The 56539-nt window shown below is 63.8% G+C and carries 56 protein-coding genes (1 of these 56 cut by a window edge); 23 read left to right on the top strand and 33 right to left on the bottom strand.

Going from position 1 to position 56539, the window contains the following annotated elements; translation table 11 throughout:
- From JWQ24_RS21475 to JWQ24_RS21465, 3 genes are all read left to right on the top strand, one after another.
- Nucleotides 1-988, top strand: partial view of a tetratricopeptide repeat protein gene (locus JWQ24_RS21475; RefSeq protein ID WP_299812355.1) — the 3' portion only. The gene continues 119 nt to the left of window position 1, outside the view; the window shows 988 of its 1107 coding nt (coding positions 120-1107); its start codon lies beyond the left edge, outside the window; its stop codon occupies nt 986-988.
- 101 nt (nt 989-1089) lie between these two features.
- A complete protein-coding gene (locus JWQ24_RS21470) occupies nt 1090-1878 on the top strand; it encodes an inositol monophosphatase family protein (protein WP_299812354.1) in 789 nt (262 codons plus the stop codon).
- 22 nt (nt 1879-1900) lie between these two features.
- Nucleotides 1901-2932 carry a putative sulfate exporter family transporter gene (locus tag JWQ24_RS21465; protein ID WP_299812352.1) on the top strand — a complete coding sequence of 344 codons (1032 nt, stop codon included), beginning with the start codon at nt 1901-1903 and terminating at the stop codon, nt 2930-2932.
- A gap of 117 nt (nt 2933-3049) precedes the next feature.
- Here the strand turns inward: JWQ24_RS21465 and JWQ24_RS21460 are convergent, their stop codons facing one another.
- From JWQ24_RS21460 to JWQ24_RS21440, 5 genes are all read right to left on the bottom strand, one after another.
- A complete protein-coding gene (locus JWQ24_RS21460) occupies nt 3050-6205 on the bottom strand; it encodes a multidrug efflux RND transporter permease subunit (RefSeq protein WP_299812350.1) in 3156 nt (1051 codons plus the stop codon).
- Between the two features lie 10 nt (nt 6206-6215).
- A complete protein-coding gene (locus tag JWQ24_RS21455) occupies nt 6216-7427 on the bottom strand; it encodes an efflux RND transporter periplasmic adaptor subunit (protein WP_299812348.1) in 1212 nt (403 codons plus the stop codon).
- A 186-nt stretch (nt 7428-7613) separates the two neighbouring features.
- A complete protein-coding gene (locus tag JWQ24_RS21450) occupies nt 7614-8675 on the bottom strand; it encodes a cyclopropane-fatty-acyl-phospholipid synthase family protein (protein WP_299812346.1) in 1062 nt (353 codons plus the stop codon).
- Nucleotides 8672-9541 carry a DUF1295 domain-containing protein gene (locus JWQ24_RS21445; protein WP_299812344.1) on the bottom strand — a complete coding sequence of 290 codons (870 nt, stop codon included), beginning with the start codon at nt 9539-9541 and terminating at the stop codon, nt 8672-8674. Before JWQ24_RS21445 ends, JWQ24_RS21450 begins: the two co-directional genes overlap by 4 nt.
- Entirely contained in the window at nt 9522-9722 is a 201-nt protein-coding gene (locus JWQ24_RS21440; protein WP_299812342.1) for a hypothetical protein, read from the bottom strand. The genes JWQ24_RS21445 and JWQ24_RS21440 overlap by 20 nt, the downstream gene beginning before the upstream one ends.
- Between JWQ24_RS21440 and JWQ24_RS21435 the strand changes: the two genes are divergently transcribed.
- The 3 genes from JWQ24_RS21435 to JWQ24_RS21425 are packed head-to-tail and all read left to right on the top strand — an operon-like array spanning nt 9721 to nt 12198.
- Nucleotides 9721-10713, top strand: a complete 993-nt coding sequence (locus tag JWQ24_RS21435; RefSeq protein ID WP_299812340.1) for a flagellar motor protein MotA — start codon at nt 9721-9723, stop codon at nt 10711-10713. The two genes, JWQ24_RS21440 and JWQ24_RS21435, sit on opposite strands and share 2 nt — an antisense overlap.
- A 1-nt stretch (nt 10714) precedes the next feature.
- Nucleotides 10715-11746 carry a peptidoglycan -binding protein gene (locus JWQ24_RS21430; protein ID WP_299812339.1) on the top strand — a complete coding sequence of 344 codons (1032 nt, stop codon included), beginning with the start codon at nt 10715-10717 and terminating at the stop codon, nt 11744-11746.
- Nucleotides 11747-11748: 2 nt separating this feature from the next.
- Complete coding sequence (locus JWQ24_RS21425; protein WP_299812338.1) at nt 11749-12198, top strand: GNAT family N-acetyltransferase; 450 nt, start codon at nt 11749-11751, stop codon at nt 12196-12198.
- Nucleotides 12199-12426: 228 nt separating this feature from the next.
- On the opposite strand, the gene JWQ24_RS21420 is transcribed toward JWQ24_RS21425, so the two are convergent.
- Nucleotides 12427-14286, bottom strand: a complete 1860-nt coding sequence (locus tag JWQ24_RS21420; RefSeq protein WP_299812336.1) for an ABC transporter ATP-binding protein/permease — start codon at nt 14284-14286, stop codon at nt 12427-12429.
- A 171-nt stretch (nt 14287-14457) separates the two neighbouring features.
- Between JWQ24_RS21420 and rpmE the strand changes: the two genes are divergently transcribed.
- Complete coding sequence (gene rpmE / locus JWQ24_RS21415) at nt 14458-14700, top strand: 50S ribosomal protein L31 (RefSeq protein WP_299812334.1); 243 nt, start codon at nt 14458-14460, stop codon at nt 14698-14700.
- Nucleotides 14701-14827: 127 nt separating this feature from the next.
- On the opposite strand, the gene JWQ24_RS21410 is transcribed toward rpmE, so the two are convergent.
- From JWQ24_RS21410 to JWQ24_RS21400, 3 genes are all read right to left on the bottom strand, one after another.
- Nucleotides 14828-15673 carry a MipA/OmpV family protein gene (locus tag JWQ24_RS21410; protein WP_299812332.1) on the bottom strand — a complete coding sequence of 282 codons (846 nt, stop codon included), beginning with the start codon at nt 15671-15673 and terminating at the stop codon, nt 14828-14830.
- A 112-nt stretch (nt 15674-15785) separates the two neighbouring features.
- A complete protein-coding gene (locus tag JWQ24_RS21405) occupies nt 15786-16865 on the bottom strand; it encodes an acyltransferase (RefSeq protein ID WP_299812330.1) in 1080 nt (359 codons plus the stop codon).
- Nucleotides 16866-17067: 202 nt separating this feature from the next.
- Nucleotides 17068-17580: a DUF1465 family protein gene (locus JWQ24_RS21400; RefSeq protein WP_299812328.1), complete on the bottom strand. Its 513-nt coding sequence runs from the start codon at nt 17578-17580 to the stop codon at nt 17068-17070.
- On the opposite strand from JWQ24_RS21400, the gene JWQ24_RS21395 reads away from it, so the two are divergent.
- The gene (locus tag JWQ24_RS21395) at nt 17579-17866 is read left to right on the top strand and encodes a hypothetical protein (RefSeq protein WP_299812327.1); all 288 of its coding nucleotides are present in this window, start codon (nt 17579-17581) and stop codon (nt 17864-17866) included. The two genes, JWQ24_RS21400 and JWQ24_RS21395, sit on opposite strands and share 2 nt — an antisense overlap.
- Before the next feature lie 179 nt (nt 17867-18045).
- Here the strand turns inward: JWQ24_RS21395 and JWQ24_RS21390 are convergent, their stop codons facing one another.
- The gene (locus JWQ24_RS21390) at nt 18046-18237 is read right to left on the bottom strand and encodes a DUF1192 domain-containing protein (RefSeq protein ID WP_299812325.1); all 192 of its coding nucleotides are present in this window, start codon (nt 18235-18237) and stop codon (nt 18046-18048) included.
- Between the two features lie 96 nt (nt 18238-18333).
- Here JWQ24_RS21390 and JWQ24_RS21385 point away from each other — a divergent pair, with 96 nt between their 5' ends.
- The 3 genes from JWQ24_RS21385 to JWQ24_RS21375 all read left to right on the top strand — a co-directional run bounded on the left by JWQ24_RS21385 (nt 18334) and on the right by JWQ24_RS21375 (nt 24020).
- A complete protein-coding gene (locus JWQ24_RS21385; protein ID WP_299812323.1) occupies nt 18334-19332 on the top strand; it encodes an NAD(P)H-quinone oxidoreductase in 999 nt (332 codons plus the stop codon).
- A gap of 129 nt (nt 19333-19461) precedes the next feature.
- A complete protein-coding gene (locus JWQ24_RS21380) occupies nt 19462-22338 on the top strand; it encodes an EAL domain-containing protein (protein ID WP_299812321.1) in 2877 nt (958 codons plus the stop codon).
- Between the two features lie 125 nt (nt 22339-22463).
- On the top strand, nt 22464-24020 hold the full coding sequence (locus tag JWQ24_RS21375) for a glycosyltransferase 87 family protein (protein WP_299812319.1): 1557 nt from the start codon (nt 22464-22466) through the stop codon (nt 24018-24020).
- Between the two features lies 1 nt (nt 24021).
- Here JWQ24_RS21375 and JWQ24_RS21370 read toward each other — a convergent pair whose 3' ends face one another.
- Nucleotides 24022-24660: a YqgE/AlgH family protein gene (locus JWQ24_RS21370; protein WP_299812318.1), complete on the bottom strand. Its 639-nt coding sequence runs from the start codon at nt 24658-24660 to the stop codon at nt 24022-24024.
- A 132-nt stretch (nt 24661-24792) separates the two neighbouring features.
- Here JWQ24_RS21370 and JWQ24_RS21365 point away from each other — a divergent pair, with 132 nt between their 5' ends.
- Nucleotides 24793-25611, top strand: coding sequence for a protein-disulfide reductase DsbD domain-containing protein (locus JWQ24_RS21365; protein ID WP_299812316.1), 819 nt, complete (start codon nt 24793-24795; stop codon nt 25609-25611).
- Between the two features lie 166 nt (nt 25612-25777).
- Complete coding sequence (locus JWQ24_RS21360) at nt 25778-27139, top strand: flippase (RefSeq protein WP_299812314.1); 1362 nt, start codon at nt 25778-25780, stop codon at nt 27137-27139.
- Between the two features lie 151 nt (nt 27140-27290).
- Here the strand turns inward: JWQ24_RS21360 and JWQ24_RS21355 are convergent, their stop codons facing one another.
- The 7 genes from JWQ24_RS21355 to JWQ24_RS21325 form a co-directional block, all read right to left on the bottom strand.
- Complete coding sequence (locus JWQ24_RS21355) at nt 27291-28079, bottom strand: 3-hydroxybutyrate dehydrogenase (protein ID WP_299812312.1); 789 nt, start codon at nt 28077-28079, stop codon at nt 27291-27293.
- 17 nt (nt 28080-28096) lie between these two features.
- On the bottom strand, nt 28097-29257 hold the full coding sequence (locus JWQ24_RS21350; protein ID WP_299812310.1) for a DUF3734 domain-containing protein: 1161 nt from the start codon (nt 29255-29257) through the stop codon (nt 28097-28099).
- Nucleotides 29258-29343: 86 nt separating this feature from the next.
- Nucleotides 29344-29853, bottom strand: coding sequence for a CAP domain-containing protein (locus JWQ24_RS21345; protein ID WP_299812308.1), 510 nt, complete (start codon nt 29851-29853; stop codon nt 29344-29346).
- A gap of 214 nt (nt 29854-30067) precedes the next feature.
- Complete coding sequence (locus tag JWQ24_RS21340; protein WP_299812306.1) at nt 30068-31123, bottom strand: sulfate ABC transporter ATP-binding protein; 1056 nt, start codon at nt 31121-31123, stop codon at nt 30068-30070.
- Entirely contained in the window at nt 31113-31979 is an 867-nt protein-coding gene (cysW, locus tag JWQ24_RS21335) for a sulfate ABC transporter permease subunit CysW (protein ID WP_299812304.1), read from the bottom strand. The genes JWQ24_RS21340 and cysW (JWQ24_RS21335) overlap by 11 nt, the downstream gene beginning before the upstream one ends.
- A gap of 11 nt (nt 31980-31990) precedes the next feature.
- Nucleotides 31991-32797 carry a sulfate ABC transporter permease subunit CysT gene (gene cysT / locus JWQ24_RS21330; protein WP_299812384.1) on the bottom strand — a complete coding sequence of 269 codons (807 nt, stop codon included), beginning with the start codon at nt 32795-32797 and terminating at the stop codon, nt 31991-31993.
- 57 nt (nt 32798-32854) lie between these two features.
- Entirely contained in the window at nt 32855-33871 is a 1017-nt protein-coding gene (locus JWQ24_RS21325; protein ID WP_299812382.1) for a sulfate ABC transporter substrate-binding protein, read from the bottom strand.
- On the opposite strand from JWQ24_RS21325, the gene JWQ24_RS21320 reads away from it, so the two are divergent.
- Entirely contained in the window at nt 33858-33986 is a 129-nt protein-coding gene (locus JWQ24_RS21320) for a hypothetical protein (RefSeq protein WP_299812390.1), read from the top strand. The two genes, JWQ24_RS21325 and JWQ24_RS21320, sit on opposite strands and share 14 nt — an antisense overlap.
- 45 nt (nt 33987-34031) lie before the next feature.
- Here JWQ24_RS21320 and JWQ24_RS21315 read toward each other — a convergent pair whose 3' ends face one another.
- Genes JWQ24_RS21315 through cysG form a run of 4 tightly spaced genes read right to left on the bottom strand, consistent with a single transcriptional unit; the run spans nt 34032 to nt 37944 of the window.
- A complete protein-coding gene (locus JWQ24_RS21315; protein ID WP_299812303.1) occupies nt 34032-34544 on the bottom strand; it encodes a DUF934 domain-containing protein in 513 nt (170 codons plus the stop codon).
- Entirely contained in the window at nt 34531-36186 is a 1656-nt protein-coding gene (locus JWQ24_RS21310; protein WP_299812301.1) for a nitrite/sulfite reductase, read from the bottom strand. Before JWQ24_RS21310 ends, JWQ24_RS21315 begins: the two co-directional genes overlap by 14 nt.
- A 10-nt stretch (nt 36187-36196) precedes the next feature.
- Nucleotides 36197-36511: a DUF2849 domain-containing protein gene (locus JWQ24_RS21305; RefSeq protein ID WP_299812299.1), complete on the bottom strand. Its 315-nt coding sequence runs from the start codon at nt 36509-36511 to the stop codon at nt 36197-36199.
- Complete coding sequence (gene cysG, locus JWQ24_RS21300; protein ID WP_299812297.1) at nt 36508-37944, bottom strand: siroheme synthase CysG; 1437 nt, start codon at nt 37942-37944, stop codon at nt 36508-36510. Before cysG ends, JWQ24_RS21305 begins: the two co-directional genes overlap by 4 nt.
- 284 nt (nt 37945-38228) lie before the next feature.
- On the opposite strand from cysG, the gene cysP reads away from it, so the two are divergent.
- From cysP to JWQ24_RS21280, 4 genes are all read left to right on the top strand, one after another.
- Nucleotides 38229-39242 (top strand): thiosulfate ABC transporter substrate-binding protein CysP, encoded by a 1014-nt coding sequence (gene cysP / locus JWQ24_RS21295; protein WP_299812295.1) that lies wholly within the window; start codon nt 38229-38231, stop codon nt 39240-39242.
- 206 nt (nt 39243-39448) lie between these two features.
- Nucleotides 39449-40276 (top strand): sulfate ABC transporter permease subunit CysT, encoded by an 828-nt coding sequence (gene cysT / locus JWQ24_RS21290; protein WP_299812293.1) that lies wholly within the window; start codon nt 39449-39451, stop codon nt 40274-40276.
- Entirely contained in the window at nt 40276-41163 is an 888-nt protein-coding gene (gene cysW / locus JWQ24_RS21285; protein WP_299812291.1) for a sulfate ABC transporter permease subunit CysW, read from the top strand. Before cysT (JWQ24_RS21290) ends, cysW (JWQ24_RS21285) begins: the two co-directional genes overlap by 1 nt.
- A 134-nt stretch (nt 41164-41297) precedes the next feature.
- Complete coding sequence (locus JWQ24_RS21280; RefSeq protein WP_299812289.1) at nt 41298-43454, top strand: malate synthase G; 2157 nt, start codon at nt 41298-41300, stop codon at nt 43452-43454.
- Nucleotides 43455-43523: 69 nt separating this feature from the next.
- Here the strand turns inward: JWQ24_RS21280 and JWQ24_RS21275 are convergent, their stop codons facing one another.
- From JWQ24_RS21275 to JWQ24_RS21265, 3 genes are all read right to left on the bottom strand, one after another.
- Nucleotides 43524-43679, bottom strand: a complete 156-nt coding sequence (locus JWQ24_RS21275; protein WP_086937086.1) for a Thivi_2564 family membrane protein — start codon at nt 43677-43679, stop codon at nt 43524-43526.
- 112 nt (nt 43680-43791) lie between these two features.
- Nucleotides 43792-44427 carry a DUF2865 domain-containing protein gene (locus JWQ24_RS21270; RefSeq protein WP_299812285.1) on the bottom strand — a complete coding sequence of 212 codons (636 nt, stop codon included), beginning with the start codon at nt 44425-44427 and terminating at the stop codon, nt 43792-43794.
- A 41-nt stretch (nt 44428-44468) separates the two neighbouring features.
- Nucleotides 44469-45236 carry a L,D-transpeptidase gene (locus tag JWQ24_RS21265; protein ID WP_299812283.1) on the bottom strand — a complete coding sequence of 256 codons (768 nt, stop codon included), beginning with the start codon at nt 45234-45236 and terminating at the stop codon, nt 44469-44471.
- Nucleotides 45237-45545: 309 nt separating this feature from the next.
- Here JWQ24_RS21265 and JWQ24_RS21260 point away from each other — a divergent pair, with 309 nt between their 5' ends.
- From JWQ24_RS21260 to JWQ24_RS21250, 3 genes are all read left to right on the top strand, one after another.
- Nucleotides 45546-46610, top strand: a complete 1065-nt coding sequence (locus JWQ24_RS21260; RefSeq protein WP_299812380.1) for an AI-2E family transporter — start codon at nt 45546-45548, stop codon at nt 46608-46610.
- A 76-nt stretch (nt 46611-46686) separates the two neighbouring features.
- On the top strand, nt 46687-47055 hold the full coding sequence (locus JWQ24_RS21255; protein WP_299812281.1) for a DUF883 family protein: 369 nt from the start codon (nt 46687-46689) through the stop codon (nt 47053-47055).
- Nucleotides 47056-47163: 108 nt separating this feature from the next.
- Entirely contained in the window at nt 47164-47631 is a 468-nt protein-coding gene (locus tag JWQ24_RS21250) for a hypothetical protein (protein ID WP_299812279.1), read from the top strand.
- 7 nt (nt 47632-47638) lie between these two features.
- Here JWQ24_RS21250 and JWQ24_RS21245 read toward each other — a convergent pair whose 3' ends face one another.
- Entirely contained in the window at nt 47639-48061 is a 423-nt protein-coding gene (locus tag JWQ24_RS21245) for a hypothetical protein (RefSeq protein ID WP_299812277.1), read from the bottom strand.
- 193 nt (nt 48062-48254) lie between these two features.
- A complete protein-coding gene (locus JWQ24_RS21240) occupies nt 48255-49061 on the bottom strand; it encodes a response regulator (protein ID WP_299812275.1) in 807 nt (268 codons plus the stop codon).
- Between the two features lie 221 nt (nt 49062-49282).
- Between JWQ24_RS21240 and JWQ24_RS21235 the strand changes: the two genes are divergently transcribed.
- Both JWQ24_RS21235 and JWQ24_RS21230 read left to right on the top strand, forming a co-directional pair.
- Nucleotides 49283-49498, top strand: coding sequence for a NepR family anti-sigma factor (locus JWQ24_RS21235; protein WP_299812273.1), 216 nt, complete (start codon nt 49283-49285; stop codon nt 49496-49498).
- Nucleotides 49498-50046 (top strand): sigma-70 family RNA polymerase sigma factor, encoded by a 549-nt coding sequence (locus JWQ24_RS21230; RefSeq protein ID WP_299812271.1) that lies wholly within the window; start codon nt 49498-49500, stop codon nt 50044-50046. Before JWQ24_RS21235 ends, JWQ24_RS21230 begins: the two co-directional genes overlap by 1 nt.
- Nucleotides 50047-50167: 121 nt before the next feature.
- Here the strand turns inward: JWQ24_RS21230 and JWQ24_RS21225 are convergent, their stop codons facing one another.
- From JWQ24_RS21225 to ureC, 6 genes are all read right to left on the bottom strand, one after another.
- Nucleotides 50168-51814: an HWE histidine kinase domain-containing protein gene (locus tag JWQ24_RS21225; RefSeq protein ID WP_299812269.1), complete on the bottom strand. Its 1647-nt coding sequence runs from the start codon at nt 51812-51814 to the stop codon at nt 50168-50170.
- A gap of 248 nt (nt 51815-52062) precedes the next feature.
- The gene (ureG, locus tag JWQ24_RS21220) at nt 52063-52689 is read right to left on the bottom strand and encodes an urease accessory protein UreG (RefSeq protein ID WP_299812267.1); all 627 of its coding nucleotides are present in this window, start codon (nt 52687-52689) and stop codon (nt 52063-52065) included.
- A gap of 195 nt (nt 52690-52884) precedes the next feature.
- A complete protein-coding gene (locus JWQ24_RS21215; protein WP_299812266.1) occupies nt 52885-53625 on the bottom strand; it encodes an urease accessory protein UreF in 741 nt (246 codons plus the stop codon).
- Nucleotides 53612-54235 (bottom strand): urease accessory protein UreE, encoded by a 624-nt coding sequence (locus tag JWQ24_RS21210; protein WP_299812265.1) that lies wholly within the window; start codon nt 54233-54235, stop codon nt 53612-53614. Before JWQ24_RS21210 ends, JWQ24_RS21215 begins: the two co-directional genes overlap by 14 nt.
- Nucleotides 54236-54274: 39 nt before the next feature.
- A complete protein-coding gene (locus JWQ24_RS21205) occupies nt 54275-54574 on the bottom strand; it encodes a putative quinol monooxygenase (RefSeq protein WP_299812264.1) in 300 nt (99 codons plus the stop codon).
- Nucleotides 54575-54846: 272 nt separating this feature from the next.
- A partial coding sequence (ureC, locus tag JWQ24_RS21200) for an urease subunit alpha (protein ID WP_299812263.1) occupies nt 54847-56539 on the bottom strand: 1693 nt, incomplete at its 5' end.

The following is a 56539-nucleotide window of genomic DNA, read 5'->3' as shown; positions in this document are numbered from 1 at the left end:
ACCGGCTCCGCTTAGACCGACCCCGAAGCAGGAACCGAAGGTTGCCGCGCCCGCCAAGGCGCCTGCTGCGGCCAAACCGCCCGCGGCGGTCAAGAAGCCTGCCACTTCGCCTGCCGCCAAGCCTGCGGAGCAGGCCGCCGCGCCGGGCGACCCCAACCTCGATCTGGTGTACGGCGCCTATCAGCGCGGCCAGTACAAGACCGCCCTCGAGCTCGCCACACGGCGCGCGCAGGAGAACAACGATCCCAAGGCGATGACCATGCTCGGCGAGCTCTACGCCAACGCGATGGGCGTCAAGCGCGACTACGCCAAGGCGGCGGAGTGGTATCAGCGCGCCGCCGAGCGCGGCGACCGCGAGGGCATGTTTGCGCTGGCCATGCTGCGGCTGTCCGACCGCGGCAAGACCGGCAACCGCGAGGAAGGCGCCAAATGGCTGGCCTCCTCCGCCAAACTCGGCAATCCCAAGGCCGCGTATAATCTGGCGCTGCTGTACCTCGACGGCCAGACCTTCCCGCAGGACCTCAAGCGCGCCGCCGAGTTGCTGCGGGTAGCGGCCGATGCCGGCAACCCCGAGGCGCAATACGCGCTTGCCACGTTCTACAAGGAAGGCACCGGGGTCGAGAAGAACGTCGACAAGGCGGTGCGGCTGCTGCAGGCGGCGTCGCTGGCCGATAATGTCGATGCCGAGGTCGAGTATGCCATCGCGCTGTACAATGGCACCGGAACACCGAAGAACGAAGCCGCCGCCGTGGCGCTTCTACGCAAGGCGTCGAAACAGAACAGCCCGATCGCGCAGAACCGGCTGGCGCGGGTACTGATTGGCCGCAACGACCCCGCCGACAGACTGGAGGGCCTGAAATGGCACATTGTCGCCAAGACCGCCGGCAAGGGCGACCTGTTCCTCGACGAGGCACTGGCCAATGCCACGCCGGAGGATCGGACCAAGGCACAGGACGCCGCGCGCAAATGGCTTGGCAGCCCCAAATGATCGGCTCTTGACCTTCGCGCACTTGCAGGGCACCCATCGCCCCAGCAAATCCCCTGTCCTTCTAATTGAGACCTGACTTTCAGGTCGTCTTGAGCGAAATCATGATCAATTCAGCCCTGATGAACGTCATGGTGAAGGCCGCACGCCGTGCCGGCCGCAGCCTCAAGCGCGACCTCGGCGAAGTCGAGAACCTGCAGGTCTCGATGAAGGGCCCGGCAAATTACGTCAGCCTCGCCGACAAGCGCGCCGAGGAGATGCTGTACACCGATCTCAACAAGGCGCGTCCCGGCTACGGCTTCCTCGGCGAGGAAGGCGGCAGCCGCGAAGGCACCGACAAGAGCCATTGCTGGGTGGTCGATCCGCTCGATGGCACCACCAACTTCCTGCACGGCATTCCGCATTTCGCGGTGTCGATCGGCCTTTTGCGCGACGGCGTCCCCTTCGCCGGCCTGATCTACAATCCCGCCAATGACGAACTCTACATGGCCGAAAAGGGCTCGGGCGCGTTCCTCAACGACACGCGTCTGCGCGTCGCCGGTCGCAAGCAGCTCAACGAATGCGTCATCGCCTGCGGCCTGCCGCATCTCGGCCGCGGCGACCACGAACTGTCGCGCCGGGAAATGACCGCGCTGCAGCCGAAGGTCGCCGGGCTCCGCCGCTTCGGCGCGGCGTCGCTGGATCTGGCCTACGTCGCCGCCGGCCGTCTCGATGGCTACTGGGAGCGCAACTTGAAGCCGTGGGACATCGCGGCCGGTCTCGTGCTGGTCAAGGAAGCCGGCGGCACCGCCGGCGACATCCACGGCGGCGACGTGCTGAAGACCTGCAACGTCGTGTGCGGCAATGAGTACGTCAACGGCGAGCTGACGCGCATCCTCAAGCCGCTGGTGTGACAACCGCCAGCAGCCCCACCAGGTGAGGCCGTTCCGTCTCGCCAGCCTGCCGGGCCTCGCGCTCTGCATTGGCGTTGCGATTTTCTCGATGCTACTCGAGAAGATCGAGGTCGCCCTGGTCGGCGAGCCCTACCTTGAGGCGCTTGTGCTGGCGATCCTGATCGGCGTCGCGCTGCGCACCGCTTGGGCGCCGGGGCCTCGCTGGCAGGATGGCATTGATTTTTCCGCCAGGCTCCTGCTCGAAATCGCCGTCGTGCTGCTCGGCGCCGCGCTCAGCGTGCACACCGTGCTGGCGCTTGGCCCGCTCCTGCTGGTCGGCATCGTCGTCGTGGTGGTCTTCGCGATCGCCAGCAGCTACGCGATCTGCCGCGCGCTCGGCCTGCGGCAGAAAATGGCGATCCTGATCGCCTGCGGCAATTCGATCTGCGGCAATTCTGCGATCGCCGCCGTGGCCCCCGTGATCGGCGCCGACAGCGACGACGTCGCCTCCTCGATCGCCTTTACGGCGGTGCTTGGCGTCGTCGTGGTGCTGCTGTTGCCGCTGCTCGTGCCGCTGCTGCAGCTGTCACTGACGCAATACGGCGTACTGGCGGGCCTCACCGTCTATGCGGTGCCGCAAGTGCTGGCGGCCACGCTGCCGATCGGCGCGCTCAGCAACCAGATCGGCACCGTGGTGAAGCTGGTGCGCGTCCTGATGCTGGGTCCGGTGGTGTTCATTCTCTCCCTCGTCGCGCGGCGTCTGCAGGACGACAAGGGTGCGCCCGGTGGCAAGCCGCCGAAACTGGCGATCCATCAATTGCTGCCGTGGTTCATCATCGGCTTCCTGCTGGTCGCGGCTGTGCGTTCCCTCGGATTCATTCCGGAGGCGCTGATCAAGCCGATCGCGACCTTTGCCAGCGTCCTCACCACCATCTCGATGGCCGGCCTCGGACTCGGCGTCGATGTCCGCGTCGTGGCGAAGGCCGGCCTTCCTGTGACCATCGCAGTAACGCTGTCGTTGATCGTACTGGCGCTGATCAGCTACGGCGTGATTCTGGCGGCGGGCGTAGCGTAACACGCAGCGTCATCCTGAAGAGCCGCGCTTGGCGCTGCGTCTCGAAGGATGACGGCGGAGCTCACGCCCACATGGTTCGAGACGCGCCAGATGCGCTCCTCACCATGAGGGGCTACACTACGAATGCGCGACCGTCGGATGCCCCGCCGGCTCGTCCTGTGGGGCTTGTTCGGGCTGCTCCTTGTCCGGCGAGAACAGCCGCTGGATCGAGACGAAGAACACCGGCACCATCAACAGCGCCAGGATCACCACCGCGATCATGCCGCCGGTGACCGAGGTGCCGAGCGCCTGCTGGCTCTGGCCACCGGCGCCGTTGGCGATCACCATCGGCAGCACGCCGCAGATGAAAGCGAGGCCCGTCATCACGATCGGGCGGAAGCGCAGGAAGCAGGCTTCCATCGTGGCGTCCACCAGCGACTTGCCCCCCGCGCGCAGATCCTTGGCGAACTCGATGATCAGAATCGCATTCTTGGCCGCGAGCCCGATGATCGTGATCAGACCCACCGTGAAGTACACGTCATTCGGCAGGCCGCGCAGCGTCGCGGCCAGCACGGCGCCGCAGATGCCGAGCGGCACCGTCATCAGCACCGCCAGCGGGATCGTCCAGCTCTCGTAGAGCGCGGCGAGCACCAGGAACACCACCAGCGCGGACAGGCCCAGCAACAACGGCGCCTGCGAGCCCGACAGTTTTTCCTGCAGTGACTGGCCGGTCCATTCGAAACCGAAACCGCGCGGCAGCAGGCCCGCCAGCCGCTCCATCTCCGAGATGGCGTCGCCCGACGTGAAGCCCGGCCGCGCCTCGCCGGAGATGCGCACCGCCGGATAGAAATTGAAGCCGGTGATCTGCGTCGGCCCCTTGGCCCATTCCACGGTGGCGAAGGACGAGAACGGCACCAGCTGTCCGCGGCTGTTCTTGACGTTGTAGTTCAGGATGTCGGTGGCGTTCATCCGGTTGGCGGCTTCCGACTGCACCACGACGCGCTGCATGCGGCCGCGGTTCGGGAAGTCGTTGATGTAGTTCGAACCGAGATTGGTCGAGATGGTGGCGTTGATGTCCTCGAAGGTGACCCCGAACGCGCCAGCCTTTTCGCGGTCGATCATCAGATTGACCAGTGGCGCCGGCGGCAGGCCTTCGACGAACACCTTCTGCAGCACCGGGCTGGCATTGGCGTCCGCGATCAATTTGTCGGACGCGGCGTTGAGCGCGACGAAACCTTTCTGGCCGCGGTCCTGCAGGCGGAAGCTGAAGCCCGAAGAATTTCCGAGGTTGTCGATCGGCGGCGGCTGCAGCGCCGAGATCTTGGCGTCGCGGATCGACAGCAGTTCCTTGTTGATGTCGGCGACGATGGCGGCGGCGGAATCGCCGGGCGGGCGGGCCGCCCAGTCCTTCAGCGTGATGAAGGCCTGCGCGGTGTTCATGCCCTGGCCGAGAAAGCTGAAGCCGGTGAGGAACACGACGTTCTCAACGCCGGCGCGCTTGGCCAGATAGGCCTCGACCTTCTCGATCGCGCCTTCGGTACGGCTGAACGAGGAATCCGACGGCGTCTGCACGTCCGTGGTGATGAAGCCCTGATCGTCGATCGGCAGGAAGCCACCGGGCATCCGCATGAAGCCCCAGGTGAGACCGACCAGCAGCGCGACATAGACGATCAGCAATCGCCCGGTGCGCTTCAGCGACCAACCGACGGTCTTCGAGTAGCCGTCGCGGGTGGAGTCGAGCTTGCGGTTGAACCAGCCGAACACGCCCTTCTTGGCGTGGCCGTGGCCGGCCTTCACCGGCTTCAGGAAGGTGGCGCACAAAGCCGGGGTCAATGACAGCGCCAGCAGCGCGGAGAACGCAATTGAAGCCACCATCGTCACCGAGAATTGACGGTAGATGATGCCCACCGAGCCCGGAAAGAACGCCATCGGTACGAACACGCCGATCATCACCAGCGTGACGCCGATGATGGCCCCGGAGATCTGGCCCATCGCCTTCCTGGTGGCTTCTTTCGGCGGAAGCCCCTCCTCGCTCATGATACGTTCGACGTTCTCGACCACCACGATGGCGTCATCGACGAGAATACCCACCGCCAGCACCATGCCGAACATGGTCAGCATGTTGATCGAATAGCCGGCCATCAGCAGCATCGTGCAGGTGCCGAGCAAAGCGATCGGCACGACGATGGTCGGGATCAGTGTGTAGCGGAAGTTCTGCAGGAAGATGAACATCACGATGAAGACGAGGACGACCGCCTCGATCAGCGTCATCACGACCTTTTCGATCGAGGCCTTGACCACCGGTGTAACGTTGTAGGGAATGTCGTATGCGATGTTGGCCGGGAAGAAGTTCGACAGCTCCTTCATCTTGGCTTCGATGGCAGAGGCTGTGGCCAGCGCATTGCCCTTCGGCGACATCAGCACCGAGAGGCCGGCGGTCGGCTGGCCGTTGAGACGCGTGGTGAACTGGTAGCTGAGGCCGCCGATCTCGATGCGAGCGACGTCGCGCAGCCGCACGGTGGAGCCGTCGGCATTGGCGCGCAGAACGACGGCGCCGAATTCTTCCGGCGTGGAGAGCTGGCCCTTTACCAGCACCAGCGATGAGGTCTTGGTGGTCGCGGTGCTCGGCTCGGCGCCGACGCTGCCGGAGGCGACCTGCGCGTTTTGCGCAGTGATCGCCTTGTTGACGTCGTCCGATGTGAGATTGTAGCCGACCAGTTTGGCGGGATCGACCCAGACGCGCAGCGAACGCTCGGTGGAATACAGCGAGGCACGGCCGACGCCGGGAATGCGGCGGACTTCGCCGAGGATGTTGCGGATCATGAAGTCGCCGAGGCCGACTTCATCCATGCTACCGTCGGTGGAACGCAGTGTGATGATGTTCAGCACAGCGGCGGAGGCTTCCTCCACCAGGATGCCCTGCTGGATCACCGCGCGCGGCAGCCGCGCCTCGACGCGCTTCAGGCGGTTCTGCACTTCAACCGAGGCCTGGCTCGTATCAGTGCCAGGCACGAAGTTGGCGATGATCTCGACGGCGCCGAGCGAGTCGGAAGTCGATTCGAAATTGAGGATGCCGGCGGCGCCGTTCAGCTCTTCCTCGATCAGCCGTGTGACGCTGTTGTAGAGATTCTCGGGCGACGCGCCGGGGTAGCTCGTCGAGATCGAGATCGAGGGCGGCGCGATGATCGGATACTGCGCGATCGGCAACTGCGGAATCGCAATGAAGCCGAACAGACAAATGAACAGCGCCACGACCCAGGCGAAGATCGGCCTGTCGATGAAGAAATTAGCCATTTGTCAGATCTCAGGGCTTCGCTTGCGTGGTCTGGGTGTCGCCGGGAGGTGCGGAGCCTCCGGGCGCGCTGGCGGCTGCCCACGACAGCGGCTTGACCTTGTCGCCGGGCACGAATTTCTGGAAGCCCTCGACGACGACCTTCTCGCCGCCCTTCAGGCCCTCGGTGACGAACCACTGGCCGTCCTGTACCGCGCCCACGCGCACGACCTGCGTCGCGATACGGCCGTCATCCTTGACCACGAAGACTTCGCTGCCGCCGCCGCCGTTACGCTGCACGGCCTGCTGCGGCACCGAAATCGAATCGGTGTCGATGCCCTGCTCGATCTCGACGCGGACATACATGCCCGGCAGCAATTCGCGCTTCGGATTGGGAAACTCGCCGCGCAAGGTGACCTGGCCGGTGAAGGCGTCGACCTTGGCATCCGAAAACAGCAACTTGCCTGGCAGCGGATAGTGCGTGCCGTCGTCGAGCACCAGGCGGATCTTGGCGGCGCCCGGCGCGATGCGGTCGAGCTCGCCGCTATCGAAGGCGCGGCGCAGCGTGTTCAATTCCGACACCGACTGCGTGAAGTCGGCGTAGATCGGATCGAGCTGCTGGATACTCGCAAGATTGACGTTCTCGTTCTGCACCACGAGCGCGCCTTCGCTGACCAGAGCGGCACCGATGATGCCGCTGATCGGCGCGCGGATGGTGGCGTAATCGAGATTGAGCTTGGCGCGCGCGACGTCGGCCCTGCGGCCGGCAATCTCGGCGGCGGCCTGACGCATCGCGCCGACGGCCTTTTCGTTCTCGGCTTCGGAGACAGCCTTTTGGCCGGCCAGCGTCGCGATACGCGTAGCGTGCTGGGCCGCGAGATCATAGGCCGCAGTCGCCTTTTCGAGCGCGGCGTCGCTGGCTTGCAGCTCGACCTCGAACGGCTTCGGATCGATGCGGTACAACGGCTCGCCGGCCTTCACTTCGGCGCCCTGACGGAACAGGCGTTCGACGACGATGCCGGAGACGCGCGGACGCACATCGGCGACGCGGGTCGGTGCGATCCGGCCGGGCAATTCGCGGATCAGCGCGCGCAGCTGCGGCCGCACGGAGACAACGCTGACTTCAGATTCCACAACCTGCTCCGCCGCTACCGCCTTCTTGGGCTCGTTGCAGCCGGCAAGCAGTGGCGCAAGGCCTGCCAGCAGCAGCGCAAGGCCGGCGGAGCGTGCGTTCAATATCGTCATGGCGTCCATCGTTCCTGAATCGGGTCTCACAAAATTCGACGCACCACAGCGGCATTACCCCTGCGGTTGCTGAAATACTCTCGAACCTGTTTGATACTTCACGATAAATCGGCCACGCTGCAGCGCAACACATTTCGCGGCGGCTCATTGCCACAGCGCCGTACTTCCTTGATATTACAGCATGTTTTACCCATCACGCGATCGTGCTGGCGCGTGAGCCGAGGCAACAGCGGTCATCCGGTAGTGGCTGACACCCCACTCGCTACCGTCGCCGTAACCGAACAGGCCCGCGGTGGCGAGGAAGAACCAGCGCCAGCGCCGCATCCACAATGCAGTGTCGCGGCCGTAGACCGGGCGCAGGATACGTTCGATTGCCACACGGTTGCGGTCGAAATGATCGAGCCAGTCGAGCGCGGTCCGCTGGTAGTGCACGCCGCTCCAGCGCCACTCCTTCTCGACGGCGAACAGGTCGCCGTATTGCCGGATCAGGTGATGGCTCGGCATCACGCCGCCGGTGAAGAAGTGCTGCGCGATCCAGTCTTCCTCGTCGGCGCGATCGAACAGATAGGTGCCTGAGCGATGCGTAAAAATGTGCATGAAGAAGCGGCCATCCGGCGCCAGCCACGCGCGCACCCGATGGATCAGCTCGCGCCAGTTCATCATGTGCTCAAACATCTCGACCGAGACGATACGGTCGAACTTTTGCACGGGCGCGAACACGTTCATGTCCTGCGTGATCACGCGCAGATTGCAGATGCCGCGCGACGTTGCTTCAGCCTCGATATATTCGCGTTGCGAATTTGAATTGGACACCGCAGTGATGCGGGCTCCGGGAAACTGCCGAGCCATCGCCAGCGACAGCGAACCCCAGCCGCAGCCGAGTTCAAGGATCGCCTGCCCGTCCGCCAGATCTGCATGCTCTATCGTCTGACGCAGCGCCTCCTCCTCGGCCTCCTGCAAGATCGATTCCGGTTCCTTGTAGAAGCACGACGAGTATTTGCGGTTCGGCCCCAGCACCAGCGCGAAGAATGCCGCCGGCACTTCGTAGTGCTGTGCGTTCGCCGCGTCGGTATGTTCGGCGATGCTGCGCGCCGCCATCTCGCTGGCGAAAGCCGCATCGCTCACGGCGTCGCCCGACGCCAGCCGCGTCGCGGTGCGCGAGCAGAGCTGCTGGATGCCGGCGCGGATCATGGCGTCCGGCAGGGGCACGCGTTCGGCGGTGCCAATAATGCGAGAAACGAAACTCATCGGGTCGCCTCCTTCGTAACTTCCTTGTTCGTTTCCTTTTTCATTTTCTTTTTCATTTCCTTGGGTGGCAGCGGGAAGAACACGCTGGTGCGCGCCTGATAGGCCCGGTAGCCGTCGCCGCGCGAGCGCAGCATCTGCTCTTCCAGTGGCGGCACGCCGGTGACGTAACGCAGGATCCAGAACATGAAGAGCGGCGCCAGCAGCGTGGCGAAGCCCCAAGGATAAATTAGCGGATAGTCGAGCGAAAGCGCGATCACCGGATAGGCCAGCCAGCCGAACCATTCGAAGAAGTAGTTCGGATGCCGCGACCAGCGCCACAGGCCGGTGTCGCAGACACGGCCCTTGTTCGCGGGATCCGCGCGAAACACCTTGAGCTGCGAATCGGCCAATGCCTCTCCCGCGATGCCGGCGAACAGGATCAGCACACCGAGCGCATCCTGCAGACGCAGCGCGGAATCAGGAAACCGCGCAGCGACGAAGATCGCGAACACCAGCGGGATCGAGCCGAAACCCTGGTTCTGCAGGAACATGAACATCTTCTTCGGCGAATCGACGCCCCAATCCTTGGCAAACTCCGCGTAGCGTGGATCGTCGGTGATTTTTGCGGTACGCGCAGCGATATGCGAGCCGAGCCGCACCGACCAGATCACGACCAGCGTCGCGACCAGCCACTGCCTTGCATTCGGCGCTGCGCCCGCCACCGGCCACAGCGCGGCGCCTGCGCCGACCAGCCCCAGCGAGAATGTCCAGATCGTATCGACCCAGCCGGAATTGCCCGTGCGCTGCTGCACCAGCCAGGCCCCAGCCATCAGAACCGACAGGCAAAGTGCGATCGCGATCAGCGCCTCAAGATACAAAATCGTCATGGAAAGTCCCGATAAGCGGCTGAACGACCGCGCGTTTCACAAATACGCTGCAATTCAAGCCGGGTTTCAGCCGGAAGTTCCCGCGAAGACGCGAATCCGGCGGCAGCGATCTTTTCTTGTCGCCGCGCTGTGCCATATTGCGCATCTGATCCGTTCCTCGCACGCAGATGACCCAACCCATGGCGACTACTTCCCGCTCCGCGATGGAGATCGAACTGACCAAGCTGTCCTCACCCCGGATTTTCCTGGTGCGGATGCTGGTGTTCCTGGTGCTGTGCGCGCTGGTGATGACGGTGCTCTACAAGCAGATCATCACCGCCTTTTTCGCCAATCCCGGCCTCAACGCGCTGATCGGCGGCGTGCTGTTCATCGGCATCATCCTGTCGTTCCGGCAGGTGGTGCGGCTGTATCCCGAAGTATCGTGGGTCAACAATTTCCGGATTTCCGATCCCGGCCTCGCGCTCGATCGGCGCCCGACCCTGCTGGCGCCGATGGCGGCGATCCTCGGCGGCGAGCGCTCCGGGCGGATGTCTATCTCGCAGCAGACCATGCGGCATCTCCTGGACTCGATCGCGACCCGGCTCGACGAGGCCCGCGACATCTCGCGCTACATGACCGGCCTTTTGGTGTTCCTCGGCCTGCTCGGCACGTTCTGGGGCCTGATCGAAACCGTTGGCTCGGTCGGCAAGGTGATCGAGGGGCTGAAGGTCGGCGGCGATTCCGGTTCACTGTTCGACACGCTGAAGGAAGGCCTTGCCGCGCCGCTGGGCGGCATGGGCATCTCGTTCTCGTCGTCGCTGTTCGGCCTTGCCGGTTCGCTGATCCTCGGCTTCCTCGATTTGCAGTCCAGCCAGGCGCAGAACCGTTTCTATACTGACCTCGAAGACTGGCTCGCCTCCACCGTGAAGGAATATTCCGGCGAGAGTGCTGCGGGCGCCTCCGGCGACCTGCAGAACGCGATCGAGCGGCTGCGCCTGACGATGGAAGAAGGCGGCAACAACCGCGGCACCACCGCGGCGATGGCCAACCTCGCGGACGCCATCCAGAGCCTGGTGGCGCATATGCGCACCGAGCAGGAGATGATCCGCGAATGGGCCGACGGCCAGGGCGAGCAGAGCCGCGAAATCAAGAAGCTGCTGGAGCACATCGCCCGCCAGCCCGAGAAAAACTGACATGGCCCTCGCACGCGGACGCCGCAGTTCTTCGGAGTTCAACTACTGGCCCGGCTTCGTCGATGCGCTATCGACGCTGGTGCTGTCGATCGTGTTCCTGCTGTCGGTATTTCTCGTCGTGCAATTCTTCCTGTCCAACGAGATCTCCGGCAAGGACAAGGCGCTGGAGCAGCTCAACGCGCGGCTGGCGCAACTCAACGACCTCCTCTCGCTGGAGAAGCTCGGCAAGCTGAACCTCGACGACCAGCTGTCGCAGATGCGCGCAGGGCTAGCCTCAGCCGAAACAGAGCGCGACCGCGTCAAGGGCCTGTATGACGGCCTCGCCAATGCCGGCAACGACGCCGCCGGTCGCGCCACTGAACTCAACAAGGCGCTGGATTCCGAGAAGCAGTTGTCGGCGCGGGCTCAGGCGCTGGTCGAGGTGCTGAACCAGCAGATCTCGGCGCTGCGCCGCCAGCTCGCAGCCCTGGAAGAAGCGCTCGACGCCTCTGAGAAACGCGGTCAGGAATCGCAGACCCGGATCGCCGATCTCGGCCAGCGCCTCAACGTGGCGCTGGCGCAACGGGTGCAGGAACTGTCGCGCTATCGCTCGGAATTCTTCGGCCGGCTGCGCGCGATCCTCGGCAACCGGCCGGACATCCGCATCGTCGGCGACCGTTTCGTGTTCCAGTCGGAAGTATTCTTCGACACCGGACAAGCGCTGCTGCTGCCGGAAGGCAAGGCCGAACTCGACAAGGTCGCGACCGCACTGACCGAACTCGACAAGCAGATTCCCGCCGAAATCGCCTGGGTCATGCGGGTCGACGGCCACACCGACTCCCGGCCGATCCTCAATAGCCCGCTGTTCAAATCAAACTGGGAATTGTCGTCGGCGCGCGCGATCTCGGTGGTGCAGTATCTGGTCTCGCTTGGCGTGCCGCCGCAGCGCCTGCTCGCCGCCGGCTTCGCCGAATTCCAGCCGCTCGATGTCGCCACTACCGAAGAAGCCTATCGACGCAACCGCCGTATCGAGCTGAAGCTGACGGAGCGTTGATCTTGAGCACGCCGTATCAACTGCGACCATATCAGGACGTCGATGAGGACGCGTCGATCGCGCTGTGGCTGGAAACCTGGCGGCAGGCCTATCCCTCGATCAACTTCGACGCCCGCGTCGATTGGTGGCGCGAGCGCTGGCGGACCGAACTGGTGCCGCTGGCGCAGATTGTGGTTGCCGAGCAGGATGGCGCGCTGATCGGCTTTGTGACGATCGATGCCGCCGGCTATCTCGACCAGTTGGTGGTGAGCCCCGCGCAATGGGGCACGTCCGTGAGCAAGGCGCTGGTGGACGAAACCAAGCGGCTGTCGCCAGAAGGCGTGACGCTGAAGGTCAACGCCGATAACTTTCGCGCCATCCGGTTTTATGAGTGCAACGGGTTTGTGCAGGAGGGCGAGGAAGTGAATTCCTCGGGGCGGGCAGTGCTACTGATGGCTTGGAAAAACGCCTGAGCCGTCGTTGCGAGGAGCCCTTGCGACGAAGCAATCCAGTTCTTCACTTGCGACCTTCTGGATTGCTTCGCTGCGCTCGCAACGACGGCTGAACCCGCAGGGCCTTAATTGAAGCCGCGCCGCTTGCCGGTTCGTAGCCCGAATGAGCCTTTGCGACATCCAGGGTCGGCCCATCCGTTGAAACGCTGTCCCCGGATTCGCTTCGCTCCAACCGGGCTACGCGCCCGCTCACATCCCGAACTGCAGCCGCGCCAGCCGTGCATACAGCCCGCCGGCCGCGACCAGCGAGGCGTGCGTGCCGTGCTCGACGATGCGGCCGTGCTCCATCACCAGGATGCGGTCGCAGGACAATACGGTCGCGAGGCGATGCGCGATCACCAAAGTGGTGCGGTGCTTCATCAGTTCTTCCAGCGCGGTCTGCACCAGCGTTTCGGACTCTGCATCGAGCGCTGAGGTGGCTTCGTCGAGCAGCAGCAGCGGCGCGTCGCGCAGGATGGCCCGCGCAATGGCGATGCGCTGGCGCTGGCCGCCGGACAAGGTTACGCCGCGCTCGCCGAGTTGGGCGTCGAAGCCTTCCGGCAGGCGGGTAATGAACTCGGTGGCGTGCGCGAGGCTGGCAGCATGTTCGACCTCGGCGTCGGTGGCGTCGGGGCGGCCGAAGCGGATGTTCTCGCGGGCATTGGCGGCGAACACCACGGAATCCTGCGGCACCAATGCGATACGCTGGCGCAATTCGCGCGGATCGGTATCGCGCAGCGGCATGCCGTCGAACGAAATCACGCCGCTACGGGGATCGTAGAATCGTAGCAGCAGGTGAAACAGCGTGCTCTTGCACGCGCCGGAGGGACCGACGATCGCGACCTTCTCGCCGGACTTCACCGCCAGCGATACGCCGTCGACAGAGAGAATGTCGGGGCGGGTCGGATAGGCGAAGGTGACGTTGTCGAACGTGACATCGCCGCGCGCCGGCTGCGGCAGCGCGCGCGGCGATGCCGGGGCGACGATGGCGGATTTGACGTGCAGGATTTCGAACAGCCGCTCGGCGGCGCCCGACGCTGCGGAGACCTCGCCCCAGACTTCGCTGAGCTGGCCAAGGCTGGAGGCCGCGAACGCCGCGTACAGCACGAACTGGCCGAGCCGGCCCGGCGTCAGCGCGCCGACCAGCACGTCGTGCGAGCCGACCCAGAGGATACCGACCACGCTGGAGAACACGATAAAGATGATGATCGCGGTGAGCACCGCACGCGCCCGTGTCGTGCTGACGGCGGATTTATAGGACCGCTCGACGCCGGTGGCGAAGCGGTCGTTAGCGAGGCCCTCGTTGGTGTAGGCCTGCACGGTGCGAATCGCACCGACCAGTTCGCTGGCATAGGCCGAGGCGTCCGCCAGCGTATCCTGCGCGTCGCGCGACAGCCTGCGCACCCAGCGTCCGAATGCCACCAGCGGAATCACGATCAGCGGAATCGCCGCCAGCACGAAGCCGGACAGTTTCGGGCTCGAGATCACCATCATGGTGGCCGCGCCGAGGAACAGCACGATATTGCGCAGCGCGATCGACACGGAAGCGCCGACGGCGGACTTGATCTGGGTGGTGTCGGCGGTGAGGCGCGACACCAGTTCGCCAGAGCGCGCCGAATCGAAGAACGCAGGCGACAGCGCGGTGAGATGCGCGAACACGTCGCGGCGCAGGTCCGCGACGATGCGTTCGCCTATCGTCATCACCAGATAATATCGCGCGGCGCTGGCGCCGGCGAGTACGGCAACCACCGCGATCATCACGCTGAAATAGCTATTGATCAGGGCGATACCCTCGGGGCTGAAGCCGAAATCGATCATCCGGCGTACCGCGACCGGCACCACCAAAGTGGTCAGGGCCGCAATCGTCAGCGAGATCAGCGCCAGAATCACCCGAACCCGGTACCGCCCCACATAGGGCGCCAGCGCCATCAGCGGCCGGAGCTTCGCCCGGCCCGGCGCGGGAGCATCGACGACGGCATCGACCAGCGACGGTTCCGGCAGCACGGGTTCCGGCCGCGGGAGCGGCGGTTTCGGGGCGCTGGTCGCTTCAAGCTGTTCAATTGCACTCATGATCTCTCGCCGTCCTCAATGCCCGCTTCAGATAGGCCGGTGGCAGGCTGGTGGCAAATGACCACGATCCACCGAGGAGTCCTTGTCTTGGCTCAAGTCCTGCGATATAGACCGGCCAAATCCGCTCCTCTTACGCCGTGATGCAGGCGCGTACGCGCCGAAGGAATTGCCATGAAAGCCGATGTCCACCCCGATTATCACATGATTACGGTCGTCATGACCGACGGGACCGAGTTCCAGACCCGCTCGACCTGGGGCAAGCCCGGCGACAAGCTGAACCTGGACATCGACGCCAAGACCCATCCGGCGTGGACCGGCGGTAGCGCGCAGATGCTCGACCGCGGCGGTCGCGTTTCGCGCTTCCAGAAGAAGTTCTCCGGCTTCCTCAAGAAGGACGAAGCCGCTTCGGCTTGATCCCTCTGATTTTGCTACAAAAACGCCCCGCTTTAGCGGGGCGTTTTTCGTTATGGGGTGCTGTGTCGGCCGACTGAGCCTGCCCCCCGCGCTTCGGCGGGGGACGCAGGTCATATTTCCGAGTCGCCTACCTGACCTCGACATCGAACGAATAGGCCACCCCGATGCCGCCGGTGGTCTGGTTCGGGGTACCGCGCAGCCGCACCAGCGGGCTGTCAGCGGCCGCGCCCAGCAGGCGATCGAATTCCACATAGCTGCGCACTTCCCACTGCGGATTGAGCTGATAGCGCAATTGCGCGCCAGCGCCGACCGTGTGCGAGCCGCCGCCGGCGTCAAAGACCGGCAGGCCGGAGGCCAGCGATTCGGCTGCGCTGACGCCGAAATAGGTCGAAGCGTAGCCGGCATTCGTCACCGTGTAGCGCGGGCCGGCCGCGAAGGTCAGCCGTTCCGCCAGCGGCACGATCACATCGGCGGAGAAATCGGCGATGACGCCTTCATGGCCGCCAAAACCGCGACGGACCTCAGCGCGCAGCCGCAGCCAGTCGATCGCGAAATATTCCGCGAAACCGCCGAGCTCGACGGCGAAATCGACATCGCGCAGGCCGGTCAGTTCGGCATGGTCCGAGGATTTGCGCGAATGCTTGTATTTGCCGACCGGGCCGGCGCGGAACCCGTTGCCGGGATCGAAGATCGCGAAGCTGGCGCCATCGCGCATGCTGCGGAAACGCACCGGCGTGCCGGCACGGCGCAGCGAGAAGATCGGCACCGGGCTGAAGCGGACACTGTTGGCGCCTGCAAAGGACGGCTCCACCTCGCCGCCGAGGCCGACGGTGACGGTCCAGCCACCGACCGGCGACGGGATGAACGGCAGAATCACGGGCGGCGCCGGCAGCACGGCGACAGGTTGGGCATAAGCGGCAACCGAACAGGCCATCGCTGCAGCAACGGCCGCCAGAATTCGAGAAAAAGACATGTCACCCCGGAGTTCGAGCGGCAACTGGCCGCTCCCTACCCCGACATGACACATCGCGATTAAGGGCCGGTGTGACAAGGCGTCACGACCGCAGCAATCCTCGAATGCCGGCCTAGCCGGCGGCGCGCGTTCTGTCAGGTCCGAACCATCCGACGATCGCTTTGCGACCGGGCATCTCGACGAAGCGGTAGCTCAATTCCGACAGGCCCCAGATGATGGCGAAGCAGATGAAGGCCGCGGCGATATAAACCAATTCGGTCTCACCGAAATGCCGCCAGGTGCGCACCGCGAACGAAACGAACAGCGGGTGGATCAGATAGATCGAGTAGGAGATGATGCCGAGCCGATAGACCAGCGCATTGCCGAACAGGGCCTGCGCTATACGGCCGTCGCGCGACAGCACGGCGACCAGCGGGATGAACAACAGATACATCGGCAGGTCGCTGACGCTGAAACTACCGATGGCGACGATCGCGATCAGGATACCGATCACCAGCGCATCCTGCATCGCCATCGACAGCCGGTCGATCACGCCGGCAAAGCGGAATATCGCAAGCCCCAGCGCGAAGCCGGCGACGGCGCGCAGCAGCGGATAGAACGAATTGCCGTTGACGACATCGAGCGGGCCGCTGGAGCCGCGGCCGCTGATGCTGACCGCATAGATCGCCAGCAGCGCCGCCAGCACGGCGATGGCGCAGGTCGGCGTGCTCTTGCGCAGCGTGAACGCCATCAGGATCGGCAGCAGCAGATAAGAGCCCATCTCCGCACTCGCCGCCCAGGCGACGCCGATCACCGGGAAGATATATAGCCCCCAGCCGGTCATCATCAGCAGGTTGCCCATCCAGTCCCACGCCGAATACATCTCGAGATTTTCACCCGACAGGCCGGCGGCGATCTTGGCGATATAGAACAGCCCGATCACGAAATAGGCTGGATACAGCCGCGCGACACGCTTCAGCATGAAGGTCGCGAATTTCGACAGCGTGAGATCCTCGAAAGCGTCGCGATAGGTCAGCGCCATCACGAAACCACTGAGCATGAAGAACAGATCGACGATCAGATAGCCGAACGGAATCCGGAAATACGAAGCGGTTCCGCCGGTGGAGAGCTGCACGTCGCCAAAGTGATAGACCACGATGATGACAGCTGCGACGCCGCGCACTCCGGTCAACGCCCTGATATCTGCCGCCATGTCACATGCCCCTGCCCGCGCAGGGTATGTTTAGCGCATTTTTCAAAGATGCGAGTGTTCAGAATTCACGTTATTCCGGGATGCAAGCAGACGGCGAAGCCGGCTGATGCAGGCCCGGAATCTGGCGATGTTCATCGTCTCATGTCGAGGTTCCGGGTTCGCTCGCCGCTCGCGCGCTCGCGTCCCGGAATGACAGCGGCGTTCAGCGCTCGAACGCAGCCTTCAGGCGGTTGAGTTGCGGCACCAGCGGATTACCGATGGCGGCGCGTTCGATCGTGGAGGCGTGGATGGTGACGTCGAGGCGACGGACCTTGCTCTGCAATGTCATCGAGCGGACGATCAGGTCCTGCAACTGCTGCGGCAGCTTGAGCAGCATGTCGTCCGGGCTCGGATCGGCGGCGCTGAGCTTGACCTTGGTCTTTTCGCGATTCGCCTGGATCAGCGTCATCTCGCCTTCCTTGACCGCGCGGTGCAGCAGCAGCCAGGAGGCCAACTGCATCAAGCGGGTGGTGAGTCGCATGCTTTCGGTGGCGTAGGTCAGGCTGACGGAGCGATCCAGCGCCTTGGCCTCGGAGCGACCGACGCCGTCAAGATAGGCTGCGGTCTCTTCGACCAGGTCCATGCCCTCGCGAAACAGTGCGCCAAAGGCCGCGGAATTCGTCAGCCGCTCGCTGAAATGAACGAGAGCAGCTTCGCCGTGCGAACGATCCGACATGGGGGTGACGCCTCAAGCAACTGGTTACGCGCCCGGCTTTGAAAATCCGCCGGTAAATGGTGAACAAATCATTACGCGCCCCCGGCGCAGAGTCCAGCGGATCAAAATTAAAGAAGTATTTATGCTTTACAGCGCAGCGCTGCGGACGCCCCCAAAAAAAAGAGCCGCCGTTTCCGGCGGCTTTAAAGTTGATAACAGGGAGGCGTCAAACAGAGTGGACAGGAGCCACTCGGTGTCCAAACAAGGACAATTTGATTCATATGCAAGAAAGCTTAATCGCTCGTAAATAACGGGGATTCAGCTGGGGATGCGTTGAGAGTTTCGCGCCGAAGTGTACCAAAACGGGACGCATCTTTAAACAAGCGACAAGGATACCTATGGTGTACCGGACGCACTGCAGCGTCCTTGTCCCACTGCGTGTCAGCAACACGTCATGTTGCATCGCGTCCGGGCACGAGCCCGCTCTTACGACTTGAAGAACCGGTCTGCGGCATCGCGGGTGGCGCGCTTCAGCTGCATGCTGGATTGCAGGCGCGCGATCTCGGCATTGAGGAGCGCGATGCGCTCCGCCAGTTCCTCGACCGACAGCAGTGTCAGGTCTTGGCCGATCTCGTGGCTAATCTTCTTTTTCGGTTTGTCGTCGTCGTCGGTCGCCATATGCCCTGCCTCGCGGCCACCCGAATGGTTGCCAGCCCGATTGCGGCTGGCTAATCAGGGGCCAGCTCGATTTAACACTGTCGCCAAGGACAAATCATGGAACAGCTGCCCGCGCAAATGACCGTTATCGGCATCAGCAAGCCCGGTGGTCCCGAGGTACTGATCCCGGAAACCCGCGCAGTGCCGAAGCCCGGCCCCGGCGAGATTCTGGTCAAGGTCGCTGCCGCCGGCGTCAACCGGCCCGACATCTCGCAGCGCTCAGGCAGCTATCCGCCGCCGCCCGGCGCCTCCGACCTGCCCGGCCTTGAAATCTCCGGCGAAGTCGTCGCGCTCGGCGAAGGCGTCAGCAAGCACAAGCTCGGCGACAGGGTGATGTCGCTGGTCGCCGGCGGCGGCTATGCACAGTATTGCATCGCGCCCGACGCGCAGGCGATGACGGTCCCCGACGGATTCTCGATGATCGAGGCCGGCGCCACCGCCGAGACGCTGATGACCGTCTGGCACAACGTGTTCGAGCGCGGCGGGCTGCAGCCCGGCGAAACGCTGCTGATCCACGGCGGCTCCTCCGGCATCGGCACGATGGCGATCCAGCTCGCCAAGGCGCTCGGTTCCAGGGTGATTGTTACCGTCGGCTCGCAGGCCAAGGCGGATGCCTGCCTCAAGCTCGGCGCCGACCACGCCATCAACTACAAGGCCGAGGATTTTGTCGCCCGGGTTAAGGCGATCACCTCCGGCGCCGGCGTCGAGCTGATCCTCGACATGGTCGGCGGCGAATATGTCGAGAAGAATTTCGACTGCGCGGCGGTCGATGGCCGCATCGTGCAGATCGCGGTGCTGAACGGGCCGAAGGCGACCATCAATGCCGCCAAGATCATGGTGAAGCGGCTGCACTATACCGGTTCGACGCTGCGGCCGCGCTCGCTCGCCGACAAGGCCGCAATGGTCAAGGCGATCGAGGCCAATGTGCTGCCGCTGCTGCGCTCAGGCCAGGTCAAGCCGCTGATGGATTCCAACTTCCCGCTGGAACATGCCGCAGATGCTCATCGCCGGATGGAAACCAGCGAACATATTGGCAAAATTGTGTTGGTCGTTTAGGGCCGGAAGACGACCGGAAAGCCTTTGAAAACTCTCGCTTTCATGTCATTTATCGCATGGGATTTGGGGTTCGCCGGGACGGCTTCATGAGAGGCCGCCCGGCCATTCGGTGATGGCGGAGTAATGACATTGCGTTTGATCAGGTGGCTCGCGCCGCTCGCGCTCGGCCTCATGATTATCGTTGCCTCACCAAAGGCACATGCCATTGACGCCGTCAGCGTCCGTGGTGACGCGCCTGCGATCGACCTCACCGCGATCCTCGAATATCAGCAGAGCGAAACTGACCGCATCCAGGTCTCCACCGCGCCGGGCACCGACGGCATCGTTCGCCGCATCGAGGTGCGCGCCCGCGAGGCCGGACAGAACTGGGTGGTGTTCGCGCTCGCCAACAACACCGACGATCAGCTCGACCGCCTGATCGTCGCGCCGCATTATCGCATCGTGTCGTCCGGCCTGCTGTGGCCCGACCTCGGCATGTCGCGCATCGCCACCATCACCCCCTCCACCGGCGACCGCCCGGAGCGGCAGGATTCGGCCACCGCCGACATCTTCCGTGTCACGCTCGATCCCGGCGCCGTCATCACCTTCGTCGCCGAACTGCGCACCGGCAAACTGCCGCAGCTCTATCTATGGGAGCCGGAAGCCTACAAGGACAAGGTCAACTCGTTCACGCTGTACCAGGGCATCGTGATCGGCATCTCCGGCCTGCTGGCGCTGGTGCTGACCATCCTGTTCGTGGTCAAGGGCAGCATTATGTTCCCTGCCGCCGCGGCTCTGGCCTGGGCCGTGCTGGTCTATATCGGCGTCGATTTCGGCTTCTGGGGCAAGGTGCTCGACATGTCATCCGGCGCCGAGCGGATCTGGCGCGCTGCGGGTGAAGCGATGCTGGCGGCGACGCTGCTGGTGTTCCTGTTCGCCTATCTCAACCTCAATCGATGGCATGTGCGCTACTCGCACATCACGCTGGCCTGGCTGCTGTTCCTGGGATCGCTGGTAGCACTGGCGCTGTTCGATCCCGCGGTCGCATCCGGCATCGCGCGCATCTCGCTGGTGCTGATCGCCTTCGCCGGCTTCGGGCTGATCGTCTATCTCTCGACACATGGCTTCGACCGCGCGGTGCTGCTGATCCCGACCTGGTTCCTGCTGGTGGTGTGGGTCGTCGCCGCTGGCATGACGGTGGCGGGCAGCGTCACCAACGACATCGTGGGACCTGCGCTGCTCGGCGGCCTCGTGTTGATCGTGATGCTGATCGGCTTCACGGTGATGCAGCACGCCTTTGCGGGCGGCGGCGCCACCAATGGCGTGGTGTCCGACGTCGAGCGCCGTGCGCTGGCGCTGACCGGCTCCGGTGACCTGATCTGGGACTGGGACGTCTCCGCCGACAAGGTGTTCACCTCGCCGGAAACCGAAGCCCTGCTCGGCCTCAAGCGCGGCACGCTGGAAGGCCCCGCCGCAAAATGGCTGGAAGTGCTGCATCCGCTCGACCAGGACCGCTTCCGCGCTGCGCTGGACAGCGTGCTCGATCAGCGCCGCGGCCGGCTGGTGCAGGACTTCCGGCTGCGCACCCCGGATGGCCACTTCATGTGGTTTGCGCTGAAGGCGCGCCCGGTGGTCGGTTCCGACGGCGAAGTGTCGCGCGTCGTCGGCACCCTGACCGACGTGACCGAGAGCAAGAACGCCGAAGAGCGCATGCTGCACGACTCCGTGCATGACAACCTCACAGGCCTGCCGAACCGCAAGCTGTTCATCGACCGGCTCGGCGCTGTCGCCAATTTTTCGAAGACGGTGCCGACGCTGCGGCCGACCTTGATGGTGATCGACCTCGACCGCTTCAAGCAGGTCAACGATTCCGTCGGCATTGCGGTCGGCGATTCCATTTTGCTGACGCTGGCACGCCGCCTCGCCCGCATCCTGAAACCGCAGGACACGTTGGCTCGTCTCGCCGGCGACCAGTTCGGCCTGATCCTGATGTCGGAGACGGACCCCGCCAAGATCACCGCCTTCGCCGAGACCATCCGCAAGACCATCCGCGCGCCGATCGCCTTCAACGACCGCGAAATCTTCCTCACCGCCTCGATTGGTCTGGCGCTGTCCGACCCCACCGTCCCGCTCTCGGACGAGATCATCAAGGACGCCGAACTGGCTATGTATCATTCGAAGCGGATCGGCGGTGACCGTATCGATGTTTATAAACCCGCGATGCGCGCCCGAAAAACAGACCGCCTGACGCTGGAATCCGAACTGCGCCGCGCCATCGAGCGGCAGGAAATCACCATCCTGTACCAGCCGATCGTGCGGCTGGAAGATCGCTCGATCGCCGGCTTCGAAGCACTGGCGCGCTGGGATCATCCCAAGCTCGGCCGCATGTCGCCGGTGGAATTCATCGCCATCGCCGAAGAGATCGGCCTGATCATCGATCTCGGCATGTTCGTGATGGACCAGACCGCGCGCCAGCTGGCGATCTGGCAGCGCGCGATGCGCGCCCGCGAGCCGATCTTCGCGAGCGTCAACGTGTCCTCGCGGCAGTTGTTGCGCCATGACCTGCTGCACGACATCCGCACCGTGCTGTCGCGCTCCTCGGTGGCGAAGGGCACGCTGAAGCTGGAGCTGACGGAATCGCTGGTGATGGAGAATCCGGAACACGCCGCCCAAATGCTGCTCCGGATCCGCGAACTCGGCACTGGCCTGTCGCTGGACGATTTCGGCACCGGCCATTCCTCGCTGGCCTATCTGCAGCGCTTCCCGTTCGACACGCTGAAGATCGACCAGTCGTTCGTCCGCACCACCACCCGCGGCACCCGCCCGGTGATCCTGAAATCGATCATCGCGATGGCTCACGACCTCGGCATGGACGTCGTCGCCGAGGGCGTCGAGACGGATTCGGACGCCGTCGAGCTGTACCAGCTCGGCTGCGAATACGCCCAGGGCTTTGCCTTCGGCGAACCGATGGACGCCGACGCCGCGATGCGCCTGCTCACGGAAGAACGGCTGGAAGCCGCGAACTGACGCGCGCTTCCCTTCTCCCATTGCGGGAGAGGGGGTTTACAACGGTCTGTGCCTGCCACGCTTAGCAAATCTTCAATGTTAGCTGCTTAGTGATGGGCATCCGCCAGGGCGCGCAGGGAGCCACCGTGTCCATTGCCGTTGATGCTTCCGCGCCGCGCCGCAAGGGCTGGACGACGCTCGCCATCGTCGTCGCCTCGATGGCGCTGGGGGCAGCCTATGCGGCGTATCTCGGCGAGGACGCCAACTGGGATTGGCAGAACTACCACGAATACAACATCTGGGCGCTGCTGCATGGCGGCTATGAGCGCGACGCGATCCCGCCGGGCTTCCAGACCTTCTTCAACCCGCTGATCTATTTCCCGTGGTACGCCCTGCGCCATGCGCTGCCGCCGCTCGCGGCCGGCATGATCATCGGCGCTGTGCACGGGCTCAATCTTGCCGTCGTGGCGTGGCTGTCGAAGATCCTGCTCGGCGTCACCGGCAACGCATGGACGATCGGCGCAGCGGTGCTGCTCGCCGCATTCGGGCCGATGACGCTGTCGGAAGTCGGCGCTAGCTTTTCCGATATCCTGACCTCAATCCCGTCCCTGATCGCGCTGGCGCTGATCCTTGAGCCCGAGCGGCCGCGGCCGTGGCGCTATCTCGTCGCCGGCCTGCTGCTCGGCCTCACCGTCGGCATTAAACTCACCAATATCGTCTTCGCGCTGGGGATCGCCGCGATGGCGCTCATAGCCGTGCAGCCGCTGCTAGCGCTGGCCTGTCTCGCCATCGGCGGCGCGGTCGGCAGCGTCCTGACTGGCGGCGCGTGGAGCTTGATGCTGTGGCGCGAGTTCGGCAATCCGTTCTTCCCGCTGGTGAACAGCTTCTTCCCGTCCGCGGAGATGAAGCAGGTGACGCTGCTCGACCGCCAGTTCATCCCGCGCGGTTTCTGGGATGGCGTGAGCTATCCGTTCCTCTGGATGGTCGGTGATTTCCGCAGCTCCGAGCTGCCGTTTCGCGATGCGCGTTTTGCGCTGGCGATCGTACTGCTGCCGCTGGCGATCGTGGCATCGCTGAAATCCGCGGCCGCGCGGCTGACGCGCCGCGACGTGCAGCTGCTGGTGTTCTTCGCGGTATCGCTGGCGATCTGGCTGACGCTGTTTTCGATCCAGCGCTACGTCGTGTTGCTCGAATTGCTGTGCGGCCCGATCATCGTGCTGCTGCTGACGCGGATCGGGTCGGCCTTCGTGCCGTCGCGCAGCATCAGCAACTTCGCAATCTTCGCCATCGCGGCGATCGCCTCGGCCTGGACGCAGCCGACCGACTGGTGGCGACGGCCGTGGTCCAATCCTTACGCGCCGGTGATCTCGCCACGCCTGGCGCAGCCGGCGACCTATTTTCTGCTCGACAAGCCGCTGTCCTTCATCGCGCCGCAGCTGCCCGAGGGATCGCGCTTCGCGATGATCGCGGACCAGGCGCTGCCGATCATGCCGGGCGGGAGATTCGATCGCCGGATTCGTGACGGGCTCAGCCATCCGCTGCCGGGCGGGGTGTGGGAAATACACATCAAGGGCCGACCCTATCCGGTCGAGTTGCTGGCGGCCTACGGGTTAAGCGTCGATACGACGCAGGCCTGCGTCGAGATCGAAGGCGCCAACATGGGATTGGTGCTGGTGGCCTGTCCGCTGAGGGACCAGCCTTAGCTCAGGCGTGGCCGGCGTCGTTCGACAGCATCCCCGGCTCGATGCCAATCTTGTGCAAGGCGCGCTGGTATTTGGCGTCGACGTCGCCACCGAAGATCAGTTCCTCGTCGGCCGTGCAATGCAGCCAGCCGTTGTGTTGAATCTCCGCTTCGAGCTGGCCCGGCGCCCAGCCGGCATAGCCCAGCGCCAGAATCGCATGTTTCGGCCCGCCGCCCTGCGCGATCGCGCGCAGGATATCGACGGTGGCGGTGAGGCAGATGCCGTCGTCGATCGGCAGCGTGGCGTCCTGGATGAAGAAGTCGCTGGTATGCAGCACGAAGCCGCGGCCGGTTTCCACCGGGCCGCCCTTCAGCACCTTCATGGTTTCGGCGCTTTCCGGGAGCTTAATGCCATCGGCCTTGTCGATGATGTCGAGCTGCGCGAGCAACTCGGGAAAGTCGATGCTGCCGGCAGGACGGTTGACGATGATGCCCATCGCGCCTTCGGAGGAATGCGCACAGAGATAGATCACCGATCGCGCGAAACGTTCGTCTTCCATCACCGGCATCGCGATCAGGAGCTGGCCATCAAGATAGCCGCCGGCGCCTGGAGAAGCAGCCTTGGCGCGGCTTTTACGGGGTCGCTTGCGGGTCGGTTCCATCGGCAAAGCGCTTTCTCGTTGTGTCCATCCTGATATTGGGTCGCTCGTCTGTCAATCAACCTTCCGCGACGCAGCAAAACGTACCACCAGCCATTTCATGGCCTATACTCTAGTGACCTATAAGGACGTCCGATGATCGCCTTCGTTCCGCTACGCCTTGCTGCCTGTATCGCATTGCTCACCGCAACCGCTGCGGCCGCGCAGGACGCCTCGCCGTGGCAGATCGATAACCATTCGCAGTTGCGCCTGTTGGCTGGCTCGCGCAGCGGGCCGGTGATGCTCGGTGGCATCGCGATCCAGTTGCAGCCGGGCTGGCACACTTATTGGCGCAACCCCGGCGATTCCGGCGTGCCGCCGCGGTTCGATTTTTCCAAATCCGACAATGTCGAGGCCGTCACCATCCTGTGGCCGGCGCCGACCAAATTCGAAGACGGTGCTGGTGGCATCTCGCTCGGCTATCTCAGCAAGGTGGTGCTGCCGCTGCGGGTGGTCGCCAAAGACCCGAGCAAACCGGTGACGCTGCGCGCCGCAATCAACTATGCCGTGTGCGAGAAGCTCTGCGTGCCGGTCGAGGCGACGGCCGAACAGGCCTTCACAAGCGTTGCCAGCACCGAGGACAGCGCGCTGATGGCGGCGCTCGATACCGTGCCGAAGCCGGCCACGCTTGGCGACGCCAGCCCGCTCACGGTCCGCGACGTCAAGCGCGACGGCAACCGGGTGCTGGTGGATGTGATCGCCCCCGACGGCCCTGCGGATCTGTTCGTCGAAGGCCCGACTGAGGAATGGGCGCTGCCCGTGCCGAAGCGGCTAAAGGAAAGTCCCGCCGGGGTGAAACGCTTCGCGTTCGATCTCGAGGGATTGCCATCAGGCGCCAGCGCCGACGGGGCCGCACTGAAACTGACGCTGGTGGGCGCGGAGAAGGCCTACGAGTTCAACGTGAATTTGAACTGATTGTCATTCCGGGTTCACGCCCCAGCCAGCTGCGCCGGCTGACGCATGCCCGGAACGACCAAATAGAACGACCGCGGGTTTCTCCCGCCCAACCCGATATTAACGTCTGTTTGCTATCTCCGGGCATTGCCGCGCCGACGCGGCCAGGACGTTTGCTGTGGCCGCAATGGACATCGACTCCTCACCTGCCGTGCCCGCCGGCCTTGTGGCTCGGCTGCGCGCCAAACTCGGCGGCGCCGGCGAAGCCGCGCTAACGCGGCGGCTGGCCGGCACGATCTTCCTCATTCGCGTCGTCTCGGCGGGCCTGGCCTATTTCTCGCAGATTCTGCTGGCGCGCTGGATGGGCGGCTCCGACTACGGCATCTACGTCTATGTCTGGACCTGGGTGCTGCTGCTCGGCTCGATGATGGATTTCGGCATCGCGGCCTCGGCGCAAAAGATCATTCCGGAATACCGCGCCAGCGGCGACCACGCGCTGCTGCGAGGCTTCCTGTCCGGCAGCCGCTGGATGACCGGTGCGGTGTCCGCGATCATCTCGCTCGGCCTCGCCGGGCTCATCAAACTGCTGTCGCCGTGGATCGCGCCTGACAGCATCGTGCCGCTCTATCTGGGCTGCCTGACGTTGCCGGCCTTCGTCGTCGCCAACACCCAGGACGGCATCGCGCGCTCGCACGACTGGATGACGCTCGGCCTGATGCCGCAGTTTATCGTCCGGCAATCGCTGATCATCGGCTTCACCGCCGGCGCCTTCGCGCTCGGCTTTCAGCTTGGCGCCACCATCGCGATGCTGGCCAGCGTCGGCGCGGTGTGGGTCGCGATGATCGGCCAGATGGTCGTGCTCAACCGTCGTCTCGCTGCGCATATCGCGCCCGGCCCCAGGGCCTACGACTACCGCGGCTGGCTTGCGACCTCGCTGCCTATCCTCCTGGTGGAAAGCTTCTACCTGCTGCTGTCCTACACCGACGTGCTGGTGCTGCAGCAGTTCCGCTCTTCCGAGGAAGTCGGCGTGTACTTCGCCGTCGTGAAGACCCTGGCGCTGGTATCGTTCATCCACTACGCGATGTCGGCGACCACCGCGCACCGCTTCACCGAATATCATACCGCCGGCGACAACGACCGACTTGCGGCCTATGTGACGCACGCGATCAAGTGGACGTTCTGGCCGTCACTGGCCGCCACAATCATTCTGCTGGCGCTCGGCAAGCCGTTGCTGTGGCTGTTCGGACCGAGCTTCGTCGATGGCTACGACATCATGTTCATCGCCGCGATCGGCCTCGTGGTGCGCTCGGCGATCGGCCCGGTGGAGCGCCTGCTCAACATGCTCGGGCACCAGAAAATCTGTGCGCTGGCCTATGCCGTGTCGTTCGCGCTGAACCTGGCGCTCTGCATCGCCCTGGTGCCGCGCTACGGCGGCCACGGCGCCGCCGCGGCAACATCGATCGCCCTGACCTTCGAGACCGTGCTGCTGTTCTGGATCGTGCGCACGAGGTTGGGATTGCACGTGCTGGCGTTCGGCAAGCGACAGTAATTTGCGCAGAGAACATGTTCTGTACAGCGCAACTCTGGTGCCCTCATGCCCGGCCTCGTGCCGGGCATCCACGTTCTGTATCGCGGAACATCGTGGATGGCCGGGGCAAGCCAGGCCATGACGAACATGCGTGTTTTATTCCTGGAGCCCTCTACTCCGCGGTCCAGCCGCCGTCGATCGAGAGGTTGGTGCCGGTGATCTGTGCGGCGTCGTCGCCGCACAGGAACAGCGCCAAGGCGGCGACTTGCTCCGACGTCACGAATTCCTTTGTCGGCTGGGCTGCAAGCAGCACGTCATGGATGACCTGCTCCTTGGTGAGGCCGCGGGCCTTCATGGTGTCAGGAATCTGCTTCTCGACCAAAGGCGTCCACACGTAGCCCGGCGAGATGCAGTTGCAGGTGATCTTGAAGGTGGCGAGTTCCAGGGCCGCGGTCTTGGTCAGGCCGGCGATGCCATGCTTGGCGGAGACGTAGGCCGACTTGAACGGCGAGGCAACCAGCGAATGCGCTGAGGCGGTGTTGATGATCCGGCCCCAGCCGCGCTTCTTCATGCCGGGAATGGCGGCGCGCATGCCGTGAAACGCCGAGGTCAGGTTGATCGCGATGATCGCGTCCCATTTCTCGATCGGAAAATCCTCGATCGGCGATACGAACTGGATGCCGGCATTGTTGACGAGTATATCGACCGAGCCGAACGTGCTCTCGCCGAGCGCCACCATCCCGGCAATTTCCGCCGGCTTGGTCATATCGGCCGGGGAATGGATCGCCTTGACGCCAAAGTCCTTCTCGATCCCGGCGCGTTCCTTTTCGATATCCTCAGGCGTGCCCATGCCGTTGAGCACGATGTTGGCGCCCGCACCGGCGAAAGCGCGCGCATAGGCCAGACCGATGCCGCTGGTCGAACCGGTGACGACGGCGACCTTGCCCTTGAGATTAGCCATTCCAATTCTCCTGGTTGCTATTTGTAATCGGCATCGGTGAGATCGTGCGTCACCATCGTCTCGCCGTTCTGCGGACGCTCGAACCATTCGGTGTGCTTCATCGACAGGCCTACGTCGCGTTCGCCGGACTGCCAGTGATCGATCATGTTAAGGCGCGAGAAATTGTAATCCTTGGACGAGGATTCGTAGAGCTTGCTGCGATAGATCAGGTGCACCACGGTGACGGTATTTTCCTTGGTCACCTCGGTCAGGAACGCAACAGACGGATCGTTCTTCAACTCGTCGGGCAGCTTTCCGATCAGGTCGCCGATCGCCTTGATAGCGTTATGGATGGTCTTGTTCTTGTCAGTGTTCATGCGGGTGCGGCTGGAGAAGCGAATGTCCTTCTCGCGCTCGGCGGCGTCGTTCAGCGTCGTCGGCAGCGGCCCACGGGCGCTGAACAGGTCGACCTGAAAGATCAGCAGGTCGCGCTTGGTCTCTTCCAGCAGAACGTAGTCGAGCGGCGTGTTGGAGGCGATGCCGCCGTCCCAGTAATAGTCCTCGCCGACCTTGATCGCGGGAAAGCCCGGAGGCAGCGCCGCCGAGGCCATGATGTGCTCGGGGCCGATGATGTATTTCCGCGTGCCGTCGTCGTTCACCGTCGTGTTGTCGAAATATTCGAGATTGCCGGTGGCGACATTGACCGCGCCGACGCTGAACCGCGGAGTTCCGCTGTTGATCAGCTCGAAATCCACCAGCCGCAGCAGCGTCGCGCGCAGCGGCGTGGTGTCGTAATAGCTCATCGTGGCAAGGTCGCTGGACGGAAAAATCTGCGCCGGCGGAAACCGCGGCGTGAAAAAGCCCGGCACGCCGAACGCCATGATCATCGCCGCAGAGGCGTTGTCGAAGGCGGTATGGGCGTGATCGCCCTTCAACACCGGCTTCCACGGCACCGGCGCCGAGGCCATCTCCCAGAATTCCTTCAGCCGCCCGATGCGCTTCTCGCGCGGATTACCGGCGATGATCGCAGCGTTGATGGCGCCGATCGAGATGCCGGCGACCCATTCCGGCTCGAAATCGTGATGGCACAGCGCCTGATAGGCCCCGGACTGGTAGGAGCCCAGCGCACCACCGCCCTGCAGCACCAGCACGCGATGCGCCTTGGCGGGTTCGGTCGGTGGATGATCGGACGAGTCCATGTCGGCCTGCCGGAACAACTGAAAGGGAGTCCAACGTGGCCTCCGTTTGTCGCTCCGTCAACGCCGTTGCTGCGGGACAGCAATCCCTATTTAGCGTCGGTCGAGGCCAGGATCATGGTCCAGAACACCTTGTATTTGGTGCCGGGCGCATAGGTGGCGGCGATACCGAGCTTGTTGACGCCGGATTTCAGCATGTTGGCACGGTGCGGCGGCGAATCCCGCCAGCCGGAGAAGGCCTCGGCCATCGTGTGGTAGCCGGCGGAAATGTTCTCGACGGCCAGGGTGGCCGGATAGCCGGAAGTGTTAAGGCGCTTGGCCAACGGCGCCCTGACGTCATGGTCGAGCTTGTTCTTCTTGGCCATGTCTGTCGACTGGCTTTCCGCCAGCGCCATCAAAGCGGGATCGACCACCACCGGCCCGAGGCCGTTGTTGGAGCGGTACAGCGAAATCATCGAGGCGGCCGCGACAGGATCGAGCTTGGCGCCGCCATTGGCCATGCTGAGATACATCGTGGGCTGGTCCGGCGTCGTGACGACATCCGCGGCGCAACCGCCAAGCAGCAAAAATCCCAGAATGGCAGTGGCCACGCGTATCATCGGTAATCCCCCAAGCAAGGGGCCGTTGTTGCACATCAACCGTGGCTGAAAGGTGAACGATACGCCGCCCTCGCCTTCATCTCGGCTGTCATCGCCCGGCTCGACCGGGCGACCCGGTAGACACCGGCTCTCGCGATCAACACACCAACCTGCGTTTACTGGGTCCCCGTTTTCGCGGAGACGACAACAGAGAGTGTGGCAAGGTAAGCAGTGCTCAATCCCTGCCGGCGAAAATCCGGTAACGCCGGGGCTGCAGGCTGACCAGATCGCCTGTGGCGAGGTTGCGGTCGCGCGGCGCGTCGATCTCGACCAAGGTGTCGGCGTCGCCCGACAACGCAATGTCGGCGCGCTGGATCGGGCCAAAGCTGCGGACCCGGCGCACGGTGCCTTCGAGCGCGCCGTTGGTGGCGGCTTCACCGACCGGACCGACATTCATGTCATGGCGGCGCACGAACAGTTTCGACGGGCCGGAGACGCCGCCGGCATCGACGTTGAGAACCTTGCTGCCGAGCCGAACCTGGCCGTTGCTGACGTCGACCGGCAGCACGATGGATTCGCCGATGAAGGAATGCACGAAGGCGGTAGCCGGGTGATCATAGACATCGCCGGGAGTGCCGATCTGCTCAATCTTGCCCTTGTCCATCACCACCACGCGGTTGGCGACTTCCAGCGCCTCCTCCTGATCGTGGGTAACGAAGTTCGAGGTGACGTTGATCTCCTCATGCAGCGTGCGCAGCCACTGCCGCAACTCCTTGCGGACCTTGGCGTCGAGCGCGCCGAACGGCTCGTCGAGCAGCAGGATGCGCGGCTCGATGGCCAGCGCGCGGGCCAGCGCGATGCGCTGGCGCTGGCCGCCGGAAAGCTGGCTGGGATAGCGGCTGGCGAGCCAGTCGAGCTGCACGAGATCTAGCAGTTCCTTGACACGGGCGCGGATCGCCGCCTCGTCCTTGCGGACGGCGCGCGGCTGCACGCGCAGGCCGAAGGCGACGTTCTCGAATACCGTCATGTGGCGGAACAGCGCGTAATGCTGGACCACGAAGCCGACATGGCGCTCGCCGGCGCCGCGCGCTAGCGCGTTCTCGCCATCGAACGAGACCTCGCCGGAATCCGGCCAGTCGAGCCCCGCGATGATCCGCAGCAGCGTGGTCTTGCCGGAGCCGGACGGGCCGAGGAGCGCCAGCAACTCGCCGTTCGCGACCTTCAGATCGACGTCGTCGAGCGCGGCAAAGGCGCCGTATTTCTTGACAATGTTTTTGACTTCAATCGCCACGCGGTTGTTCCTCGTCGAGATGTCGTTCCAGGATCGACTTCGCCACCAAAGTGATCAGCGCCAGCATGGCCAGCAGGGAGGCGATCGCGAAGGCGGCAATGAATTGATATTCGTTGTACAGAATTTCCACCAGCAGCGGCATGGTGTTCGTCTCGCCACGGATATGGCCGGATACCACCGACACCGCGCCGAACTCGCCCATCGCGCGCGCATTGCACAACAAGACGCCATAGAGCACGCCCCATTTGATATTGGGCAAAGTGACGCGGAAAAAGGTCTGCAGGCCGGACGCGCCGAGCGAGATCGCGGCCTCCTCCTCCTGCGTGCCCTGCTCCTGCATCAAGGGAATCAGGGCGCGGGCGACGAAGGGAAAGGTGACGAAGGTGGTCGCGAGCGCGATGCCGGGCACCGCGAACAGCACCGGGATGTCGTGGCCCTGTACCCACGGCCCGAAATAGCCCTGGGCGCCGAACAAGAGCACGAAGACCAGGCCGGAAATCACCGGGCTGACCGAAAACGGCAGGTCGATCAGCGAGATCAGTGCGGTCTTGCCGCGGAAGTCGAACTTGGCGATGGCCCAGGCAGCCATCAAGCCGAACACCAGATTGGTGCCGACCGAGACCGCCGCAACGATCAACGTCAGCCGGATAGCGGACAGCGCTTCCGGATCGGCCAACGCCTTGAAATAGGCGCCGACGCCGCGGGAGAACGCCTGGCTGAACACCAGCACCAGCGGCAGCACCACGAACACCACGAGGAAGGCGATCGCCAGCGCGATGATGATCCAGCGTATCCAGCGGGGCTCGGTGCGCGCGTCATCGCGCGCCGCGTTAAATTCGAGGGAGCGTTGCGTCATTGCCATCGCGCTCAATGGGTCGGGATGCGGATCTGCGCCCAGCGCTGGATCCGGTTGATCGCGAAGATGATCAGGAAAGACGCCAGCAACATGACCACGGCAATCGCGGTGGCGTCGGCGTAGCGGTACTCGGACAGCCGGATCACAATCAGCAGCGGCGCGATCTCGGAGATGTTGGGCAGGTTGCCGGCGATGAAGATCACCGAGCCGTATTCGCCGACCGCGCGGGCAAAGGCCAGCGCAAAGCCGGTCAGCATCGCCGGGATCAGGCTCGGCAGGATGACCCGGAACACAGTGTGCCAGCGGTTGGCGCCGAGGCTGGCGGCGGCCTCCTCGATCTCCTTGTCGAGATCGATCAGCACCGGCTGCACGGTGCGCACCACGAACGGAATGCCGATGAATATCATGGCGATGAAAATACCTGTCGGCGTGAACGCCACCTTGATGCCGAGTTCGGCGAGGGGCGCACCGAGCCAGCCCTTCTGCGCGAACAGCGAGGTCAGCGCGACGCCGGCTACGGCGGTTGGCAGCGCGAAGGGGATATCGACGATGGCATCGAACAGCCGGCGGCCGGGAAAGCGATAGCGCACCAGCGCCCAGACGATCACCATGCCCATCACCAGATTGACGATGGCGGCGAGGAAGGCGAGGCCGAAGGAAATGTTCAGTGCATTCAGCGTGCGCCGACTGGTGAGGATGGCCCAGAACTGCTCGAAGCTCAGTTCAAAAGTCTTCAGCACCAGCCCGGCGAGCGGGATCAGCACGATGATCGACAGCCACATCAGCGTCAGGCCCATCGTCAGGCCGAACCCCGGCAGCGTGTTTCGTCGTCCCGTCCCCCCGTTCACCTGTCCCCCTGCTTCCCTGCGCTCGCGTCAGTTCTTGTAGATCTGGTCGAACACGCCGCCTTCGCTGAAGTGCGTCTTCTGTGCCTTGGTCCAGCCGCCGAACACATCGTCGATCGTGAACAGCTCGACCTTGGCGAAGGACTTCTCATATTCCTTGGCGATCTCCGGATCGCGCGGACGGTAGGAATTGCGTGCGGCGATTTCCTGACCTTCTCGCGTGTACCAGTATTTCAGATAGGCCTCCGCGGCGGCGCGGGTGCCCTTCTTGTCGGCGACCACGTCGACGACCGAGACCGGAGGCTCGGCGAGGATCGACAGCGGCGGCGATATGATCTCGAACTTGTCCTTACCAAATTCCTTCTGCGCGAGAAACGCTTCATTTTCCCACGCCAGCAGCACGTCGCCGACGCCGCGTTCGACGAAGGTCACGGTCGAGCCGCGCGCGCCGGTATCGAGCACCGGCACGTTCTTGAAGACGTTGCCGACGAATTCCTTGGCCTTGTCCTCGGAGCCGAACTTCTTCAGGGCGTAGCCCCATGCAGCGAGGTAATTCCAGCGCGCGCCGCCGGAGGTCTTCGGGTTCGGCGTCACCACGCTGACGCCGGACTTGATCAGGTCGTCCCAGTCCTTGATGCCCTTGGGGTTACCCTTGCGCACCAGAAACACGATGGTCGACGTATAGGGCGACGCGTTCTGCGGCAGACGCTTCTGCCAGTCGGGCGGCAGCAGCTTCTTCGCAGCGATCGCATCCACGTCGTAGGCCAGCGCCAGAGTGACAACATCAGCCTGCAGCCCATCGATTACCGCGCGCGCCTGTGAGCCCGAGCCGCCATGCGACTGCTTGATCTCGATGCTCTTGCCGGTCTCCCTCTGGTAGGCAATGGCAAACGCCTTGTTGAAATCGACGTAGAGTTCGCGCGTCGGATCATAGGACACGTTGAGCAGCGACACGTCGGCGGCCAGTGCGGAACCGGCCCACAGCAACGCCGCCAATGCGGGCACGATGCGGCGAATTGAACTACGTAAGATCATGGCGATCTCCATCCAGCGAGACGACAAAAGCGCCATCCGCAACATGGCCAGACTCGTAAACGCCGAGCGCGAAGTCAACGAAACCAGATTTCAATGTTGGCACGATGACGGCGGCATTGTCCTGTAAAAACGCATCTGGATGGATGTGACATTCCGCCGGTCCACCACAGGTTTAGCTGGCGCTCTCCGAATGGCGCAATTGCATGCGACGGTGCAGCGCCGTAATGCGGCCGTCGCCGGTCGGTTGGTAGAACACCGTGTAGCGCTTGGCCGTCGCGAGGAAGGCTTCGGCATCGGTTTCCTTGATAACCTCGAAGGCGTCGAAGCCGGCGCGCAGCATGAACACGAACTGGTCGCGCAGCACCTGCCCGGTGGCACGCAACTCGTTGCTGAACTTGTAGCGCTCGCGCAGCAGCCGAGCCTGGCTGTAGGCGCGGCCGTCACGGAAGCTCGGAAATACCAGAGCCACCACCGAGAGCCGGTCGAGATAGGGCACGAGTTCGTCGATATCCCTGTTGTTCGGCCAGATCACGCCGGTCGGGCTGTTGCGCGCGACCAGCGCCTCTGGATCTTTCATGAATCGCGCCGCTGAAATCAGCGCCGCGCCATCGACCGGGATTTCCGCGTCGTCGGCGACATGAACGAAGCTGTCGGCGGCGATCTTGCCGTTCTTAACGAGTGGCATAGACGCGCTCCTTGAAAGGCTCGACGCCGAGCCGCGTCACGGCCTCGACAAACAATTCATCAGGCCGCTGGCGCAGCGCCAGATAGGCCTCGACGATATCCTCGATCACATCGGCGACCTCGGCATAGGGCACCGCCGGACCGATCAGCGTGCCGACCACGGCATGCTCGTCGGCGCGACCGCCGATCGTGATCTGGTAGTACTCCTCGCCATTCTTCTCGACGCCGAGAATGCCGATATGGCCGACATGGTGATGGCCGCAGGCATTGATGCAGCCGGAGATGTTGACGTGCAGCCGGCCGATCAGGTTGGCGGTGTCGTGGTTGGCGAAGCGCCGCGTCAGTTCCTGCGCGATCGGGATCGAGCGGGTGTTGGCCAGCGAGCAGTAATCCAGCCCAGGGCACGCAATGATGTCGGTGACCAGATTGACGTTCGGCGTCGCGACGCCGATCTTCTCCAGCGCCTTCCACAACGCCGGCAGATCGCGCTGCGCGATGTGTGGCAGCACCAGGTTCTGTTCGTGGCCAACGCGGATTTCGCCGAACGAATATTTTTCGGCGAGGTCGGCAATCGCATCCATCTGGTCCGCGGTGGCGTCGCCGGGCGGGCCACCAATCGGTTTCAGCGACAGCGTGACGATCGAATAGCCGGGCACCTTATGCGGCGCGACCGAGTTCAGCCGCCACGCCTCGAACTGCGGATCGGCCGAGGCGTGCTTCACTTCGTCCGGCAGGTCGGTGAGCGTCTTGTAGTGCGGATAGGTGAAACGCGAGCGGATGTCTTCGACTACTTCGTCGTCTAGCGTCAGCGCGGTGTCGCGCATCTGCAGCCATTCGTCCTCGACCTCTTTGGCGAACTTCTCGATGCCGAGTTCATGAACCAGGATCTTGATGCGCGCCTTGTAGATGTTGTCGCGGCGGCCGTACTGGTTGTAGACGCGCAGGATCGACTCGACGTAGCCGAGCAGATCGCGGCCATGCACAAACGGCTTGATGACCTTGCCGATGAACGGCGTGCGGCCGAGCCCGCCGCCGACCAGCACCTCGAAGCCGGTTTCGCCGGCATCGTTCTTGTGCAGCCGCAGGCCGATGTCATGCACCTTGATGGCAGCGCGGTCATGTGCCGAGGCGGTGATCGCGAACTTGAACTTGCGCGGCAGGAACGAGAATTCCGGGTGCAGCGTCGAATACTGCCGCAGCAATTCGCACCAGATGCGGGGATCTTCGACTTCGCCCGGCGCCACGCCGGCCCACTGGTCGGTGGTGATGTTGCGGGTGCAATTGCCCGAGGTCTGCATCGCGTGGATGCCGACTTCGGCAAGGTCTTCCAGCGCGTCCGGCAGATCGGAGAGCGCGATCCAGTTGAACTGGATGTTCTGCCGCGTGGTGAAGTGGCCGTAGCCGCGGTCGTAGCGCCGTGCCACATGCGCTATCTTGCGCATCTGCGCCGACGACAGCGTGCCATAGGGAATCGCGACCCGGAACATATAGGCGTGCAGCTGCAGATAGACGCCGTTCATCAGCCGCAGCATCTTGAACTCGTCTTCGGTGAGCTCGCCCTTGAGGCGGCGCTTCACCTGATCGCGGAATTCACTGACGCGCTCGTTGATCAGCGTGCGATCGATTTCGTCATAGGTGTACATGGTAAAAGCCTTATGCCGGAACCGGCAGATCGATGGTCACGCCCGCCGAACGGATCTGTTCGCGCAGGTTGCCGGGGGTGATGGCGCCACGATCGTCGAGCGCGACCGGCGCAATATAGGGGCCGATGGCGCCGACATCATCGGCCGCAGATTCACTGAGCAGCGCGCGTGCTTCGTCGGCGGTGCGCACGATCGCGGCGTCCGAGAGGTCGGTGCTCCAGCCCTTGTTGGCATTGCGCCAGATCACCACACCATCCCAGGTGCGGTTGGCGGTGACCACCGAGGGTCCGGTGATCTTGATTTTCTGTTGCAGCGGAGAGGTCATTCGGCGGCTACCAAAAGTTCGGAGATAGAGGGAGGAAGGTCGGAGGCGCGCCACGGCGCGGAATGCGCCACGACATCGCCGATGATCAGGATCGCCGGGCCGGCTTCGATCTGCGCGACCAAGGATGTTAGATTTTCGAGCGTACCGACGACGGCCTGCGAGTCCGGCCGGGTGACCCTGGCGAACACGCCGACCGGCGTGTGCGGCGAACGGCCGGCCGCCAGCAGTCCGGCGCGGATCGAGGGGGCGGCGGTCATGCCCATATAGACGACGACCGTCATCTTGTCGTCGGTCAGCGCGCCCCAGTCGACGGTGTTGGCATCGCGTGCCTTGTGCGCCGTCAGGAAGGTGAGGCGTAGCGCCTCGTGGCGGAAAGTCAGCGGCACTTCGTATTGCGCGGCGCCGCCGAGGCCGGCGGTGATGCCGGGGACCACGGAGTAAGCGACGTTGGCGGCGCGCAGCGCCTCGATCTCCTCGCCGCCGCGACCGAAGATGAAGCCGTCGCCGCCCTTCAGCCGCACCGCGCGCTGTCCGGCGCGCCCGGCCTCGATCAGCAACTTGTTGATGGCGTGCTGGCCAATGCCCGGTCTACCGACGCGGCGGCCGACCGGAATCCGCGAGGCGTCGCGGCGGATGCGGTCGAGAATTTCCGGCGATACCAGTTCGTCGTAAAACACCACGTCGGCGTCCTGCAGCGCGCGCAACGCCTTGATGGTCAGGAGATCCGGATCGCCCGGCCCGGCCCCCACCAGCGCGACGTGGCCTTGCGTCGCCGCAATGGCCGTTGTGCCGGCATAAGCGATCGGATCGGCCATCTCCTGCAATGCGGCTTCGGCCTCCATTGTCTTGCCGGCCAGCACCATCGCGCCGATCGGGCCATCGACGATGCGCTCCCAGAACCTGCGGCGCAGCGACATGTCGGGCAACCGGCCCGACATCGGTTTGCGCCAGCGACCGATAAAGCCCGCGAGATCGCCGATCCGCGCGGGCAATAACGCCTCGATCTTTTCGCGGATGCGACGCGCCACCACCGGCGACGAACCGCCGGTGCCGATCGCCACCACGACGTCGCCGCGATCGACGATCGCCGGAAAGATGAAAGTGGAGTGGACGAGATCATCCATCACATTGACCGGCAGGCCGATCGCCCGGGCCCGCGCAGACATCGCCTCGCCGGCCGCGCCGGCCCCGGCGCAAAGGATGGCGATCAGGCCGGAAAGGTCAGCGTCGAGCGGATCGCCCTCGGCGAATTCGATGCGGGCGACGTCATCGGCATCGAGCCCGGCGGTGTCGCGATTGCCGTCAGTAGCGTACCAGCGAATCCGCGCGCCTGCCGCCAGCAGCAGCCGCAACTTGGCGCGCACGAGTTCTCCCGCTCCCACCAGCAGGATCGGCCCAGCTCGCAAATCGAGAAACACCGGCAGGAATCGCATCAACGCTCCACTCCCCGAATTCCGGGGTTGACTGGAATTATTTTCTATATATGTCTCGATCACGCCTAGCAAAGAGAAATTTATTTCTTCTTCGAAGCGTTCTAACTATAGAATTTTTGTCTTCAAACGCCAAGCGCCGGGGTTGTTTATTCTCGACGCGATCCGGGACGTTCGACGGCCGCCGGTTTGCCAGGCCGCCACGTACCGATTGCGCGAAATGCAGCAACATATTCCGGGCCGGGACCTGTCGCCGTCTTCTCGTTCATCCATCAAGGGGATCCGTCTTGAACCGTTTTGCCATCGCCCTCACTGCCGCTCTCAGCGCCCTGGCCGTTTCGGCCGCAGCGCCGGTCCGTGCGCAGACGCCGACCACGCTGCTCAATGTCTCCTATGACATCGCGCGCGAGCTCTACGCCGAGATCAACGTCGCCTTCATCAAGCACTGGAAGGCCAAGACCGGCCAGGACATCACCGTCAACCAGTCGCATAACGGCTCGTCGCGGCAGGCGCGCTCGATCCTCGAAGGGCTGGAGGCCGATATCGTGACCTTCAACCAGGTCACCGACGTGCAGGTGCTGTACGACAAGGGCAAGCTGATCCCCAAGGACTGGGCGACGCGGCTGCCGAACAACACCTCGCCCTATTACTCGCTGCCGGCTTTCCTGGTGCGCGCGGGCAATCCGAAGGGCATCAAGGACTGGGGCGACCTGGTGAAGCCTGGCGTGCAGGTGATCTTCCCGAACCCGAAGACCTCGGGCAACGCGCGCTACACCTATCTGGCCGCCTATGCCTATGCGAAGAACACGCTGGGCAGCGAGGCCAAGGCCGACGAGTTCATCAAGAAGCTGTTCGCCAACGTCCCGGTGTTCGACACCGGCGGCAGGGCTGCGACCACCACCTTCGTGGAGCGCGGCACCGGCGACGTGCTGATCACCTTCGAGGCCGAGACCTCGTCGATCCGCGATCTCGCGGGCCGCGACAAGTACGAAGTCGTGGTGCCGCCGACCAGCGTGCTGGCGGAATTCCCGGTCACCTTGGTCGACAAATACGCCGACAAGCACGGCACCCGCGCGCTGGCCACCGCCTACCTCGAATTCCTGTATTCGCCGGAAGGCCAGGCGATCGAGCTGAAGGGCTACAACCGCGTGGCCGACGCGGCGGTGATGGCCAAGCACAAGGACAAGTTCCCCGACGTGAAACTGTACCGCGTCGAGGACGAATTCGGCGGCTGGGACAAACTGAATGCCGAGCACCTCAATGCCGGCGCCAAGCTCGATCAGTTGTTCGGCGGCAAGTAAGGCGCTGCGGCCGCCATCCATCGACCTCATCCTGAGGAGCGCGCACTTGCGTGCGTCTCGAAGGATGGCGGCAAGCGCATTCATGGTTCGAGACGGCGCCAAAAGGCGCCTCCTCACCATGAGGACGGAGAGCGCTCCTGCATTCCCTTTCCACGCAAATCGTCTAAGAGAAGCCCACCAGTTGTCACGGATCAGGTCTCTCCATCTTGCGGCGTAGCGTCATTCCAGGGTTCGGGCTCGCGTTCGGCATTACCGTCCTCTATCTCGGGGCGATCGTGCTGCTGCCGCTGTGTGCGATGATCCTGAAGGCATCAGATATCGGGCTCACGCAGTTGTGGGGTATCCTTTCATCGCCGCGGACGTTGTCGGCGCTGCGCGTCACTGTGACGATGGCGCTGGCCGCCACCGCCTTCAACGCGGTCTATGGCCTGCTGCTGGCCTGGGTGCTGGCGCGCTATGAATTCCCGGGCAAACGCCTTCTCGACGCGCTGGTCGATGTGCCGTTCGCGCTGCCGACCGCGGTAGCCGGCCTGGCGCTGACGGCGCTGTTCTCGAAAAACGGCTGGTTCGGCGCACCGCTCGACGCCATCGGGTTGCAGGTCGCCTACACGCCGCTCGGCATCGCCATTGCGATGGCCTTCACCAGCATTCCCTTCGTGGTGCGCACGGTGCAGCCGGTGATCGAAGACCTCGGCTCCGACGTCGAGGAAGCCGGCCGCTCGCTCGGCGCCAATGATTTCCAGATCCTGTGGCGGGTGATCTTCCCGGCGATCTTCCCGGCGTTTCTCGCCGGCTGCTCGCTGGCCTTCGCGCGCAGCCTCGGCGAATTCGGCGCGGTGATCTTTATCGCCGGCAACCAGCCGATGAAGACCGAGATCGTGGCGCTGCTGACCTATATCCGGCTTGAGGAATACAATTACGAGGCCGCCGCCGCGATCGCGGTGGTGATGCTGCTGATGGCGTTCACGATGCTGATCATCACCAACGCCGTTCAGGCCTGGCACCTGCGCTATCTCGGCCGGGGGGACGCGTGATGCAGAAGCCTCCTTCCGAACGCGCGCATACCGAATGGATGTCGACGCCGGTCGGCGCCGGCCCCGTCGCGCGACGCGTCGTGCTCGGCATCGTCGCCGTGGTGACGCTGCTGTTTCTGGTCGCGCCGCTGGCGCTGATCGTCAGCTCCGCGCTGTCGCAGGGCGTCGGCGTGTTCTTTCGCAGCCTGTCGGACGCCGGCACCCAGCACGCCATCTGGCTGACGGTGATCACGGCCCTGATCGCCGTGCCGATGAATATCCTGTTCGGCCTTGCCGCGGCATGGACCGTCACGAAATTCGTATTTCCCGGCCGCACGCTGCTGATCGCGCTGATCGAACTGCCCTATTCGATCTCGCCGATCGTTGCCGGCGTCGCTTACCTGTTCGTCTACGGCTCGCAGGGGCTGTTCGGGCCGCTGCTGGACTATTTCGGCCTCAAGGTGATGTTCGCGCTGCCGGCGATCGTTCTGGCCAGCATGTTCGTCACCGCGCCTTTCGTGGCGCGTGAGCTGATCCCCTTGATGCAGGTGCAGGGCACGGACGAGGAAGAGGCCGCCGTGACGCTGGGCGCCTCCGGCTTCGCCACCTTCTTCCGGGTGACTCTGCCCAATGTGCGCTGGGCCGTGCTGTACGGCGCTATCCTCTGCAATGCCCGGGTGATGGGCGAATTCGGCGCCGTCTCCGTGGTCTCCGGTAATATCCGCGGCCAGACCACTACGCTGCCGCTGCAGATCGAATTGCTGTACCAGGACTACAACGTCGCCGGCGCCTTTGCCGCCGCCACCGTGCTGACCGCGGTGGCGCTGGTCACCATCGTCATCAAGGCGGTGCTGGAGAGGATCAGCCGCGAGGTTGATGTAACCCCCGCCCGGCCACCCGGCCACTGAGCCCTGACGCCCCCCTTCTCAGCCGCGGGTGTTTGGCGCTAAAAGAGAGCGATCATGCGCCACCGCAGGGCGTATCTGACGTCGCTTTCCCTGAAAATTGAGCAGAATTGCCGCTTTCGCGAGAAAACCCCATCATGAAACGTATCGACGCCCACGGATTGAAGATCGCCCCGGTCCTTTTCGACTTCATTGCCAAGGAAGCCGCCCCCAAAACCGGCATCGAGCCGGATGCGTTCTGGGCCGGCCTTGCCGGCATCCTCAGCGATCTCGGGCCGAAGAACCGCGAACTGCTCAAGGTGCGCGACACGCTGCAGGACAAGATCGACGCCTGGCACCGCGCCCACAAGACCGCCTTCGAAATGGACGCCTACACCACGTTCCTGAAAGAGATCGGCTATCTGCTGCCGGAGCCGGCGACCAAGACCGTCGAGACCGCCAATGTCGATATCGAGATCGGCCAGATCTGCGGCCCGCAGCTGGTGGTGCCGCTCACCAACGCCCGCTATGCGCTGAACGCCGCCAATGCGCGCTGGGGCTCGCTCTATGACGCGCTGTACGGCACCGACGCGGTCCCGCATGAAGCGACCGATGGCGGCAAAGGCTACAACAAGGCGCGCGGCGACCGCGTGATCGCCAAGGCGAAGGCCTTCCTCGACCACGCCGTGCCGCTGGCCACCGGCAGCCACACCGACGTCACCGCGTACAGCATCGTTGCCGGCCAGCTTTCCGTGAAGCTGAAGAGCGGCAACATGACCGCGCTGAAGAACGAGAGCCAGCTTGCCGGCTATCTCGGCGATTTCGCCTCGCCGAATTCGATCCTGCTGGTCAATAATGGCCTGCACATCGAAGTCGTGATCGATCGCGCCAATATCATCGGCAAGGACGATTCCGCCGGCGTTGCCGACATGATCATCGAGTCCGCAGTCTCCACCATTCTCGACATGGAAGACAGCGTCGCCACGGTGGACGCCGACGACAAGGTACTGGTGTATCGCAACACGCTCGGCCTGATGAACGGCACGCTGTCCGCCGACTTCGAGAAGGGCGGCAAGACGCTGACCCGCGCGCTCAATCCCGACCGCACCTACAAGACCATCGCCGGCGGCGAACTGACGCTGCATGGCCGCAGCCTGCTCCTGATGCGCGCCGTCGGCCACCACATGTTCACCGACGCGGTGCTGGACAGCGCCGGCGAGGAAATCCCGGAAGGACTGCTCGACGCCGCAGTGGCCGGCCTGCTCGCGATCCACGATCTGAAGTCCACCGGCCTGCGCAACAGCCGCACCGGCTCGGTCTACATCGTCAAGCCGAAGATGCACGGCCCGGACGAGGTCGCGCTGACCTGCGAGACATTCGCCCGCGTCGAAAAAATGCTGAAGCTGCCGGTCAACACCATGAAGGTCGGCATCATGGACGAGGAACGCCGTACCACGGTGAACCTCAAGGCCTGCATCCAGAATGCTTCCGAGCGCATCATGTTCATCAACACCGGCTTCCTCGATCGCACCGGCGACGAGATCCATACCTCGATGGAAGCGGGTCCGATGATCCGCAAGAACGACATGAAGGCGACGCCCTGGATCAAGGCGTATGAAGAATGGAACGTCGATGTCGGCCTGATCGATGGCCTGCCCGGCCATGCCCAGATCGGCAAGGGCATGTGGGCGGCGCCCGACAAGATGGCGGACATGATGGTGCAGAAGATCGCCCATGTGAACGCCGGCGCCACCACGGCATGGGTGCCCTCGCCTACCGCCGCGACGCTGCATGCGCTGCATTATCATCAGGTGGATGTTGCTGCCCGGCAGAAAGAACTCGCCAAAGGCGGCCCGCGCGCAAAACTGTCGGAGATCCTGACCATCCCGGTGTCGCAGTCGAACTGGGCGCCGGATGATGTGAAGCAGGAAATCGACAACAACTGCCAGGGCATCCTCGGCTATGTCGTGCGCTGGATCGACCAGGGCGTCGGCTGCTCCAAGGTGCCGGATATCCACGGCGTCGGCCTGATGGAAGACCGCGCCACTTTGCGCATCTCCGCCCAGCATCTGGCGAACTGGCTGCATCAGGGCGTCATCACCGAAGCACAGGTGATGGAATCGCTGAAGCGGATGGCGGTGGTCGTCGACAAACAGAACGACACGGACGCGATCTACCAGCCGATGGCCCCCAGCTTCGACGGCATCGCCTTCAAGGCCGCATGCGACCTGATCTTCAAGGGCCGCGCGCAGCCGAACGGCTACACCGAGTTCATCCTGACCGCACGCCGTCGCGAGGCGAAGGCGCAGGCCTGATACAGGACAACAGACAGAACAAAAAAAGCCCCGGCAAGTCGCCGGGGCTTTTTCGTTCGAGAAGCTGCTCTAGAATACCGCGATGTATTTCAGCAACGAGATCACGCCGAGAATGATGACCACCACGCGACAAATCTGCTTGGCGCGGCCGTCGATCGGCAACAGGTTGATCAGATAAAGAATGAGAATAACGACGAGAAACGTAATCAGGACGCCGACGAGCATTGTGATCTCCCCCAGCCTTGTTCAAATGAGCACCGCCATGATCGGCATGGTGCGATGAGGGACAATCCCGATGGAACCCCGGAGTTCCATCCCCGGAACCGATTATTACCGGCTATTCCACCACCGCCGGCCGCTCGAACTTCGCTTTGATCGCTTCCGGGGCCGGCGACATGTTGAGCGAGGCGCCGCGTCCGTCGGGGCGGTTGGTGACCATCAGGCCGTCCGCGCCGGCCACGATGTCACCCTTTCGCAGCGTCGGGTCGGCCTCGATCTTCACGGGCGCAAGACCAATCTGGTCCTTGCCGTTGCAGGTGCAGCCGGCCACCAGCTCGGTGCGGTACTTGAAGGCGTTGGGTAGCTCGGAATACGGCTTTCCGGTCTCGGTCGCCGCCTGATCGATGCTGCTACCGTAGACGACCTTGGTTTCGCTGGCCGGGCAGAAACTGTTGCAGGATGCCGCGCGGCTGGCGTTGTCGGTCGCGGTAATCGGGAAATAGCGGCCGTCGCAGGCGCGCACGCAGAACGCCTGTCGACCGCCACCGCTCGCCCGCTGCCGGGGTTCGCGGCGCTCGCCGTAATCCCCTTCGTTGGCTAAAGGCAACGACATCTGCGGCGCCGGGCGACTGCCACCGAAGCCGCCGAACAAAGCGGAGAAGAAATCTTGTGCATGTGCGCCCGGCAGGGAGCCGAGCGAAGCCGAGAGTACGACCGCGCCAAAGGCCAACTGTTTGCCTGAAATCCAGCTCATGTCAGCCTCTCCTACATCTCCTACAAATGCGCGGATCGATGTCAGTATGCCGACGACGCCGAAAGGTTCATCGCATGACGTCCGGCAGCCGGATGCACCGAGGTCGCTGTGGTGGCGCGCGGCACGTCGCGAACCGCTTCGAAGTGCGGCGAAGAACCGGACTTCGGCAGCACCACGACCTTGGTGCCGACGCTGACGCGGCTGAACAGGTCGGCGACATCTTCATTGGTCAGGCGGATACAGCCCGACGAGACGAACTTGCCGATCGTCGAGGGATCATTGGTGCCGTGGATACGGTAGTCGCTGGAACCCAGATACATCGCGCGCGCACCGAGCGGATTGCCGGGACCGCCCGCCATGAAGCGCGGCAGATAAGGCTGGCGTGCGATCATCGCTGCCGGCGGATGCCAGTCCGGCCATTCCGCCTTGCGCGTTATGGTCTGCGTGCCGGCCCAGGTGAAGCCTTCTCGACCGACGCCAACGCCGTAGCGCATCGCGCGGCCTGGGCCGAGCACGTAGTAAAGCTGGGTGTTGGCGGTATCGATCACGATGGTACCGGGCGCCTCGCGGGTGTTGAACGTCACCTCGGTGCGGCGGAAACGCTCCGGCGTGACAGCCGTATCAACCTGCGGCACAACCATCACATCGTCGTCCGGAAACGCGCTCGACGAGGTCGATGCGTAGCTCATCACCTGCGCGGACGCAGAACTCGACCACAACGTCGGTGCTAGAACCAGCGCGGCGGCGAAAGCCAGAGAAGTGGTGGCGCGCAGCGAGAATTTGCGATTTCCGGAAAATGCCTGCGACATGATCGGCCCCGTTCATTCATCGTGAGGATGACTGGGCAAACAACAACGCCGGGGCGCAACGGTTCCGTCCGCCTGCCGCGCTTCGCATGACTGTCAACCACCGGCACGCTCACGATTCCGCGACGGAACCTTTTCGAAGAAGGCCGGTTGTGGCGGCTCAGGCATGTGATCCCTCGGGAATCGCCTCTGCGTTGCGGGAACTTACGGAGCGCCGGCCCGATGACTAAAGTTCGCGCTCTCCCTGAAGCCTCGGGCGGCAATGCCAGACCGGGCAAAGCCAAAAGCGCGGGCACGAAGCCCGGCACGCCAATGCCGGACAGCAGCGCCGAGCAGCCGCCGGTGATCCGCCGCGCCGAGGTGGTAGCATTCACTCTGATATCGCTTCTGGTGATCACCGTCGTGGCGGTGCTCTACGTCGCCAAGGCGTTTTTCCTGCCGATCGTTACCGCTTTCATCGTCGGCACAATGTTGTCGCCGGCCGCGACGTTTCTTGAAAAGCACCGCATACCGCGCGCGGTCTCTGCGGTTCTGATTGTCACCGGCGTCACCGGCGGGCTTGCCTTCATCGTCGGGCTGATCTCGGCGCCGCTGATGGAATGGACCACGCGGTTGCCGGAGCTGGGATCACTACTCAAGGACAAGCTGCACGTCTTCGATCGGCCGCTGGCGCTGTGGCACCAGATGCAGGTCATGTTCGGCGGTTCGGAATCGCTGGCCACAACGAAGTTCGAAATGCCGAAGATCGACTGGGTCGCGCCGACCGTCGAATTCCTGTCGCCGACCTTCACCGAATTCCTGCTGTTCTTTGCCATCCTCATACTGTTCATCGCCAGTTGGAAGGACCTGCGCCGAGCGATGGTGATGAACTTCGCCGACCATGAATGGCGTCTGCGCACGCTGCGGATTCTCAACGCCATCGAGACCAATCTCGGCGGCTACCTGCTCATCGTGACCATGATCAACTTCGGCGTCGGCATCGCCACCGGCCTGATTTGCGCCGTCACCGCCATGCCAAATCCCGCAGGCCTCGGCGCGCTGGCTGCGACGCTGAACTTCTTTCCGATCATCGGCCCGGTTGCGATGTTCGTCATTCTGGCGGGCGTCGGCGTTATCACCTCCGCCACACTCGGTGCAGGTCTCGTCGCTGCTGCGGCGTTCGTTGGGTTGACCTTTATCGAGGGTCATTTCGTCACGCCGACGATCATCGGCCGGCGGCTGCAGCTCAATGCGCTCGCGGTGTTTCTGGCGCTGGCATTCTGGACCTGGCTGTGGGGGCCGATGGGCGGCTTCCTGGCGTCACCGATCCTGATCGTCGGGTTGATCCTGAAGGAGCACCTGATGCCGGAGGATACGCCACAACTGCCGCCGAACTGACACCGCTCCACTGGCGTAGTGGAACTTCCAGCCCGACCCGGCGTTTCCGCAGCAGTATCGACCTGGAGGGGCTGACATGCGTATCGACGGCACAGAAAAATTGAAGACCCTGACGGACAGAACCACCTATGCACGCCTCGAAAAGGATTTATCAGCCGTGAAAAACGACATCTCGACCCTCACCGACCAGATCACCGACGTGCTCAACAGCTTCGCCGGTCAGGCCAGCAAGCAGGCCCGCCGCGGTCTCAAGCAGGCGCGATCCAATGCGGATTCGATGATGTCGGATGTGCAGGAGCGCGGCGGTGCGGCTTATGATGCGGCGTATGACGCTGCCTATTCCATGGAAGAGACGGTAGAAGATGCGATCCACCAGCGCCCGCTGGCGGCCGTCGGCCTGGCGCTGGGCGTGGGCATCCTGATCGGCGCTGCCTGGCGCCGCTGATGCGGTGAGACATCTGGGCCATTGGCGTATATGGCTTTAATTTGGACTGGCGGCGCCGCGAGGCGTCGTCAGTTTGTTTATGGTGGCGCGTATTTACAGGGGGCTTAGATGTTTCAGCGGGTGATCGAGGATCTCAAGGATTCCACCGGTGCAACGCTGCGGATGACGTCGCTGGTCGCGCTGGCGGGACTGGCACTGTTCATTACGCTGTCGTTCCTTTGCGCGGCGGTGTTCGTGGCCGTCATGCAGCGGTACGGGGCGATCGAGGCCTGCCTGACCATCGCCGGCATCTTCCTGCTGATTTCGCTGGTGGTGGGCGGCATCTATCTCACCAAGAAGCGCCGCGCCAAGGCGCGCGCGCTTGCGGAAGCCGAGCGCGCTGCGCGGGCCGCAGCAGCCGCAGCCCCGTTAATCGATCCAATGCTGCTGGCAACCGCGCTGCCGATCATCCGGGCGATTGGACTGACGCGGCTGATCCCGCTGCTCGCGGTGGCTGGCGTGGCCTACGGCTACTATGTCAGTCGGAATGCGGCACCGGCCGAAGACGCCGCCGAGGGTGAAGACGAGTCCGCCTGACCGGGGATCAGGTCACGCAGCGACCGGGCTCCAGCAGTCGGGCGACCTCGGTGAGGACGCTGACCGGCGGCTCGCAGGCCACGGCAGACTTTTGCGGCGTGGCCTTGAAGGCCCGCTGCGCGACAGCGACTTCCGATCTCACGCTGATTTTCTCGACCTTGACCGGGGTCGGTGCGACCCGCAGGAGCAGCGACGTGCCGCTCAGGCCTTGGACGCTGAACGACAGCGTACGGCTACCATCCTGAACGGTGACCACCTCTGCCCGATCCGACTTGGCGCTGCGGTTGACGGCTTCCGAATTGACCTGGCTGGCTTCGGTGACGTTGGCAGGCACCGTCACGCGCAGATCGCCGCCGAAGGCGAACTGGATCGCACCCAACAACACTGCCGCTGCCGCGCCGCCCAAAATTCCGCTGGTGATGTGAGACATGTGCCGCCTCGCCTGCTGGACCGATCATGTGGTGGTCGGAACAGCAACGCGGCAGGTTCGGTCGGGGTTCTGGCTGCCCAATCACTTAACCGTGTGTTAACGGCCAGGCTCAGGCAGTGCGCATGAAAAAGGCGGCTGCGCCGAACGCAGCCGCCTTTTTATAAGTGGTTTGATTATAAGTGGTTTGAAAGCCTCAGGAAGCCGCAGCCTTCGGCGCCTTGTTGCGCGAATTGCGCTGGAAGAACAACGCCTGGCTGGCGACGGCCGAGACCATCGCGGGCTGGAACGGCTTCGAAATCAGGAAGGCCGGCTCCGGACGCTCGCCGGTCAGGAAACGTTCGGGATAGGCGGTGATAAATACCACCGGCACCTCGAACAGCCGCAGCAATTCGTTGACAGCATCGAGCCCCGAGCTGCCGTCGGCGAGCTGGATGTCGGCCAGGATCAGGCCGGGTTTCTTGTTCTTCGCCAGAGCGATCGCGTCGGTATGGGTGCGGGCGACGCCGATGACATTGTGGCCGAGGTTCTTCACCAGGCTTTCAAGGTCCATCGCGATGAAGGTCTCATCCTCGATGATCAGCACGTCGGTGGCGATTTCAGCAGCCATCTCGCGGCCGGCGGTATCGGCCAGCACGCGGGTCTCCGCGACGTCGGTATCAAGAATAAAGGCGACTTCCTCTTCCGAAAACCCTTCCAGCGACAGCAGCAGGAAGGCCTGCCGCGGCAACGCGGTGATGTTCGACAGCCGGCGCTCGGACGGCGTCGAAAGCGGCGTCACTTCGGGATCTTCGTTAAGAGCGACGGAATTCCAGATCTGCGTAAACAGGCGAAAAAGCCCGGCGCGCGGTCCGTGTTGCTCGTCGAGCAGCGACTGGTCCTGCAGCAACGCTTCCAGCATGGCGCCGACATAGGCGTCGCCGGAGGCCTGGTTACCTGTCAGGGCACGGGCATAGCGCCGCAAAAGCGGTAAATGTTCAGCTACGAGCTGTGATCGGGACATCCCCACTCCATCTTTCTGTGTCACCCATCAGGGTGCGGGAATGAACACCCCCGACCGCCTCTGATGTGCGGGTTTACGCTTGAACCGAAGGAAAGTTCCCTTCGACCGGAACTTTAAGCCGGGCTCTGAATTAGCACCGTAACAGAAGCCGCAAAGGCTTCACAATCAAGAAAAACTCTCGAATTCCAGAGGCTTACCTCTTGGGGAATGTGGAACGGGTCATGAAAGATGTGAAGTCACAAAAGAGCGCGGTACCCGGAAAGCAGGGAGGTCTCAATTCAGAGATCCAATCCCGCATCGGACATCAGCTGCGAGCCATGTACGACGATGTGGTGCGCCAGGGCGTGCCAGATCGTTTCGCCGAGCTGATCCGCAAGATGGACGAACCCGCTGCCCAGGCCGCCGTGGCCGACCCGAAAACCGACGGGAGGGACTAATGCCTCTCTCCGATTCACTCCGCGACGACATTCTGGCATCGGTGCCCAGCCTGCGCGCCTTCGCGATCTCGCTGTCCGGCAACGGTGACCGCGCCGACGACTTGGTGCAGGAAACGCTGCTCCGGGCGCTCGCCAACATCGACTCGTTCCAGGTCGGCTCCAACCTGCCGGCATGGTTGTTCACCATCCTGCGCAACCTGTTCCGCTCTGACTATCGCAAGCGGCGGCGCGAGGTCGAGGATGCCGATGGCAGCTACGCCAAGACGCTGAAGACCCAGCCGTCGCAGAATGCGCATCTGGAGTTCGAGGAGTTTCGTGCAGCGCTGGAGAAGCTCCCGCAGGACCAGCGCGAAGCGCTTATCCTGGTCGGCGCGTCAGGCTTCTCCTACGAGGACGCGGCGACCATCTGCGGATGCGCGGTGGGCACCATCAAGAGCCGCGTCAACCGCGCGCGCTCCAAGCTGAGCGCCCTGCTCTATGTCGACGGCACCGACGATTTCGGCCCGGACAATACCATCCGTGCGGTCATCGGCGGCAGCGGCGGATAGCACAGGACGCAGCAATTATCGGAAAGCGGCCACTTCGGTGGCCGCTTTTTGTTGGTGCATATACAAGAAGGAGCATCGTCCGCGCGTTCCCTCGCCCGTTCTTGCACGGCAAGGTTAGGGACTACTTCACCGGCTTCGCCAGCGCCTCGGTGCGGTCCCGTTCGGTCATGTCGACGACGGTTTCCATCGGCGCGGTCAACTCATAGACATAAGACACTTCAGTGAAGTACCGCTTCGAGGTGCCGCCCAGCGCTTCCGGCGCGACGCGGTCGAGCAGCACGACGCCGAAGTCGCTGTCCCGCCGGCGCGTCGCATCGCTGGTGTTGAATTCTTCCCAACGGAAATTGAACATCGAGTCCGGTCCGTCGCCGGTGATTTCCCAGTGCGCGACGATATGCGGGTGCTTGCCGACCAGCGACAGCCCTTCGTCGGAATGCGAGGCCAGTTCGTAGAACAGCAACGACAGGCTCTGTGCGGCACGGGCGCTGACGACAATGTCAGGGCCGGTGGCGGCGATGCGGTCGGCACGCGGGATCGCGCGCGGCTCGAACAGGCCCTTGAGGTTGACGCCCTGCCACTGGCTCTCCGACAGCAGCGAGACCACGTTACTCATGGCATGGATACGGCCGATCAGCAGGTCACGCGCGACATCGAGATCGGAGCCGTGGCGCAGCGTGCGGGTCACGATCGACTGGATCACCGCCAGGATGTTCTTCACGCGGTGATTGAGTTCGTCGATCACCGCGGTGAGGCGGCGCTCGAAACCGATCCGCCGCTGTATCTCGCGGCTGAGCCGCAAATTGTTGTAGGAGACGTAGCCAAACAGGCCGCAGATGATCGCCGTCAGCGCCAGCCCGATCGTACCGACGATCACCGCCACGCGCTGCGCCCGCATCGTCACGTCCGTCTTGGGATAGTAGCCCAGCGACCAGTCGCGGCCGCCGAAGCTGACGATGCGCTGGATCGCCATCGCCTTGTTGGCGATCAGCGGCCGGGCGGTGACGATTCCACGCTCGTCGGCGACCAGTTCGGTATCGACCTTGCGCGGGTCTTTCAGCGCCACCGAAAACAGCGACAGGTCGTCGTTGGCCAGCATCAATGACCCGAGTTCGTAGGAAAACGACACGAAGCCGACGGGGGCCGCACTGCCTTCCTGCATGACCGGGGCGGCGAGCACCAGACCCACCGGCCCGCCCGGCCCAATCAGCGTCGTCGGGTCGGAGGCCACCGGCCGTCCATCGGACATCGCCAGGGTCAGCGTCGGTCCCATCGACGGGCCATCATTGAGAACACGGCCGGTCACGCCCTCGGTGACCGAGTTGCGCGGTTCGACGTCCATCAGGACATCGACAGGCTTATCCAGCACTTTCGGATCGAGCGGGCTATCGTCGAAATTGCGGATGGTGGGAATGCGGAAGCCCGCGGCAGCAAGTTCAGCGCGGGCAGCCGGCAACTCGCCTGGTTGCAGCCGCGCGATCCAGCTGGCTAACACGAAGTCGGTCTTGAAGGCGTAGATCGAGGACCGCAGCGGCTGCAGCATGTTGGCCTTGATCACCGACGGCGCCCTGAACAGGCCGGAGGCCACCCGCGCCAGCAATTCGCGCTCGCTGAGGCGCTCCTGCACCAGACTTGCGTGGATATCGACGCCCCGCCCCAGCGCAATGCTGTCGATCACCAGTTCCTGATCGTGCACCCGAAAGGCCGCCAAGCCCGACAGCAGCACCCCGGCCAGTGCCATGACAATGATGATAAACCCCAGCCGGATCACGCGTTTACTCGGAAACGAAGAAGAAATCCGCAGATTGCGGGAAAATCCGGGTGGGCGGACGGACTAACAATGAACTGCACGCCAGATGCCCGGAATCATGAAGGGAACGTCACCAGCCCCCGATAGACCATTGATCGCGGTCAGGTGTAGCCCAATCACGTCGGAGCCAATTTGTTCCGGGCGAATCGGGATTTATTTGAAGAAAGGACGGACGGCCTGTAACCGCCCGCCCCGGAGTGAGTTTCCGTCTACGCCGCCTTGGCCTTCAACCCGCCTTTGGCCTCGATGAAGGCGATGATGCGGTCCAACCCCTCATTGGTCTTCATGTTGGTCATCACGAAAGGCCGGGCCCCGCGCATCCGCCTGGCGTCAATGTCCATCTTTTCCAGGGACGCACCGACATAGGGCGCCAGGTCGATCTTGTTGATCACCAGCAGGTCCGAGCGGGTGATGCCCGGCCCGCCCTTGGAGGGGATCTTGTCGCCCGCGGCGACGTCTATGACGTAGATGGTGAGGTCGGCGAGTTCGGGCGAAAAGGTCGCGGCGAGGTTGTCGCCGCCGGATTCGATCAGCACCATATCGAGGTCGGGAAACTTGGCGCGCATGTCGGCGACCGCGGCGAGGTTCATCGAGGCGTCCTCGCGGATCGCGGTATGCGGACAGCCACCGGTCTCGACCCCGGCGATACGATCCGCTGTCAGCGAACCCGAGCGCACCAGATATTCGGCGTCCCATTTGGTATAGATGTCGTTGGTGATCGCCGCGATGTCGTAGCGCTCGCGCATGGTCTTGCACAGCAGGTCCATCAGCGCGGTCTTGCCGGAGCCGACAGGACCGCCGATGCCGACGCGAAGCGGACCGTGAAAGGAGGACATGTCAGATGCTCTCTTGGTTCGAATGTTGCGCTGAGGCGTAGCTAAACAAATAAATGTCATCCCCGCGCATGCGGGGATCCAGTAAACGGCGCGGCCCGTTTTGAAGCACTGGCCGCGGCGTATACTGGGTCACCCGGTCAAGCCGGGCGATGGCAGCGGAGGATGTAGCGCGGCCGAGCGCTCGACAAGATACAGTCATGACCGAAACAATCGCGTGTACTGTGTTTCGTGCCGCATGGCAGCGATATCGGCACGGAAGGTCGCGCCACCGAGATCATCGAGAGAAGCTTCCATCGCGCGCTTGCCGGTCGCGACCACGACGGGCTCCAGTGCGGCAAGCACGCGCTGGCTGTCGGTCTGGCCGAGCGGCACGAGGCGGGCGCCGGCCGAAATCCAGTTCGAGGTCAGCGCATGGAAGAAGCCGTGCATGGTGGCGGCCAGCGGAATGCGGTGCGCGGCGCTGACCAGGCCGACGGCTGTGGGATAGACGATCGCGCCGTCGCAGGCGGCGATCAGGTGTTCGAGGCCGTCATGATTCCAGGCGCTGCGGGCGATCTCGATAAAGGCCCTGCCCTGCGACGTCGTCTCGAGTTGGCGCTCCTTGGAGGCCACGAAGGCGCTCGCCAGTTCGGCGACCTCGCGCAACGCCGCGTCGTCGCCGGCCATCACTGCGCGATGCACATGGGCGAGAAACACGCCGTCGCAAAAGCCGGCGCCGTCGGTCAGCATCGACGACAGCCAGTTCTGTAGCGTGGCGGCGTCGGTGATGTCACCGGCTTCCACCGCCCATTCAATGCCGCTAGAATAAGAGAACGCGCCGACCGGAAACGCCGGCGACAGCCAGGTCATCAACCGGTACAGCGCCGCGCCTTCATCCGCCGACAACGCGACGGGTTCGACAACAGGCGTGAGATCCGCCTGCCTATTTGTGGTCATGAGCATGGGAATGATCGTGATGGCCGTGATCGTGACCGCAGTGCTCGTCGTGCACGTGTTCGGCATGGCCGTGCGCGGCATGATCGTGCTTGTCGTGATCATGTTTGCCATGGTCGTGGCCATGGTGGCCGTGATCGTGATGCGCGTGACCATGTCCGGCATGGTCATGCGTCTCGGCCACCGCGGCATAGGCGCCGCCTTCCGGATCGAACGGCGCTTCGATCTCGATGACGCGCGCGCCGAGTCCCTTCACCATGTCCTCGATCACGTGATCCCGGCGAATGCGCAGGCCCTTCCCGACGATCTGGGTCGGCAGATGCCGATTGCCGAGATGCCAGGCGACACGCACCAGATGCGCCAGCTCGGTGCCGCGGATCTCGATCAGCGGCTCCGGCGCGGCGACCACCTCGATGAGCCGGCCGTCTTCCAGCACCAGCGCATCGCCCCCGCGCAGCGCAACCGCGGTTTCCAGATCGAGCAGGAATTCCAGCCCGCGCGTCCCCACCATCGCCATGCGGCGGCGATGGCGATCGTCGAAATCCAGCACGACGGTATCGGTCGCCGCTTCTTTCCAATGGTGCTGGCCGTGCACGTCGATGGCGCGGATCATGGTCGTACTCTCATTTTCTGATTCCGCGCCGTCATGTGACTATCGCACCACAACGTCGGCGGGGGTGATGACTTCGATCTTCGGCGGACCGGCGAGGCAATTGACGACGACACGGCCAAAGGCGCGCATGTGATCGCTCTTGCGGTGCGGCTCCAGCGCCTCGGCGTTTTCCCAGCGTTCGACAAACACCATCTGCGTCGGGTCGGTGATGCTCTCATGCATGTCATAGGCGATATTGCCGGCTTCCTTGCGGGTCTCCGCGATGCAGGCCTGCGCGGCAGCAATCAGTTCGGCGCGCGTTTCCGGCTTCACGGTCAATGTGGCAACGACGTAGATCAAGGCGAATTCTCCCGGGTTCTTGTTATGGCACTGAGACGGCCGGGACGGACCTTAGGAGGTTATAGCGCGGGATTGAAGGGGGGCTTTCTTCACCCTCCCCCTTGCGGGGAGGGTGGCTTGTCGAGAGCGAAGCGAACGACATGCCGGGTGGGGGTTGCAACAGGGAAAGCGGCGCGTGGGGCACCCCCACCCCGGCCTCCACTTCGTCGATGCTGCGCATCGCCTCGCTCGGCCGACTCTCCCCGCAAGGGGGAGGGAAACCGTTGGCCACCTCAATACATGAAATAGCGCTGCGCCATCGGCAGCACTTCGGCCGGAGCGCAGGTCAAGAGTTCGCCGTCGGCGCGGACCTCGTAGGTTTCGGGATCCACCTCGATGTCAGGCGTGGCGTCGTTGTGAATCATACTCTTCTTCGAGATGCCGGAGCGGGTGTTCTCCACCGCATAGAGCGCCTTCTGGGTGCCGAGCCGGCCAGCCAGGCCGTTCGAGATCGCCGCGCCCGAGGTGAACACCACCGAGGACTGCGTCAGCGCGCGGCCGAAGGCGCCGAACATCGGCTGGTAATGCACCGGCTGCGGCGTCGGAATGGAGGCGTTGGGATCGCCCATCGGCGCCGCCACGATCATGCCGCCCTTGATCACCAGATCCGGCTTGACACCGAAGAACGCCGGTGACCACAGCACGAGATCGGCGAGCTTGCCCTTCTCCACCGAGCCGATCAGTTTCGACACGCCATGCGCGACGGCCGGATTGATCGTGTACTTGGCAATGTAGCGCTTGACGCGGAAATTGTCGTTGTTGCCCTTGTCCTGCGGCAAGGACCCGCGCTGCTTCTTCATCTTGTCGGCGGTCTGCCAGGTCCGGATGATGACCTCGCCGAGCCGGCCCATTGCCTGCGAATCCGACGACATCATCGAGAGCGCGCCGAGATCGTGCAGAATGTCTTCGGCGGCGATCGTCTCCTTGCGGATGCGGCTCTCGGCAAACGCCAGATCTTCCGCGATCGAAGGATCGAGGTGGTGGCAGACCATCAGCATATCCAGATGCTCGTCGATGGTGTTGCGGGTAAACGGCCGCGTCGGGTTGGTCGAGGACGGCAGCACGTTCGGCAGGCCCGCGACCTTGATGATATCCGGCGCATGGCCGCCACCGGCGCCTTCGGTATGGAAGGCATGGATGGTGCGGCCCTTGAAGGCGGCGATGGTGTCCTCGACGAAGCCCGACTCGTTCAGCGTGTCGGAATGGATCATCACCTGAACGTCGTGGTCGTCGGCGACGGTGAGGCAATTGTCGATCGCGGCCGGCGTGGTGCCCCAGTCCTCGTGCAGTTTTAACGCGCACGCTCCTGCGTTAATCATTTCAATAAGCGCCGCGGGCTTCGACGCGTTGCCCTTGCCGGAAATGCCGAGATTGACCGGGAAGGCATCGAACGACTGGATCATTCGCGCGATGTGCCACGGGCCGGGCGTGCAGGTGGTGGCGAAGGTGCCGTGCGACGGGCCGGTGCCGCCGCCGAGCATCGAGGTGACGCCGGACATCAGCGCATGCTCGATCTGCTGCGGACAGATGAAATGGATATGGCTATCGAAGCCGCCGGCGGTGAGAATTTTGCCCTCGCCCGCGATGACGTCGGTGCCGGGGCCGACATTGATGGTGACGCCGGGCTGGATGTCGGGATTGCCGGCCTTGCCGATGGCGCAGATGTAGCCTTCCTTGATGGCGACGTCAGCCTTGACGATGCCCCAGTGGTCGACGATCAGCACGTTGGTGATCACGGTATCGACCGCACCTTCGGCGTTGGTGGCCTGCGATTGCCCCATGCCGTCGCGGATCACCTTGCCGCCACCGAACTTCACCTCCTCGCCATAGATGGTGAAATCTTTCTCGACCTCGATGATCAGGTCGGTATCAGCGAGGCGCACGCGATCGCCGGTGGTCGGCCCGAACATGTCGGCATAGACGGAA

Origin of the sequence: Tardiphaga sp., assembly GCF_028290495.1 — a bacterium.
Taxonomy (GTDB): domain Bacteria; phylum Pseudomonadota; class Alphaproteobacteria; order Rhizobiales; family Xanthobacteraceae; genus Tardiphaga.
This window is presented reverse-complemented; position numbering and strand designations above follow the sequence as displayed.

Coding starts and splice junctions, on each gene's coding strand:
- JWQ24_RS21470 (WP_299812354.1), top strand. CDS start 1,090: ATGATCAATTCAGCCCTGATGAACGTCATGGTGAAGGCCGCACGCCGT.
- JWQ24_RS21460 (WP_299812350.1), bottom strand. CDS start 6,205: ATGGCTAATTTCTTCATCGACAGGCCGATCTTCGCCTGGGTCGTGGCG.
- JWQ24_RS21455 (WP_299812348.1), bottom strand. CDS start 7,427: ATGACGATATTGAACGCACGCTCCGCCGGCCTTGCGCTGCTGCTGGCA.
- JWQ24_RS21450 (WP_299812346.1), bottom strand. CDS start 8,675: ATGAGTTTCGTTTCTCGCATTATTGGCACCGCCGAACGCGTGCCCCTG.
- JWQ24_RS21445 (WP_299812344.1), bottom strand. CDS start 9,541: ATGACGATTTTGTATCTTGAGGCGCTGATCGCGATCGCACTTTGCCTG.
- JWQ24_RS21435 (WP_299812340.1), top strand. CDS start 9,721: ATGGCGACTACTTCCCGCTCCGCGATGGAGATCGAACTGACCAAGCTG.
- JWQ24_RS21440 (WP_299812342.1), bottom strand. CDS start 9,722: ATGGGTTGGGTCATCTGCGTGCGAGGAACGGATCAGATGCGCAATATG.
- JWQ24_RS21430 (WP_299812339.1), top strand. CDS start 10,715: ATGGCCCTCGCACGCGGACGCCGCAGTTCTTCGGAGTTCAACTACTGG.
- JWQ24_RS21420 (WP_299812336.1), bottom strand. CDS start 14,286: ATGAGTGCAATTGAACAGCTTGAAGCGACCAGCGCCCCGAAACCGCCG.
- rpmE (WP_299812334.1), top strand. CDS start 14,458: ATGAAAGCCGATGTCCACCCCGATTATCACATGATTACGGTCGTCATG.
- JWQ24_RS21410 (WP_299812332.1), bottom strand. CDS start 15,673: ATGTCTTTTTCTCGAATTCTGGCGGCCGTTGCTGCAGCGATGGCCTGT.
- JWQ24_RS21405 (WP_299812330.1), bottom strand. CDS start 16,865: ATGGCGGCAGATATCAGGGCGTTGACCGGAGTGCGCGGCGTCGCAGCT.
- JWQ24_RS21395 (WP_299812327.1), top strand. CDS start 17,579: ATGGGGGTGACGCCTCAAGCAACTGGTTACGCGCCCGGCTTTGAAAAT.
- JWQ24_RS21400 (WP_299812328.1), bottom strand. CDS start 17,580: ATGTCGGATCGTTCGCACGGCGAAGCTGCTCTCGTTCATTTCAGCGAG.
- JWQ24_RS21390 (WP_299812325.1), bottom strand. CDS start 18,237: ATGGCGACCGACGACGACGACAAACCGAAAAAGAAGATTAGCCACGAG.
- JWQ24_RS21385 (WP_299812323.1), top strand. CDS start 18,334: ATGGAACAGCTGCCCGCGCAAATGACCGTTATCGGCATCAGCAAGCCC.
- JWQ24_RS21370 (WP_299812318.1), bottom strand. CDS start 24,660: ATGGAACCGACCCGCAAGCGACCCCGTAAAAGCCGCGCCAAGGCTGCT.
- JWQ24_RS21365 (WP_299812316.1), top strand. CDS start 24,793: ATGATCGCCTTCGTTCCGCTACGCCTTGCTGCCTGTATCGCATTGCTC.
- JWQ24_RS21360 (WP_299812314.1), top strand. CDS start 25,778: ATGGACATCGACTCCTCACCTGCCGTGCCCGCCGGCCTTGTGGCTCGG.
- JWQ24_RS21355 (WP_299812312.1), bottom strand. CDS start 28,079: ATGGCTAATCTCAAGGGCAAGGTCGCCGTCGTCACCGGTTCGACCAGC.
- JWQ24_RS21350 (WP_299812310.1), bottom strand. CDS start 29,257: ATGGACTCGTCCGATCATCCACCGACCGAACCCGCCAAGGCGCATCGC.
- JWQ24_RS21345 (WP_299812308.1), bottom strand. CDS start 29,853: ATGATACGCGTGGCCACTGCCATTCTGGGATTTTTGCTGCTTGGCGGT.
- cysW (WP_299812304.1), bottom strand. CDS start 31,979: ATGACGCAACGCTCCCTCGAATTTAACGCGGCGCGCGATGACGCGCGC.
- JWQ24_RS21320 (WP_299812390.1), top strand. CDS start 33,858: ATGGCGATCTCCATCCAGCGAGACGACAAAAGCGCCATCCGCAACATG.
- JWQ24_RS21325 (WP_299812382.1), bottom strand. CDS start 33,871: ATGGAGATCGCCATGATCTTACGTAGTTCAATTCGCCGCATCGTGCCC.
- JWQ24_RS21315 (WP_299812303.1), bottom strand. CDS start 34,544: ATGCCACTCGTTAAGAACGGCAAGATCGCCGCCGACAGCTTCGTTCAT.
- JWQ24_RS21310 (WP_299812301.1), bottom strand. CDS start 36,186: ATGTACACCTATGACGAAATCGATCGCACGCTGATCAACGAGCGCGTC.
- JWQ24_RS21305 (WP_299812299.1), bottom strand. CDS start 36,511: ATGACCTCTCCGCTGCAACAGAAAATCAAGATCACCGGACCCTCGGTG.
- cysG (WP_299812297.1), bottom strand. CDS start 37,944: ATGCGATTCCTGCCGGTGTTTCTCGATTTGCGAGCTGGGCCGATCCTG.
- cysW (WP_299812291.1), top strand. CDS start 40,276: ATGCAGAAGCCTCCTTCCGAACGCGCGCATACCGAATGGATGTCGACG.
- JWQ24_RS21280 (WP_299812289.1), top strand. CDS start 41,298: ATGAAACGTATCGACGCCCACGGATTGAAGATCGCCCCGGTCCTTTTC.
- JWQ24_RS21275 (WP_086937086.1), bottom strand. CDS start 43,679: ATGCTCGTCGGCGTCCTGATTACGTTTCTCGTCGTTATTCTCATTCTT.
- JWQ24_RS21270 (WP_299812285.1), bottom strand. CDS start 44,427: ATGAGCTGGATTTCAGGCAAACAGTTGGCCTTTGGCGCGGTCGTACTC.
- JWQ24_RS21265 (WP_299812283.1), bottom strand. CDS start 45,236: ATGTCGCAGGCATTTTCCGGAAATCGCAAATTCTCGCTGCGCGCCACC.
- JWQ24_RS21260 (WP_299812380.1), top strand. CDS start 45,546: ATGCCGGACAGCAGCGCCGAGCAGCCGCCGGTGATCCGCCGCGCCGAG.
- JWQ24_RS21255 (WP_299812281.1), top strand. CDS start 46,687: ATGCGTATCGACGGCACAGAAAAATTGAAGACCCTGACGGACAGAACC.
- JWQ24_RS21250 (WP_299812279.1), top strand. CDS start 47,164: ATGTTTCAGCGGGTGATCGAGGATCTCAAGGATTCCACCGGTGCAACG.
- JWQ24_RS21245 (WP_299812277.1), bottom strand. CDS start 48,061: ATGTCTCACATCACCAGCGGAATTTTGGGCGGCGCGGCAGCGGCAGTG.
- JWQ24_RS21240 (WP_299812275.1), bottom strand. CDS start 49,061: ATGTCCCGATCACAGCTCGTAGCTGAACATTTACCGCTTTTGCGGCGC.
- JWQ24_RS21235 (WP_299812273.1), top strand. CDS start 49,283: ATGAAAGATGTGAAGTCACAAAAGAGCGCGGTACCCGGAAAGCAGGGA.
- JWQ24_RS21230 (WP_299812271.1), top strand. CDS start 49,498: ATGCCTCTCTCCGATTCACTCCGCGACGACATTCTGGCATCGGTGCCC.
- ureG (WP_299812267.1), bottom strand. CDS start 52,689: ATGTCCTCCTTTCACGGTCCGCTTCGCGTCGGCATCGGCGGTCCTGTC.
- JWQ24_RS21215 (WP_299812266.1), bottom strand. CDS start 53,625: ATGACCACAAATAGGCAGGCGGATCTCACGCCTGTTGTCGAACCCGTC.
- JWQ24_RS21210 (WP_299812265.1), bottom strand. CDS start 54,235: ATGATCCGCGCCATCGACGTGCACGGCCAGCACCATTGGAAAGAAGCG.